Annotated in this window: 59 protein-coding genes (1 of these 59 only partly in view); 33 read left to right on the forward strand and 26 right to left on the reverse strand. The window is 63.5% G+C overall.

What is annotated here, in order from left to right; all coding sequences use genetic code 11:
- Both MTX35_RS20685 and MTX35_RS20690 read right to left on the reverse strand, forming a co-directional pair.
- Window positions 1-368, reverse strand: the beginning of a protein-coding gene (locus tag MTX35_RS20685; protein WP_243596764.1) for a GAF domain-containing protein. 1342 nt of this gene lie to the left of the window's left edge; only the first 368 of its 1710 coding nucleotides appear in the window; the start codon lies at window positions 366-368; its stop codon lies beyond the left edge, outside the window.
- Window positions 361-1032: a response regulator transcription factor gene (locus tag MTX35_RS20690; protein WP_243596765.1), complete on the reverse strand. Its 672-nt coding sequence runs from the start codon at window positions 1030-1032 to the stop codon at window positions 361-363. Before MTX35_RS20690 ends, MTX35_RS20685 begins: the two co-directional genes overlap by 8 nt.
- Before the next feature lie 193 nt (window positions 1033-1225).
- Between MTX35_RS20690 and MTX35_RS20695 the strand changes: the two genes are divergently transcribed.
- From MTX35_RS20695 to MTX35_RS20715, 5 genes are all read left to right on the forward strand, one after another.
- A complete protein-coding gene (locus MTX35_RS20695; protein WP_243596766.1) occupies window positions 1226-2128 on the forward strand; it encodes a universal stress protein in 903 nt (300 codons plus the stop codon).
- Between the two features lie 82 nt (window positions 2129-2210).
- A complete protein-coding gene (locus MTX35_RS20700; protein WP_243596767.1) occupies window positions 2211-2504 on the forward strand; it encodes a DUF4342 domain-containing protein in 294 nt (97 codons plus the stop codon).
- Window positions 2505-2540: 36 nt separating this feature from the next.
- On the forward strand, window positions 2541-3488 hold the full coding sequence (locus MTX35_RS20705) for an ABC transporter ATP-binding protein (RefSeq protein WP_243596768.1): 948 nt from the start codon (window positions 2541-2543) through the stop codon (window positions 3486-3488).
- On the forward strand, window positions 3485-4324 hold the full coding sequence (locus tag MTX35_RS20710; RefSeq protein ID WP_243596769.1) for an ABC transporter permease subunit: 840 nt from the start codon (window positions 3485-3487) through the stop codon (window positions 4322-4324). Before MTX35_RS20705 ends, MTX35_RS20710 begins: the two co-directional genes overlap by 4 nt.
- 7 nt (window positions 4325-4331) lie before the next feature.
- Entirely contained in the window at window positions 4332-4811 is a 480-nt protein-coding gene (locus MTX35_RS20715; protein ID WP_243596770.1) for a hypothetical protein, read from the forward strand.
- Here the strand turns inward: MTX35_RS20715 and MTX35_RS20720 are convergent.
- Window positions 4808-5704, reverse strand: coding sequence for an alpha/beta fold hydrolase (locus MTX35_RS20720; RefSeq protein ID WP_243596771.1), 897 nt, complete (start codon window positions 5702-5704; stop codon window positions 4808-4810). The genes MTX35_RS20715 and MTX35_RS20720 overlap by 4 nt on opposite strands.
- Before the next feature lie 17 nt (window positions 5705-5721).
- Complete coding sequence (locus MTX35_RS20725) at window positions 5722-6660, reverse strand: carbamate kinase (protein WP_243596772.1); 939 nt, start codon at window positions 6658-6660, stop codon at window positions 5722-5724.
- Window positions 6661-6998: 338 nt separating this feature from the next.
- Here MTX35_RS20725 and MTX35_RS20730 point away from each other — a divergent pair, with 338 nt between their 5' ends.
- The 3 genes from MTX35_RS20730 to MTX35_RS20740 are packed head-to-tail and all read left to right on the forward strand — an operon-like array spanning window position 6999 to window position 8238.
- Window positions 6999-7178, forward strand: coding sequence for a hypothetical protein (locus MTX35_RS20730; RefSeq protein ID WP_243596773.1), 180 nt, complete (start codon window positions 6999-7001; stop codon window positions 7176-7178).
- Entirely contained in the window at window positions 7166-7723 is a 558-nt protein-coding gene (locus MTX35_RS20735; RefSeq protein ID WP_243596774.1) for a flavodoxin domain-containing protein, read from the forward strand. Before MTX35_RS20730 ends, MTX35_RS20735 begins: the two co-directional genes overlap by 13 nt.
- Entirely contained in the window at window positions 7720-8238 is a 519-nt protein-coding gene (locus tag MTX35_RS20740; protein WP_243596775.1) for a universal stress protein, read from the forward strand. The genes MTX35_RS20735 and MTX35_RS20740 overlap by 4 nt, the downstream gene beginning before the upstream one ends.
- Here MTX35_RS20740 and MTX35_RS20745 read toward each other — a convergent pair.
- From MTX35_RS20745 to adhP, 3 genes are all read right to left on the reverse strand, one after another.
- Window positions 8230-8829: a hypothetical protein gene (locus MTX35_RS20745; RefSeq protein WP_243596776.1), complete on the reverse strand. Its 600-nt coding sequence runs from the start codon at window positions 8827-8829 to the stop codon at window positions 8230-8232. The two genes, MTX35_RS20740 and MTX35_RS20745, sit on opposite strands and share 9 nt — an antisense overlap.
- A 137-nt stretch (window positions 8830-8966) precedes the next feature.
- A complete protein-coding gene (locus MTX35_RS20750) occupies window positions 8967-9698 on the reverse strand; it encodes a GAF and ANTAR domain-containing protein (RefSeq protein ID WP_243596820.1) in 732 nt (243 codons plus the stop codon).
- Between the two features lie 137 nt (window positions 9699-9835).
- A complete protein-coding gene (adhP, locus tag MTX35_RS20755) occupies window positions 9836-11062 on the reverse strand; it encodes an alcohol dehydrogenase AdhP (RefSeq protein WP_243596777.1) in 1227 nt (408 codons plus the stop codon).
- 36 nt (window positions 11063-11098) lie between these two features.
- Between adhP and MTX35_RS20760 the strand changes: the two genes are divergently transcribed.
- Complete coding sequence (locus tag MTX35_RS20760; RefSeq protein WP_243596778.1) at window positions 11099-11551, forward strand: DUF1003 domain-containing protein; 453 nt, start codon at window positions 11099-11101, stop codon at window positions 11549-11551.
- On the opposite strand, the gene MTX35_RS20765 is transcribed toward MTX35_RS20760, so the two are convergent.
- The 3 genes from MTX35_RS20765 to MTX35_RS20775 form a co-directional block, all read right to left on the reverse strand.
- A complete protein-coding gene (locus MTX35_RS20765) occupies window positions 11526-12026 on the reverse strand; it encodes a flavodoxin domain-containing protein (protein WP_243596779.1) in 501 nt (166 codons plus the stop codon). The two genes, MTX35_RS20760 and MTX35_RS20765, sit on opposite strands and share 26 nt — an antisense overlap.
- Window positions 12023-12463: a hypothetical protein gene (locus MTX35_RS20770; protein ID WP_243596780.1), complete on the reverse strand. Its 441-nt coding sequence runs from the start codon at window positions 12461-12463 to the stop codon at window positions 12023-12025. The genes MTX35_RS20765 and MTX35_RS20770 overlap by 4 nt, the downstream gene beginning before the upstream one ends.
- Before the next feature lie 281 nt (window positions 12464-12744).
- Window positions 12745-14124, reverse strand: a complete 1380-nt coding sequence (locus MTX35_RS20775; protein ID WP_243596781.1) for a rhodanese-like domain-containing protein — start codon at window positions 14122-14124, stop codon at window positions 12745-12747.
- Window positions 14125-14255: 131 nt separating this feature from the next.
- Between MTX35_RS20775 and MTX35_RS20780 the strand changes: the two genes are divergently transcribed.
- Window positions 14256-15029, forward strand: coding sequence for a sulfite exporter TauE/SafE family protein (locus MTX35_RS20780; RefSeq protein WP_243596782.1), 774 nt, complete (start codon window positions 14256-14258; stop codon window positions 15027-15029).
- On the opposite strand, the gene MTX35_RS20785 is transcribed toward MTX35_RS20780, so the two are convergent.
- Together MTX35_RS20785 and MTX35_RS20790 are read right to left on the reverse strand one after the other, a co-directional pair.
- Entirely contained in the window at window positions 14996-15622 is a 627-nt protein-coding gene (locus MTX35_RS20785; RefSeq protein WP_279393045.1) for a DUF4389 domain-containing protein, read from the reverse strand. The two genes, MTX35_RS20780 and MTX35_RS20785, sit on opposite strands and share 34 nt — an antisense overlap.
- Window positions 15623-15625: 3 nt before the next feature.
- Window positions 15626-16426 (reverse strand): hypothetical protein, encoded by an 801-nt coding sequence (locus tag MTX35_RS20790; protein ID WP_243596784.1) that lies wholly within the window; start codon window positions 16424-16426, stop codon window positions 15626-15628.
- Window positions 16427-16615: 189 nt separating this feature from the next.
- On the opposite strand from MTX35_RS20790, the gene MTX35_RS20795 reads away from it, so the two are divergent.
- The 10 genes from MTX35_RS20795 (at window position 16616) to MTX35_RS20840 (ending at window position 23995) form a co-directional block, all read left to right on the forward strand.
- Entirely contained in the window at window positions 16616-17254 is a 639-nt protein-coding gene (locus tag MTX35_RS20795) for a hypothetical protein (protein ID WP_243596785.1), read from the forward strand.
- Window positions 17251-17556, forward strand: a complete 306-nt coding sequence (locus MTX35_RS20800) for a three-helix bundle dimerization domain-containing protein (RefSeq protein WP_243596786.1) — start codon at window positions 17251-17253, stop codon at window positions 17554-17556. Before MTX35_RS20795 ends, MTX35_RS20800 begins: the two co-directional genes overlap by 4 nt.
- Before the next feature lie 5 nt (window positions 17557-17561).
- On the forward strand, window positions 17562-18452 hold the full coding sequence (locus MTX35_RS20805) for a universal stress protein (protein WP_243596787.1): 891 nt from the start codon (window positions 17562-17564) through the stop codon (window positions 18450-18452).
- A 191-nt stretch (window positions 18453-18643) separates the two neighbouring features.
- Complete coding sequence (locus tag MTX35_RS20810) at window positions 18644-19180, forward strand: hypothetical protein (RefSeq protein ID WP_243596788.1); 537 nt, start codon at window positions 18644-18646, stop codon at window positions 19178-19180.
- 75 nt (window positions 19181-19255) lie between these two features.
- Entirely contained in the window at window positions 19256-20719 is a 1464-nt protein-coding gene (locus MTX35_RS20815) for an AAA family ATPase (RefSeq protein WP_243596789.1), read from the forward strand.
- Window positions 20716-21741: a zinc-binding alcohol dehydrogenase family protein gene (locus tag MTX35_RS20820; protein WP_243596790.1), complete on the forward strand. Its 1026-nt coding sequence runs from the start codon at window positions 20716-20718 to the stop codon at window positions 21739-21741. The genes MTX35_RS20815 and MTX35_RS20820 overlap by 4 nt, the downstream gene beginning before the upstream one ends.
- 155 nt (window positions 21742-21896) lie before the next feature.
- Window positions 21897-22097, forward strand: a complete 201-nt coding sequence (locus tag MTX35_RS20825; RefSeq protein WP_243596791.1) for a hypothetical protein — start codon at window positions 21897-21899, stop codon at window positions 22095-22097.
- 15 nt (window positions 22098-22112) lie between these two features.
- Window positions 22113-23240 carry a cation:proton antiporter gene (locus MTX35_RS20830; RefSeq protein ID WP_243596792.1) on the forward strand — a complete coding sequence of 376 codons (1128 nt, stop codon included), beginning with the start codon at window positions 22113-22115 and terminating at the stop codon, window positions 23238-23240.
- 107 nt (window positions 23241-23347) lie between these two features.
- Window positions 23348-23656, forward strand: a complete 309-nt coding sequence (locus MTX35_RS20835) for a WhiB family transcriptional regulator (protein WP_243596793.1) — start codon at window positions 23348-23350, stop codon at window positions 23654-23656.
- Window positions 23657-23776: 120 nt separating this feature from the next.
- Complete coding sequence (locus MTX35_RS20840; protein ID WP_243596794.1) at window positions 23777-23995, forward strand: ANTAR domain-containing protein; 219 nt, start codon at window positions 23777-23779, stop codon at window positions 23993-23995.
- A gap of 144 nt (window positions 23996-24139) precedes the next feature.
- Here the strand turns inward: MTX35_RS20840 and MTX35_RS20845 are convergent, their stop codons facing one another.
- Window positions 24140-25354, reverse strand: a complete 1215-nt coding sequence (locus tag MTX35_RS20845; protein ID WP_243609015.1) for an EAL domain-containing protein — start codon at window positions 25352-25354, stop codon at window positions 24140-24142.
- A 443-nt stretch (window positions 25355-25797) separates the two neighbouring features.
- Between MTX35_RS20845 and praA the strand changes: the two genes are divergently transcribed.
- Together praA and MTX35_RS20855 are read left to right on the forward strand one after the other, a co-directional pair.
- Window positions 25798-26307 (forward strand): alkane oxidation protein activator PraA, encoded by a 510-nt coding sequence (praA, locus tag MTX35_RS20850; RefSeq protein ID WP_243596796.1) that lies wholly within the window; start codon window positions 25798-25800, stop codon window positions 26305-26307.
- 52 nt (window positions 26308-26359) lie between these two features.
- Window positions 26360-27076, forward strand: coding sequence for a hypothetical protein (locus MTX35_RS20855; protein ID WP_243596797.1), 717 nt, complete (start codon window positions 26360-26362; stop codon window positions 27074-27076).
- 67 nt (window positions 27077-27143) lie between these two features.
- On the opposite strand, the gene MTX35_RS26095 is transcribed toward MTX35_RS20855, so the two are convergent.
- The 4 genes from MTX35_RS26095 to MTX35_RS20870 form a co-directional block, all read right to left on the reverse strand.
- Window positions 27144-28244 carry a GGDEF domain-containing protein gene (locus MTX35_RS26095; RefSeq protein WP_243596798.1) on the reverse strand — a complete coding sequence of 367 codons (1101 nt, stop codon included), beginning with the start codon at window positions 28242-28244 and terminating at the stop codon, window positions 27144-27146.
- Between the two features lie 91 nt (window positions 28245-28335).
- Window positions 28336-28554, reverse strand: coding sequence for a hypothetical protein (locus tag MTX35_RS20865; protein WP_037194183.1), 219 nt, complete (start codon window positions 28552-28554; stop codon window positions 28336-28338).
- Window positions 28555-28940: 386 nt separating this feature from the next.
- On the reverse strand, window positions 28941-29165 hold the full coding sequence (locus tag MTX35_RS26100; protein WP_308198153.1) for a DUF559 domain-containing protein: 225 nt from the start codon (window positions 29163-29165) through the stop codon (window positions 28941-28943).
- Window positions 29162-29803 (reverse strand): type IV toxin-antitoxin system AbiEi family antitoxin domain-containing protein, encoded by a 642-nt coding sequence (locus MTX35_RS20870; RefSeq protein ID WP_308198154.1) that lies wholly within the window; start codon window positions 29801-29803, stop codon window positions 29162-29164. The genes MTX35_RS26100 and MTX35_RS20870 overlap by 4 nt, the downstream gene beginning before the upstream one ends.
- Before the next feature lie 566 nt (window positions 29804-30369).
- On the opposite strand from MTX35_RS20870, the gene MTX35_RS20875 reads away from it, so the two are divergent.
- The 5 genes from MTX35_RS20875 to MTX35_RS20895 are packed head-to-tail and all read left to right on the forward strand — an operon-like array spanning window position 30370 to window position 33763.
- On the forward strand, window positions 30370-31593 hold the full coding sequence (locus MTX35_RS20875; RefSeq protein ID WP_243596799.1) for an alkane 1-monooxygenase: 1224 nt from the start codon (window positions 30370-30372) through the stop codon (window positions 31591-31593).
- Window positions 31593-31757, forward strand: a complete 165-nt coding sequence (locus MTX35_RS20880; protein ID WP_243596800.1) for a rubredoxin — start codon at window positions 31593-31595, stop codon at window positions 31755-31757. Before MTX35_RS20875 ends, MTX35_RS20880 begins: the two co-directional genes overlap by 1 nt.
- Window positions 31754-31927: a rubredoxin gene (locus tag MTX35_RS20885; protein WP_027495558.1), complete on the forward strand. Its 174-nt coding sequence runs from the start codon at window positions 31754-31756 to the stop codon at window positions 31925-31927. The genes MTX35_RS20880 and MTX35_RS20885 overlap by 4 nt, the downstream gene beginning before the upstream one ends.
- Window positions 31924-33132, forward strand: a complete 1209-nt coding sequence (locus tag MTX35_RS20890) for an FAD-dependent oxidoreductase (protein WP_243596801.1) — start codon at window positions 31924-31926, stop codon at window positions 33130-33132. The genes MTX35_RS20885 and MTX35_RS20890 overlap by 4 nt, the downstream gene beginning before the upstream one ends.
- Before the next feature lie 10 nt (window positions 33133-33142).
- A complete protein-coding gene (locus MTX35_RS20895; RefSeq protein ID WP_243596802.1) occupies window positions 33143-33763 on the forward strand; it encodes a TetR/AcrR family transcriptional regulator in 621 nt (206 codons plus the stop codon).
- A gap of 211 nt (window positions 33764-33974) precedes the next feature.
- On the opposite strand, the gene MTX35_RS20900 is transcribed toward MTX35_RS20895, so the two are convergent.
- A complete protein-coding gene (locus tag MTX35_RS20900; protein WP_243596803.1) occupies window positions 33975-34442 on the reverse strand; it encodes an SRPBCC family protein in 468 nt (155 codons plus the stop codon).
- Between the two features lie 99 nt (window positions 34443-34541).
- Between MTX35_RS20900 and MTX35_RS20905 the strand changes: the two genes are divergently transcribed.
- Window positions 34542-35150: a ClpP family protease gene (locus MTX35_RS20905; protein WP_243596804.1), complete on the forward strand. Its 609-nt coding sequence runs from the start codon at window positions 34542-34544 to the stop codon at window positions 35148-35150.
- Window positions 35147-35773 carry a ClpP family protease gene (locus MTX35_RS20910; RefSeq protein ID WP_243596805.1) on the forward strand — a complete coding sequence of 209 codons (627 nt, stop codon included), beginning with the start codon at window positions 35147-35149 and terminating at the stop codon, window positions 35771-35773. The genes MTX35_RS20905 and MTX35_RS20910 overlap by 4 nt, the downstream gene beginning before the upstream one ends.
- On the opposite strand, the gene MTX35_RS20915 is transcribed toward MTX35_RS20910, so the two are convergent.
- From MTX35_RS20915 to MTX35_RS20930, 4 genes are all read right to left on the reverse strand, one after another.
- Window positions 35731-36033, reverse strand: a complete 303-nt coding sequence (locus MTX35_RS20915) for a helix-turn-helix transcriptional regulator (RefSeq protein WP_308198155.1) — start codon at window positions 36031-36033, stop codon at window positions 35731-35733. The two genes, MTX35_RS20910 and MTX35_RS20915, sit on opposite strands and share 43 nt — an antisense overlap.
- A 45-nt stretch (window positions 36034-36078) precedes the next feature.
- On the reverse strand, window positions 36079-36438 hold the full coding sequence (locus tag MTX35_RS20920; RefSeq protein WP_243596822.1) for a protein-tyrosine phosphatase family protein: 360 nt from the start codon (window positions 36436-36438) through the stop codon (window positions 36079-36081).
- Between the two features lie 584 nt (window positions 36439-37022).
- Entirely contained in the window at window positions 37023-37697 is a 675-nt protein-coding gene (locus tag MTX35_RS20925) for a class I SAM-dependent methyltransferase (RefSeq protein WP_308198156.1), read from the reverse strand.
- A 28-nt stretch (window positions 37698-37725) separates the two neighbouring features.
- On the reverse strand, window positions 37726-38136 hold the full coding sequence (locus MTX35_RS20930; RefSeq protein WP_243596806.1) for an SRPBCC family protein: 411 nt from the start codon (window positions 38134-38136) through the stop codon (window positions 37726-37728).
- A gap of 131 nt (window positions 38137-38267) precedes the next feature.
- Between MTX35_RS20930 and MTX35_RS20935 the strand changes: the two genes are divergently transcribed.
- Both MTX35_RS20935 and MTX35_RS20940 read left to right on the forward strand, forming a co-directional pair.
- On the forward strand, window positions 38268-38939 hold the full coding sequence (locus tag MTX35_RS20935; RefSeq protein WP_243596807.1) for a TetR/AcrR family transcriptional regulator: 672 nt from the start codon (window positions 38268-38270) through the stop codon (window positions 38937-38939).
- The gene (locus tag MTX35_RS20940) at window positions 38936-39868 is read left to right on the forward strand and encodes a TIGR01777 family oxidoreductase (protein ID WP_243596808.1); all 933 of its coding nucleotides are present in this window, start codon (window positions 38936-38938) and stop codon (window positions 39866-39868) included. Before MTX35_RS20935 ends, MTX35_RS20940 begins: the two co-directional genes overlap by 4 nt.
- 18 nt (window positions 39869-39886) lie before the next feature.
- Here the strand turns inward: MTX35_RS20940 and MTX35_RS20945 are convergent, their stop codons facing one another.
- Genes MTX35_RS20945 through MTX35_RS20955 form a run of 3 tightly spaced genes read right to left on the reverse strand, consistent with a single transcriptional unit; the run spans window position 39887 to window position 43331 of the window.
- Window positions 39887-40642 (reverse strand): SDR family NAD(P)-dependent oxidoreductase, encoded by a 756-nt coding sequence (locus MTX35_RS20945; RefSeq protein WP_243596809.1) that lies wholly within the window; start codon window positions 40640-40642, stop codon window positions 39887-39889.
- Window positions 40639-42195, reverse strand: coding sequence for an AMP-binding protein (locus MTX35_RS20950; protein WP_243596810.1), 1557 nt, complete (start codon window positions 42193-42195; stop codon window positions 40639-40641). The genes MTX35_RS20945 and MTX35_RS20950 overlap by 4 nt, the downstream gene beginning before the upstream one ends.
- 11 nt (window positions 42196-42206) lie before the next feature.
- Entirely contained in the window at window positions 42207-43331 is a 1125-nt protein-coding gene (locus MTX35_RS20955; protein ID WP_243596811.1) for a DUF5938 domain-containing protein, read from the reverse strand.
- Between the two features lie 244 nt (window positions 43332-43575).
- On the opposite strand from MTX35_RS20955, the gene MTX35_RS20960 reads away from it, so the two are divergent.
- Complete coding sequence (locus MTX35_RS20960) at window positions 43576-44214, forward strand: TetR/AcrR family transcriptional regulator (RefSeq protein WP_243596812.1); 639 nt, start codon at window positions 43576-43578, stop codon at window positions 44212-44214.
- Here the strand turns inward: MTX35_RS20960 and MTX35_RS20965 are convergent.
- On the reverse strand, window positions 44208-45416 hold the full coding sequence (locus MTX35_RS20965) for a citrate/2-methylcitrate synthase (protein ID WP_243596813.1): 1209 nt from the start codon (window positions 45414-45416) through the stop codon (window positions 44208-44210). The two genes, MTX35_RS20960 and MTX35_RS20965, sit on opposite strands and share 7 nt — an antisense overlap.
- Before the next feature lie 89 nt (window positions 45417-45505).
- Here MTX35_RS20965 and MTX35_RS20970 point away from each other — a divergent pair, with 89 nt between their 5' ends.
- On the forward strand, window positions 45506-46750 hold the full coding sequence (locus MTX35_RS20970) for a citrate/2-methylcitrate synthase (protein ID WP_243596814.1): 1245 nt from the start codon (window positions 45506-45508) through the stop codon (window positions 46748-46750).
- Window positions 46751-46768: the final 18 nt, after the last annotated feature.

Consider the following 46768-nt stretch of genomic DNA (forward strand, 5'->3'; position numbering starts at 1 on the left):
AGTCGCAGTACGTGCGGTTGGTCGATCAGCAGACCCAGAACACCTCGGCCGGTGGGGAGGTGGCCGATGGCATCGCGCACGTCGTCGTCCATCCCGTGATGGATGAACGCCTTCAGATCGTGTCCGTCGCCGCGAACACCGAGCGCCCCGTATCGAGCGCCGACGAGGTTGACCGCCGACTCGACGATCGACCGCAACGTCACTTCCAGGTCGAGGCCGGAGGTGATGACGAACATCGCGTCGAGCAGGCCGTCCGCCTGCACGCGTGCATCCGCGATGCGCCCGATGCGGTCCTGCACCTCTGCCAGTAGTTCTCCGAGTCGGAGTTGCGGTAGCCCGGACGCGTTGTCTCCGTGCCGATCATCCATCCGACAGTCCCGGTTGCGTGTCCGTTCTGGGGTGCGTATCGGCCAATCTCGACGCGTACACCGCGGCCTGGGTGCGACGTTCCATCCCGAGCTTGGCGAGCAACCTCGACACGTAGTTCTTCACGGTCTTCTCTGCCAAGAACATTCGCGACGCGATCTGTCGGTTCGTCAGTCCCTCCCCCAGGAGATCGAGCAAGGTGCGTTCCTGCCCGGTGAGGTGGTCGATCGGCCCGGGAGCGGCCGTGCCCGCCCGCAGCTTGTCCATCAGGGCTGCTGCTGCGCGATTGTCCAACAGCGACCTCCCCGAACCGACATCCTTGATCGCACGGGTCAACTCCATACCGGTGATGTCCTTGACGACGTACCCGCTCGCACCGGCGAGGATCGCGTCGAGCATGGCTTGGTCCTCGGTGAACGAGGTCAGCATCATGCATTTGAGATCGGGAAGTCGGTCGAGCAGTTCGCGGCAGAGTTCGATGCCGTTGCCGTCCGGCAGTCGCACATCGAGAACCGCGACGTCCGGCCTCAGGGCGGGGATCCGTGCCAGTGCCTGTGCGCAACTTCCGGCTTCACCGATGACGGACAGCTCGGCATCGGAATCGACGAGATCGATCAGACCTCGACGCACGATCTCGTGATCGTCGACCAAAAATACTGTGACCACGTCCAGCCCCTCACCCGCGTCCTCGGTGGGCGCTTCTCCCCCAACACTACGGACCGGCAGGCGCGGGAGCTTCACCTTTGGTCATCGAAAGTGGAGACGAAAGTCCCTGACGTCGGTGTAGTTGTCCTGGCGCGGGCATGCCGGGCCCGAGCGTCTGATGGAGGCCTGACACCACCACGAAGGGAACCATCGGATGGGCATATTCCACACCGTCGTCGGAGTCGACGGCTCCGCAGCGTCGATGGACGCCGTCCGGTGGGCCGTGCTCGATGCCGAACTGCACGGCTCCGATCTGACGATCGTCTCTGCCGTCCCCACGGTTCTCACCGGCCTCGATGCTCTACCGGAACAGACTTCCGCGCATCTGAGGTTCGAGACGAATCGCATTCTGGACGAGGCGATGTCGATAGCCCGGCCCACAGGGTCGGCGGTGTCCGCCATCGCCGTCGATGCAGTGCTGTCGGACCGGCCCGCCGCTGCCATCCTGCTCGAGATGTCCGAGACGGCTCGGATGGTCGTCATCGGGACGCGCGGACTCGGTGCCGCACAGCGCACCTCGTTGGGTTCGGTCAGCGTGGCATTGAGTACGCACTCGCACTGCCCGGTCACGGTCGTACATGCGTGGCCGACGGGTGGCTACACGCAGTCCGAAGCGGTTGTGGTCGGCGTCGACGGGACCTCGGCCGCGACGGCTGCGGTGGAGCTGGCGTTCGAAGAGGCCGACGTGCGGGGCGCACCGCTCACGGCTGTGCACGCATGGGCTGATTCCGATCTGTCCATAGGGATGTCGGTTCCCGGTCTCGAGTGGGCGGTCCATCGGCCCGAAGCCGATGACGTATTGGCCAGTGCCCTGGACGATTGCGCACAGCGGCACCCGACAGTGCCACTACGACACGTCACTGTCAGAGACCGTCCGGCTCACGCGCTGCTCGACCACGCGCAGGGTGCTCAACTGCTGGTACTCGGCAGTCACGGTCGCGGCGGATTCGCCGGAATGATGCTCGGTTCGACCAGCCGATCGGTGGTGGCACGCGCATCGTGTCCGGTCACCGTCGTGCCCAGTGCAGCACGGATCGGAACGACCGCACGCTCGTGAAGGAGTGCGTATTACCCCTTTGCCGCCGAGTGTGGGTCCAAAGGCTCTACGCGGGCGGAGGCGCACGCAGCACGCTGTGTTCATGAACGATTCGAGCAACACCGGCTTCACCCCATCTGCCCCCACGATCGACACACTCCAGGTCAGCGGCACGAAGTTGACCGAATCGGTCAAGAAGTTGCTGCACGACGGCAACATTCGGCGAATCGTGGTCAAGAACGACCAGGGTCACACGATCGTCGAGATACCGGTGACTGCGGGGGTTGCCGTCGCGATCGTCGCACCCGTTCTGGTCGCCGTGGCCGCGATCGCTGCAGTGGTCGACGACTGCACCATCGAGGTCCACCGCATCGACGAGCGCGTGCCCACGGCCTGATTCCGCGCGAACCACGTGACACCCGAGGACATGAACATGCCTTATCCGATCGAAGTACGCGGACTGAGCAAGAGCTACGGCGACAAACTAGTCATCGACGATCTGACGTTCGTCGTCGAACCCGGCACCGTCACCGGCTTTCTCGGACCGAACGGATCGGGTAAGTCCACCACGATGAGGTTGATCGTCGGTCTGGACCGCCCCAGCGGCGGCACCGCGCTGATCGGGGGCGTCGAGTATGCCCAGTTGAGCAAACCTCTGCTCACCGTGGGAACTCTCCTGGACTCCGAGGCCGTCCACCCGGGGAGATCGGCATACAACCATCTTCTGTATCTGGCTCGGACGCAGCGCATTCCAGTGTCTCGCATCACCGAAGTCCTGGAACTTGTCGGGCTGCTCGACGTCAGCGGCGAACGTACCGGATCTTTCTCGCTCGGCATGAGGAAGCGACTCGGGATTGCCGCAGCACTGCTCGGCGACCCGGCGGTGCTGATCTTGGACGAGCCGATCAACGGGTTGGATCCGGACGGCATCTACTGGATGCGCAACCTCATGAAGAACCTGGCGAGCGAGGGGCGAACGGTCTTCGTCTCCAGCCACCTGATGGGTGAGATGGCTCAGACTGCAGACCATCTCATCGTCATCGATCACGGCCGACTGATCGCAGAATGCACTCCCGCTGAGCTGATTGCCCGCAGCAGTCGAGCGACCGTGCTGGTGTCGTCATCCGATGCGACGAGTCTCGCCGCTCTGATCGCTGCGGCCGGGGGTTCCAGCGATGCCCTCGGTCATGACGAACTCACCGTCCATGATCTGTCTGCGCACCAGGTCGGGGAGCTCGCCCACCAGCAGCACATCGCGATCTATCAGCTGACCCCGCAAGAGGCATCGCTGGAAGAAGCGTTCATGACCCTCACCCACCTCGACGACGTCGAACACGACCGTCCCCTCGTCACCCACTCTCTCGGACAGGCGACGACATGAGCATCACCGCACAGCCCATCGCATCGGCACCTCGCGAGCGCGAACACCACCGCACCGACGTTGTCGGACTGGTGACATCGGAGTGGACGAAGCTGATCTCGCTGCGTTCGACGATCTGGTCGCTGACCGCGTTGGTGATCGTCACGGTGGGCTTCACCGGATTCTTCACCTGGTTCACGGTCGCCTACTGGGACAACGTGGATCCGGCGTCACAGCTCCAGATCGTCACCGACCCCGCGCGGCAGATCCTCGGTGCAGGGTTCCAGCTCGGCCAGCTGGCGGTGTGTGTCCTCGGAGTCCTGCTGGTCACGAGCGAATACGCGAGCGGCACGATCAGGGCCAGCCTGCTGGCGGTCCCCTCACGAATACCGATGTTGGCCGCCAAGACCGGCGTGTTCATGGCCGTCGTGTTCGTCATCGGTGAGATCACGGCATTTCCCACGTTCTTCCTCGGGTCGGCCATCATGGATTCACGTGCCTCGGTGACGCTGAGTGATCCCGGCGTGCTGCGAGCGGTGATCGGTGCCGGTCTTTACCTTGCTCTGCTCGGTGCCATGGCAGTCGCCGTCGGTGCCATCGTCCGGCACACGGCAGGAGCCATCACGGGCGTGATCGGGTTCGTCCTGGTGCTCGCTCCGCTGACCCAGCTCATCCCGGGCACCGTCGGCCGACACATCGCGGCGTACCTGCCCTCGCAGGCCGGCAGCCTCATCGCCTCACCCCGACAGGCTCCCAGTGGCTTGCTCACTCCCTGGCAGGGTTTCGGGGTTGCAGCACTGTGGACGGTGCTGCTGCTCGCACTCGCCGCGTGGCTCCTTCGCCGACGCGATGCGTGACGCCGGAATGAACGAGCTCGCTGAGTCTGCCGGTGGTGCAGGACTCATCGCATTCCATGTCCTCGCTTCGATACCCCTACGCCGGTGGCGCACTACGTGGGGCGCGACGCCAGCCGAGGTCGAAGAAACACTGCCCGGTGACGAGAACGTGCCGCACCCTGCGTGGGCATACACCCACGCGATCGATGTCGATGCGACGCCGGATCGGGTGTGGCCATGGTTGATTCAGATCGGACAACAGCGTGCAGGCTTCTACAGCTACCGCGGACTGGAGAACATGGTCGGATGCAACATCACCTCGGCGACGGGACTCGACCCTCGGTTCCAGACCCTCGCGGTCGGCGACTCCGTGCTCCTGCATCCGCAGTCACCACCGCTGACGGTGACCATGGTCGACGATGGGAGGGCCTTCGTGTTGCTGGGCGCAGACCCCGACTCGGCCGACCGAGCACTGTGGTCGTTTCACTTGCGCGCCCTGCATATCTAGCCCCGAGGCAACACCGCACCCAGACTCCGTAGGTCGTCCAGGATGGCGGAAACCCGACTCATCAGGGAAATGTGTCCCTCGCCGTCGATCAGGTGCGCCTGCGCTCCTGCGACGTTGGCCGCAAGCCACCTCGCGTGCGCGAACGGCACCATCGTGTCCAGGCTCCCCTGCCAGATCGACACCGGCGTAGTGATGGCACGCAAGTCGAAACCCCATGGGCGCGTGTGAGTCAGGTCGTCGTCACGCCAGCCTACGATGCCTTGACGGCCGGCCGCGTTGACCGATGCAGCGAGGTAGTCTGTGAGCTCCTCCGTCAGCGCGGCGCGGTCGACAGGCGGAGCCAATGCTCCCAATCCTGCCGCCACTTGATCCGGGGTGACACCGAAGAAGCCCTTTCTGACGTCGAGGAACGACTCCAATGCCTCGACCCCGGCGAAGACCGCCGTGTATTCGTCGATGTTCTCCTCGGCCATTCCGTCGCGAATGTCACCGTCGTACTCGGCGGCGGGAGCGATCCCGACGCAGCATGCAGCAGCCAGGCATCGCCCGGGCAGCAGTGCCGCACAGGCCAATGCGCGCGGTCCGCCACCCGACCAGCCGATTGTGAGAAATTCTCCGATACCCAAGTGGTCCAACACTGTTGCGGTATCGGCGGCGTCGTCGGCAACCTGAGCCGTGGTGGCACCGTCCTGGCGCGGCGTCGACGCTCCGTACCCCGGCCGTGAATAGGAGACGACCCTCAATCCCTGTGCCGCCGCGGCACGTTCGAGAGTCGGGAAGGCCACCGCACCTTGTGGCGTGCCGTGGTGGTAAACCAGGGGAAATGCGTCCGCAGGGCCGGTATCGAGCACTTCGAGAGTGCGGCGATCTGCCGTCTGGACGAGGACGGCCATCTGTGTTCCCTTGTGGCTCATATGGCCCGCCGCCCAGCTGCGATATCGTCGGCTCGACGGTCGATAATCCTTGTGCCCGAAATCCCGTCGAGCACGTTCTGCGCATCGTCGAGCGCACCGACGGATGCCGAATGCCCACTCGCCCAGGCGAAGGTACTGCAGGCCTGCACTTTCGGGCTCATCGACCCGGCCGCGAACGCGGCGGGATCGAGTTCGTCGACATAGACGGTGCCCAACGGCTCCGCCTGCGCGGTGCCGAAGTGGTCGACGACAGCGGGCACATCGGTGAGGATCAGCAGCCGATCGGCGGCGCAATCGAGGGCGATCAGCGTTGCAGTCAGGTCCTTGTCGATGACCGCGTCGACCCCGTCGAGTTGACCACTCGCTGCCTCGACGACAGGGGCACCGCCTCCGCAGATCACGATAGAGCCGGCGTGGACCAAACGCGTGATCGAGTCCTGCTCGATCACGCGAATCGGGCTGGGCGACGGTACTGTTCGACGCCACCCGGTGCCGTCGGGAGCGATGGACCAACCGTACTCGTCCACTGCGGAGCGGGCGTCGGACTCCGGGTAGACGGCTCCGACGAACGTGGTCGGATCGGAGAACGCAACATCGTCCGGATCCACGAGTACCTGCGTGGTCAGGTTGACGATCGGTTTCACGATGCCCGCATTGCGCAATGCCTGCGACAGCCAGTAACCGATCATGCCCTGACTCTGAGCTCCGACTGCATCCAGCGGGTAAGGGCGCACCAGTGCCGCGTGCGAGCTGCTCTCCCGCTCGAGGGGCCCCACCTGAGGTCCGTTACCGAAGCAGATGACGACCTCGTGTTCGCGAACGATAGGTGCGAGAGCAATTGCCGCCGAACGAACATGCGCGAGTAGTCCGGCGGTGTCGGAGCGCTCGTCGCAACCGAGCAACGCATTTCCGCCGACGGCAATGACGATGCGCATGTCAGCTACCCACTGCCGCGACGAGATCTATGCGAGTGATGTGAATCAGGTCCATGGTCAACAGGTCTCCTCGTAGCCGGGTGCGGCAGACTGTCGAATCTGCGCACCTCACCAGCGTGCGTGTTGCGACTGACCCCGAGACACGGTCGGATGCCCCCGCACCACTGCCGAAGGTCCTTTTCTACGAATTCGAGTGGAGGGCGTTCGGAGTCGATGCCGTCGACCCGACATGTCGATCACCTTCGGCCGTTCCTGTGGGTCGTAAGTCCCTACTCGGCGGCGGTCCCGCAGCGCAGAGTGATCATCGAGCAGTCTCCCTCCACGACAAGGACCCCGGCATGATTCTCGTTCCTTCGCTCGGCAGTGCCGGACCCAACACGTTGGAAGAGCTGTTCGCCGCGCGATATGCGCGCGGCGACATGGATCGAGTGCAGTACCTGACCCGGATGGACGGTCTTGCAACGCGATTCAACCGAACCCGAACCAACACTGACAGGACGTCGACATGCGAATCCTGATCGCAACAGCAAGCCGCCACGGTGCCACCCGAGAGATCGGACAGTGGCTGGGCGCATCGATTCTGCGCGAAATGTCCACCGACGACAGCACGACGACAGTGGACGTGCGTGATGCCCGCGACGTGGACAGCATCGCCGAGTACGACGCCGCGATCATCGGCAGCGGCGTCTACATGGGCCGATGGCTTCGAGACGCACGTTCGCTGATTGCCAGGGAACAGGCCGAACTGGAGAGCATGCCGGTGTGGCTGTTCTCGAGCGGTCCGGTGGACGGCAGTACCCCGGCCAAAACTCAACCGAAGGAGACGAAGGCCGACTGGGCAATCGAGCATCGCGTGTTCGGAGGCAAACTGGACCGCGCCGGGTTGTCACGCTTCGAGCGTGCGGTCGTTCGGCTGATCAATGTCTCCGATGGTGACAGCAGGTCACGAGCAGAGGTTTTGGCATGGGCGGTAGTCATTTCCTCTCGGCTCACACTTTCGGCCCCCAATGCACCCGAGGCATCTCGACCGGATTCGACACCGAGGACAAGTGAGCGTTCATGATGGACACGAACTCGACCGGCCGCCCCATCGTGGTGGGAGTCGACGGATCGCCCTCGTCGATCCTCGCCCTGCAACGTGCGCAGCAATTGGCCACTGCATTGTCGACCACGGTGGATGCAATCCATGTCTGGCAGTACCAGCCGTACATGGACACCGGTTATGTCGTCGAGGTCGAGCCTGCGAAAAACGCAGGGAAGGTACTCGCCGAGGCTACGGCTGCTGCATTCGGAACCGACCTCCCGGCAGGTCTGAAACAGGTTGCGAGACAGGGTTCGGCGGCGAAGGTCCTGCGCGACGCCAGCCAGAACGCCGAGATTCTCGTCGTCGGAAGTCGCGGTCACGGCGGCTTCGTCGGACTGCTCCTCGGTTCTGTCAGCTCGCAATGCGCCGAACATGCCCACTGCCCGGTGCTCGTGGTTCATTCGAGGGATCATCTCCAGCCCGGGCACCACCGGGGCGATTCCATCGCATCGAGTCTCTCGACGACATGGGCGGGCCCGAAAAACTCACGGTAGCCGAGGCGGGAACCAACCGCGGGCGTCCCGCAGGGTGCGTCCGGCCTCGTCGACGGTCGACCGGTTCGAGTGCTCGGCGAGTCTGCCCAATTCGGAACGCGCTTCGGTAACCGTGCGGCCACTCGCGACGAGAACTCCGATTGCTTGATTCACCTCGCTGATATCGGCGAGAGTAGGCGGGTCGGCCGGCTGGAGGGCCGTTCCACCGCCGCGGACCAGATGTCGATCCAATACAGCCGCGCCCTCGGCCAGCCCCAATGCGGAGCCGACGTCGGCTGCGAAGTCGACGAGCGCACCGGAGGTACCGGACAGAATGAGCAGCTGCTTGGCTGTGCGGGAATCAGCAAGGCCGGCGAGGGTGACTTCGAGCGAGGAGGCAACGGCTCCCTGGTGTGGAGAGCTCGTCGATGCCGAGACTTCGAAGCGTTCACCGTCGACGGTCACTGTCAGGCTGATCGAAACCACTGACGGGACAGCCACATCGATGTCGGCCGCCAAGTGCCCGGCCATACGCGCGAGATCGACGGTCGAGCAATCCAGTGATTCGGTCAGCGTCGCGAGATCTTCGATCAATCGAGGCTGAAGTTTCATCGATAATCCAGGTGCGGCCCGACCGCCGATTCGATTCTTCCGGTACACCCGCAGCGTAGCGCTGGGGTCGAAGTGCAGGCGCGAGGAAAAGTCGGACTCGATGCCTCTGACGCACCCGCATGCTCAACGCTACGCCTCTACGTACGCCGGCGGGTTCGCGCGGTCTTCATCGCTTCTCCCACCATGGCCTCCGCGACCACGGCGACCTTCCTGTGCTCGCTCTGGCTCAGCGATCGGAGCTTGTCGTATCCCTCGGCGCCGGTGCACCCGGTTCGACTGATCAGCACCCCGATGGCCTGGTCGATCACCGCGCGACTGTTCAGCGCCTTCTCCAGTTGCTCGGTGAGCCGGGCAGCACCGGCCAACGCGCGCGCGTTCTGTACCGAGATAGCAGCCGGTACCGAGAAGAGTTCGCCCAACTCCGCAGCGCGAGCATCGAACGCATCAGGCCTGTGCGCGTAGACATTCATCGCACCGAGCACGTCGCCTGCGGTGACGAGCGGTAGGGACAACACGCTGTGCACGCCCAACCGGCCGACCTTCGGACCGAATTCCGGCCATCGCGGGTCGGTTTCGAGCGAACCGGATAGAACGGTGATGCCCTGTGCCGCCGCGGTGATGCAGGGGCCCTCGCCCAGCGTGTATTGGATGTCGTCGACGACACGAACGAAATCTGCACTCGCGACAATCGTGTCGGGCCGCCCCGGATGCAGCAGCGTCAAGCCGGCACCATCCGCGCCGGGAATCGCCCTGACCGCAAATTCCGCCACGTGCGAGAGAGTGTCGGACAGCGACAGATCGGTCATCGCCAATGTGCCGAGATCGGCGAGGCTCGACCTGAGGTCGTCTTCGTGCTCCTCGGAGTCCATCACTGCTCACTTCGTTGCGGGCACGCATACCTTTCGGGTACGCGCCTGCCCACCACGAACCCTACGGCCTCACCACAGGCACATGGTTCGATCGAGGGAACATAGACGTCAGCGCACAGGTGCCGAGAATGTCCACCTCAGAACTCGAAGACCTGGCGAGCGGTGACGCGGCCACCCATGAGGTCGTCGAAGCACTCGTTCACCTCGTCCAACTTGCGCGACACGGCAGATACCGTGGTTCGCCCGGCCTCGTGCAGCGCGAACACCTCACGCAGATCCTTTCGGGTACCGACGATCGACCCGAGTACCGAGATTCCGCCGACGACCGTCTCGAAGATCGGGACCGGGAACACACCATGCGCGGGCATCGAGACGCACACCAGTCGACCGCCGCGGCGAAGCGAACGGAAGGCCTGATCGAACACGCTCGGGATGACGGCCAACACGATGGCCACATCGGCTCCGCCGAGCGCCTTGATCTCCTCGACGGGATCGACTTTCGACGAGTTGACGGTGTGATCGGCACCGAGTTCACGAGCTAGTTCGAGCTTCTCGTCCTCGATGTCGACCGCAGTGACGAATCCGCCCGCGATCTTGGCGTACTGCACGGCCAAGTGCCCCAGTCCGCCCACGCCGAAGATGGCCACGCGTTGCGCCGGGGTGACGCCGCCGACCTTGACGGCCTTATAGGTGGTCACGCCGGCACAGGTCAGTGGGGCAGCGTCGAACGAGGAGATTCCTTCCGGAACACGGACGACATACTTCGCATGTGCCACAGCGTATTCGGCGTAGGCACCGTCGATCGAATAGCCGCTGTTCTGTTGCGTCTCGCACAGCGTCTCCCAACCCGAGACACAGTGATCGCATTCCCCGCACGCCGAACCGAGCCACGCGATGGCAACGCGTTCGCCGATACGACTCGCATCGACCTGCGATCCCACTGCCTCGATCACGCCGATGCCCTCGTGCCCCGGAACGAACGGAAGCGTTGGCTTCGCAGGCCAATCACCCTGCGCTGCATGGATATCGGTGTGGCACACCCCGCATGTCTCCATCTTCACGAGCACCTGCTCGGGTGCGGGTGTCGGGATCGGGATGTCCTTGACGACCAGGGGCCCGCCGAACTCGGTGACGACTGCAGCTTTCATCGTGGATTTCCTCCAACTATCGAAACCAATGCCGTTCTCGACCATCGAGCAATGCACACTGTCGATGGTCGGCGCTGCGGTGTTCGGCATGTAGGGCCGGAAGTCACCGCCACACGAGGACACATCCCGGGCTGTCGGCTCGCGGGCCAAGGGCCCACCCATCGTGGTCTTTCGTCCCTGGCGCGGGCCGATCCTGCGGAACACACTGATGCTCATGACCGCTGCACATCTCGAACCGAATACCTGCGGCCCATGAGTCTGTGGCGCAAGCACCCGGGCGTCCGTACCGGCGACGCACTGACCACCGGTGAACGAGCGGCGGACTACGTCAGAAACGGGATGGGCTCGTGGCCGTTCGTGTTCCTGTTTCTGGGCACCATGGCGCTGTGGGCCGCCTACAACCAGAGCGACGGATTCGACCCGTACCCGTTCATCCTGCTCAACCTGTTCCTGTCCATGATCGCCGGACTCCAAGGAGCAATTCTGCTGATCTCGGCGAAACGCGCGGACTCGGTGAGCAGTGAGGTTGCCGTACACACACTTTCGAACACCGCACTACTCCAAGACATGATCGAGGCCAACACCGTGTTGACGGAATCCGTGGCGCAGCTCGCGGCAGAAATCCACGAACACGTCTGCCCCTCCGCTCAGCGTCTCGGTGCACGCACGTCCCAGAAGATCACGAGCCCGGTGTCCCAGCCGTGAGACAGGCAAGGATCTCTCGGGCCCAGTTGCACACGAGTACCCAATCGCGGAAGTCTCCTGCGACTGCGCCGGAGTTTTCGAAGATCTGACGTTCCCCCGCAGAAAGTCGTTCGGGATCCAGCTTTCCTGGAAACGTTCGGTGTGCAGTCGCATGCAAAACCGATGCTGCATGTGCCGCGTCGGAGGTGACGTTGACCGGCCGGTCGCTCGAGTGCAGCGGACCACAGGAGAACAGCCACACAGGTGGATGTTCGGACCTCGATACCCTGTCGACCAGTGCCTTCGCGGCCGGAACCCAGCGATCGGAGTAGACAGCGCTCCCGATGACCAGAGCGTCGTAGTCGTCGACGCAAGCGACGGATGCCGGCGCACGGAGGTCGACATCGCCGCCGCTGTGCTCGAAGACTCGAGCCAATTCCCGACCCAGCGAGTCCGTCGCTCCGTGGCGGCCGGCGGTGGAGACGAGTATTTTCATGTCTCCTCCGACATGAGGTACGCGGACTTGCCCGCAGCCACCGTCATCCGCCATCCGCGGACCGCAATGACGAATCCCAGTACCCCGAACGAGCCCTGCAGCCAACTCGTCTCACCGGTCACCGCCGGCTGCACGACGATCCACGCAACCAGGAGCACACCGGCGATGTGAGCCATCGGACCGGACCTTCCGCCGCCGGCGAAAGCAGACACCGCAGCAAGCCCCATCGGAATCCCGACGACCAACACCAGCACGACTGCAGCGAGCGCGGTGCTGGACATGGGCAGACTGGCCTGTACATCGGGGCTCAGATCGATTGCACCCGATGCCAATCCGATCGCTCCGCCGAAGGCGTTGATCGAAACACCTCCGCAGACTGCGCCGAGCCACGGCCATCGTCGAGTGCGTTCGGTGGCCACCCGCGTTGTCGATATCATCGTTCCAGTGTGGCCGGCAGGTGATCAATTGGACTAGAGCACAAAGTACTTGACGCTCGACCAGCTGAAGCTGGTTTCAGCGACCGAACAACGACCGCATGCTCCGACGCTCCTTCGTGGGTGGCGTCGAATTCTCACTGCAGGTGCAACGATCGGATGCGGCAACCGTCCGCATGACGGAGTCGACATGTTTGCCGCAACCGCCCCAGCCGGTCTTGTCGCATTTCTTGCAGGTGACGGGGTAACACATGAGAATCCTCCTGGTAGAAGTCGGTCGAAAGTCAGGCCGGAACGTGAGCGTCGGCCCACGCGTTGTAGCCGCCCAGCAGGTCCGAGACGTCGTCGAATCCCTCGGCGCGCAGCAGCGACGCAGCCACGCTCGAGCGCCATCCTCCGGCGCAGTGCATCACGATCGGTTTGCCGGTCGGCACCTGATCGAGGCGAGTTCGCAACTGGGCCAGCGGGATCGGGATAGCTCCCGGTATCGTGCCGAACTCGCGCTCACCCGGGTTGCGAATGTCGATGAGTGTCACCTCGTCCGCGGCGAGCATCACGTCGAGTTGCTCGACCGTGGTGCGCGGCGCCGTCTCGACCAAGGTCGCCAGCTCGGCTGGAAACACGCCGTCACGGCCGATTCCGAGGTACCCGGTCACGTTGTCGGATCCGATTCGGGCCAAGCGCAGTGCCGCCTCCTGCTCTTCGCCTGGATACGCGATGAGCACGATGCGACCGCCGACCTCCGCGACCATGCCGCCGGTCTCGGCGAAGCGACCGTCGAACCCCACGTTGACCGATCCGCGTAGATGACCGGCCGCGAAATCGTCCACGCTTCTCGCGTCGAGCACCCTTGTGCCGGCGGCGAGTTCGGCCGTCACCGCTCCGGGTGTCAGCTCAGGAACTGTCCGGCCCTGCGGAAGGAGCGGGTGGATCCGCTTGTTCATGGCGGCATCGGCGGAGAAGTACGACGGCGCTGCCGGTTGGCCGTCGGTGACGAGTGCCACGAAGGCGTCCTCACTCATCGGTTGCACCGACGGGTTGCTCGCGCGCTGCTCACCGATGGTGGAGGTGAGCTCGGAGGACAGGTTTTTTCCACAGGACGAGCCGGCACCGTGAGCAGGCATGACGGTGACCTCGTCGGGCAGCGTCAGCAGCTTTTCGTGGATCGTCGAATACATTGCACGGGCGAGGTCGGTGGTGGACCCGTCCCCGAGATTGACCAGGTCAGGACGCCCGACATCCCCGATAAAGAGCGAATCACCGGTGAGGACCGCGGTGGGTGTGACACCGGGGCGCTCCCGTACGAGCACCGAGATCGACTCCCAGGTGTGGCCGGGCGTCGAGAGGATTTCGAGTTCGACGTCGCCGAGAGACAGCCGCTCCCCGTCGCGCAGTCGTCGGATCGGGTAGTCGGTCTCGGCGGCCTCGCCGAAGCCGATCCAGGCACCGGTCGCGTCGACCAGTTCGAGGTGACCCGAGACGAAGTCGGCATGGAAGTGAGTGTTGACTACCCCTTCGATAGCGAGTCCGTACTTCGCAGCGTCGTCGAGATACTCGGCGATGTCGCGACGCGGATCGACGACGATCGCGCGCCCCGTGCTCTGATCTCCGATCAGATACGAAGCGTGGGAGAGACATTCGAGGTAGTACTGCTCGAGGATCATGGGTTCCTCCGTCTGAGAAGTCTTCGGGCGAGCTTTGCGAGGTGGTAGACACAGTCTGCAATACCCCCTAGGGTATGTCAAGTACCCCCTGGGGTATCTAATGAAGAACGGCCGATAGGGGTGGATCCACGATGACGTTGACACTGGCGCTGGGATTCGGTGCAGTGATCGGAATTCTGCTCGGACTTCTCGGTGGCGGCGGATCGATCCTGGCAGTTCCGGTGCTTGTGTTCGCGCTGGGAATGCCGCCCACAGAGGCGGTCGCCGTCTCGCTGATCGTCGTCGGCGCTGCCTCGGCCGTCGGGGCGCTACCGAAGCTGCGAGCGCGGAAGGTCGAATGGCGTCTGGCCGGCGTGTTCGCAGCGACCGGAATTCCCGCCACCTTCGCCGGAAGCGCCGTGGGTCGCCTGCTTCCGGACACTGCGCTACTGATCGGATTCGCAGCGGTGATGGTGGCTGCGGGCGCACGCATGCTCGCCGAACGGAGCGACACCGGAACAGCTTGTAGGACATCGGGATCGGGGATCAACTGGAGACGATGCGCACCGCGATCCATCCCGGCAGGGCTGGCCGTGGGCTTCGTGACCGGACTGTTCGGCGTGGGAGGAGGCTTCCTCATCATTCCGGTTCTGGTGCTGATGCTGGGTATCGAGATGTCGGTCGCGGTCGGCACCTCGCTGGTCATCATCGTCGCCAACTCCGCCGCAGGCCTCTTCTCGCATCTGAGCGGAACGAGCATCGACTGGGCCGTCACCGCCGCATTCGCGGGCACGGCGATCGCCGGTTCGCTACTGGCCGGACACTTCGGCACCCGCATCGATACCGCCCGTCTACAGCGACTCTTCGCCTACCTGGTCTTCGTGGTCGCCGGCTACGTCGTGTTCGACGTACTGGTCCTCCGTTGAACGGAATCCTCATCCGGGCCGAGGTCGAGCCGGAACGGTGGGTACTCGTCGGTCATCAGTGCCGCGTACGCCGCGACACGAAACACCCAGCGATTGATGCCGATCACCAGGTCGAACAGGCCTCTCGGATAGCGACCGGTGAACAGCAGCGATACTGCGGCGATCAGGACCAACACACCGAGGACCGAGCCGAACAGATACGGCTGGCCCGTGGGCCCGGCGTCCCCGCTTCCGGCCAACCGGAAGCCGGCATACCAACCGCCGGCCAGCAGGGAAAGCACCAGGTAATGCGGTATCGCCAGCAGCCACCACTTGATCAATACCTTGCCGCGCGAAAGCTTTTCGGGGTACTCCACCGTCAGGTCGGCGGGGTAGTTCGCGTGGTGCAGGGTGAACGGTGGGTATCGATCGGTCCCCAGCGCCGAGTACGAATAGAACTGCACACGCCACATCCATCGGAGAACCCCGACGTTGAAGTGGAACAGCCCGCGCGGATACCGTCCGGTGAACAGGATCGCCACCCCGGCAACGAACGTCGTGACGACAAACCCTGCCGCGAGGAACACCAGGACGACGTAATGCGGAACGGCCAGAAGCTATTTGACGATCCACAATCCACGGGACAGTGACTCGGGACGTTCACCGGTCAGCGTGACCGGAGATCGAGACCGTTCGATGCTGCCGGACACCGGGATGGGTTCGGCGAGTGGTTCCGAGACGTGGTCGGAGTCGGATCTCCTCCCGAGCCCGGAAGCGCCGAACACGATGGACACAACACCGAACACCAGAAGGATTGCCGAGCCCGCGAGAACGAATGCAGCCACCGGTCCGAGCGACTGCACCCGAACACCTGCGCTCAGGTCCACGTCGATGCCCGCGCTACCGTCGGCGTTCATGACGACCAAGGTCCACGAGCCGCCCTGCGGCTTCCACTGCAGTTCTGTTGTCCCCGTTGCACTTGCACGGGTCGACCACCACCGCTGATCCAGCGGCGAAGCCGCGGTGTCGCTTCCGGCGACGTTGTCGTATCCAGCCCGAAAGGGAGAGAACTCGACATCGGTCACCACGGTGTGCGCCACACCGCTCAGGTAGTCGCGGACATCGGCAGTGGGCGCGATCCCGATCAGCACCTCACGCGCGGGATCGGACGAAGTGACTCGGACCGAGACCGTAACCCTGTCCGACACCTGTGGGTCGATCGAATCGACAAGGGAGACATCCTCGGACACAAGCGCGCTCGAGGCCGTCGTCAACGGTGCAGTCGGCAAGCTGATTCGCCCATCGTCGTCCTGCGCGAGGTAACCGACGAACAGCAGTAGTCCTACACCGAGCATCGCGAAGGACACGAATGCCGCCACGCATCCGACGACGAGCGCGAGAATTCTGTTGATTCCCATCACAAATCCTTCTGTCCATACAGCTCGTACCGCCTTGGGCATCGGGCAGTCCGGACGACGCTACGAGGCCGGCAATGACGACAGAGGGGCCTTCGGTAACCGGCCTGCCGACGAAAGGCCCTACATGACGTGAGACGCGTCGGCCACTCTCGAGGGAGAGCTCTTCCTGCCAACGATCGTGAGGTCACAGTGCACACACCATCGACTGCAGCGAATCACCCGAGCGGCACGATCGGCCTCGACCTGTACTGGCTACCTCTCGGAGCAGGCGGACGGTCGGTGCGATGGAACGGCCGGATCCTCGAAGGTGCCAGTGCGTTGATCGACCACCGCACCGCCCACGACCTGTATCACTCTGCGCTCGTGATTCATCTACCGCCGAACCGGTACGTGGTCGAGATGACTCCGGTCTGGAACGAACCCGCGGTCGATCGCGGAGTCGTCGTCGAAGGACCGGTCGGGATGCGGTTCGCCCAGCGATACGGAATCGGTCGCTACGAGGTGCACTGCTGGAAGAACGGCACCATCGCCGACATCGGTGAGGCGGTGGAGAGCCCACGCCGCCTTGCGGCCGATGCATCATCGTGCCGACGCGCCATCGCCGCGGCCGAGTCGGTGCCCGGATTGATCTGGGGCCGTGACGAGCGCCGGACAGGCGAGAGGTGGAACTCCAACTCCGTTGTGGCGTGGGTCCTGATGCGCAGTGGAGTCGACGCCTCCTCGATCCACCCACCGGTGAACGGTGCCGCCCCGGGCTGGAATGCCGGAGTGGTTGCCGGAGCTTTCGACGCCCTCGACTGCAAGACGACCGTTCGGAGACATTCATGACCCTGATCGATTCGGCACCATCGACGTTGCCGTTGACCGGTGAATTGGCATCGATTGCCGCGATGCTCGCCGAGAGGTACCCGCATCTGACTCGCGCGCGCATCGACGATGCGGTCCTTGCCACGTACGAGAGATTGAACTCGACGGCACGCCTTCGTGGTCACCTGTTTCCCCTGACCGCCAATCGAGCTCGGGTGCTCCTCGAACAACTCGACGCCGAGCGTGCGATCGACGACGATCTCGCTGACGTCTCGGTCGACATCTGTCACGCCCTGGCACCGATGGTCGATCGATCATGGTGAGCACGGTGCCGCAGAACGATCCGGCGAGCTCCGCTCCTGGGTTCTGGGCGAAACCTGAGTGGGGTGACATCGTCGTCGCACTCGACGGAACGCAGGAATCGCGCGGCGCACTGATCTGGGCGGCGGGCCTGGCATCGATCACGGGATCGCGAATTCGCCTTGTGCACGCGCTGATCTCGCGGCACTCACCGGCGTTGGGTAACCAGGACTCCACACGATCGAGGGTGCAAGTACAGGGTCGCCGGCTCCTCCGATCGGCTCGCAGTGAGCTCTTCGGCATCGACCCCGGTATCGTCGTCGATTCGATTCTGACGGACGACCCGATCGCCTCAGCGCTCGGCGCACTGTCGCACACTGCAGATCTGGTCGTCATCGGCGGTCGTGCGTCAGGTCCGATCAGAGAAATAGTGTTCGGCCGCAACGCGACTCGGATCGTGACGGCATCGACGTGCCCGGTTCTGGTGTGGCGCGCCCAGCCCCGAGACGCCGCGCCGAACTCACCGGTCGTCGTCGGAGTGGATCGATCCGAATCCTGTACTCGTGCGATCGACGCAGCCTTCTGGTACGCGGACGCACTCGATGTCCCGCTCACTGCTCTGCACGTCCGCTCTCCCCACGAACGTCCTGCTCCGGAAGAGTCTGCACCGGAACAGATGCGAACCCTGCACTGGCTGGGCGGACGTGTCGCAGCTGCCGCGTCCGCGCATCCAGCCGTCGTCGTCCACCTACACGTACTCGAGGCCTCGGCCGAGCACGAGCTTCGACTCGCATCGGCCTCCGCACACCTTCTCGTGGTCGGCAGCCGCGGGCACGGACCATGGGCCGCTCCGATTCTCGGCTCGATCGGACGATCACTGGTGCATGCCTCGGGCGGTCCGATCCTCGTGATGCGTTGAGTCTTCGATCGATCGAATTCACGGTCCACCGCCCTCGGTGTATCGGGACCTTGTGCCCTTACCCACCAGTGCACAGCGTCGGAAACTCGTAAGCGACGCCGAACACACGGCGGTGAGGGGTAGGTGACGGCATGCTCGCAGAACTCGCGCACCGGTGGTGGCACCGAAGTCCTTGGTCTTCCAATCCGCTGATGCGACTGCCCGACAGGATCGAACGAACGGCCCTTGTCGTCGGTGTCACTGTCCTTCTGTTACTGATACCCATCGCCGCGACGATCGGCTCGGTGACCTACAGCGACCTGTCGTCGCGGTCGCAACAGCAACGGGCAGAATACGTTCGGGTCGACGCCCGAGTGATCGACACCGTGCAGTCCGCGCCCACCGGCAGCGACCGCACCACGCTTACCACCGGCATCGCAACGGTGCAGTGGAGTGCTTCGGACGGGTCCGTTCGCTCGGCATCGACCGAGGTTTCCTCGGACGTGCAGATCGGTGAGACCACTCCGATCTGGTGCGACGCGAACGGAACCCTCGTGCACGCGCCCCTCAGTGCGGTCGGTGCCGTCATCAACGGTGCGTCCACGGCCATGTTCGTGTGGGTTCTCGGCGCGGTCTTCGTCGGATTCTCGATCTATCTCACCACCGTCGCCGGTGACCGAAGCCGCATGCGGCACTGGGACACTGATTGGGAAGACTTTCTGCAGGCGCGAAACCACCCGTCGCGGTAGTGCCGTGGAGCATCCACCTCGACGACAAGACCCGACCTCGTGCTCGCTCTCTCATCACCATTCGAAGGATGCACCATGCCTGGAGTCGTCGATTGCGATCCGTCCGCCGACAGTGCCGCAATGGTCCACGAAACCCACAGTGCCTACGTTTTCTTGTTCGGCGACTTCGCCTACAAGATGAAGAAACCGATCCGAACGGATTTTCTCGACTTTCGGACCGTCGACTTGCGACGGACAGCGTGCGACCGCGAGTTCTCGTTGAATTCGCGATTCGCACCCGATGTTTACCTGGGCATTGCCGAGCTCACCGACCCGGAAGGCGGTCCAGCCGAACCAGTGCTGAAAATGCGTCGTCTTCCCGACTCCACTCGACTGTCCGCTCGTGCCGCGGCCGGCGACGATGTCGGCAATACGGTCGATCTGGTCGCGCGGGCGATCGGGATTGCCCACAAGAACAGCCCTCGAACCGATCGCATCGACGGCGAGGGACGACAATGCGCTGTGGAAGAGCGGTGGCGCAACAACATCGACGAATTGCGTGATCTGGCGGTCGGCGTGTTCGACCCGGCGCTCGTCGAGCGACTGGACACTCTGTCGTCACGTTACGTCAGTGGGCGTGCTGCTCTGTTCGATCAGCGAATTTCGCAAGGTCACATAGTCGACGGGCACGGCGACCTTCTCTCGGACGACATCTTCTGTCTGCCCGACGGCCCCCGAATACTCGACTGCCTCGACTTCGACGACCGACTTCGCTTTCTCGACGGGATCGACGACGTCGCCTGCTTGGCAATGGATCTCGAGTTTCAGGGTCGCCCCGACGCGGCGCGACGATTCGTGGCGTCGTACCTCGAAGCGACCGAAGACAATCCCCCTTGCTCTCTGATCGATCACTACATTGCCTACCGCGCAACCGTTCGCGCGAAGGTCGCCTGCCTTCGCTTTCATCAGGGTCATCCGTCCTCGCAAATCGACGCGCTCGCCCACATGCATCTCGCGCTGGACCATCTGGCGTCCTCGGCGGTCACCGTCACGTTGGTGGGAGGCCTACCCGGTACCGGCAAGAGCACGATGGCGGCAGCGCTGGCAGAACGTACCGGAGCGGTGGTGTTGTCGAGCGATGTGGTGCGCAAGGAGAGCGCTGGTTTCGACCCGCAGTCTCCGCATCCGTCACCTGTCGGATGCGGGCTCTACACCGCCGAGAAGACAGCAGGCGCCTACGCCGAATTGATGCACCGCGCACGCGAGCAGGTCACGACGGGCCGTTCGGTCATCATCGATGCATCATGGAACGACGAGCACACCCGCGAGCAGGCGCGGAGGCTCGCCGCCGACACCCACAGCGACCTCGTAGAGCTCGAATGCCGAGCGCCGAGATGCACCGCGCTCGAACGTATCGCGACCCGTCCGCGGGGCGCATCGGACGCGTCAACGTCGGTGTACGACGCCATGGCCCGTTCCCGCTGCCCCTGGCCGAGTGCAACCGTGATCGACACTGCCGGAACTCCTGCCCGATCACTCGCCACTGCGCGCACTCGATGACACATCTCGACGGCGAATTCGGAAAAGTCTGGCGCACAACGGTCCCCGGGTCGGTGGACAACAGTCCGCTGCAGCTCGTCGAAGAAGGCCGCCCGATCCCTGGACCGGGAGAATTGTTGATCTCGGTGCAGGCCTGCGGGGTGTGCCGGACCGATCTGCACGTCGTCGAGGGTGATCTTCCGGTGCACGTACCTCACGTCGTCCCCGGGCACGAGATCGTGGGGGTCGTGTCTGCAGTCGGGGTGGATACCCCCACCTCGTTCCAGGTCGGCGACCGAGTGGGAATTCCCTGGCTTCGACACACCTGTGGGATCTGCTCGTTCTGCACCGCAGGCAAGGAAAACTTGTGTGCCGAATCCCGTTATACCGGTTGGGATCACGACGGAGGGTTCGCAGAGTGGGCGGTTGTTCCGGCCGACTATGCTCTCGCGTTGCCGGACGGATACCGCACGGCCGAACTCGCGCCCCTGTTGTGCGCAGGAATCATCGGCTACCGAGCACTGATGCTCGCCGAGCTCCCCGTGCACGGCGTACTCGGGCTCTACGGGTTCGGTGGCAGCGCGCATATCGTCGCGCAGCTCGCTCGCTCGGCCGGTGCCACGGTGCACGTGATGACCAGGGATCCTGTTGCTCGCGAGTTCGCACTGTCCCTCGGTCTCGATTCCGCGCAGGACACTTTCGCCGCGCCTCCGCACCAGCTGGATGCAGCCATCGTGTTCGCTCCGATCGGCGAGATCGTGCCCGTCGCGCTCGAGGCAATCGTCCCCGGCGGAACCGTCGTTCTGGCCGGTATATATATGACCGACGTCCCTGCCCTGAACTACCAGCGACACCTGTTCCACGAAAAGCGTTTGCGCAGTGTCGAAGCGAACACCAGAGAGAATGCGCGGGCATTCCTCGAGATCTGCGGTCGAACCCACCTGACGGTGCAGACCACGGAGTACTCGTTCGCCCACGTGCCGGATGCCCTGCGAGATCTGCGGCACGGCCGGTTCGCGGGTGCCGCGGTCATCGTGATGTGAAATCGGGCGACGCGGCGGACACCGCGAGAAGGGCCGAGTGTCCTCGAAAGGAGGGCACTAGGACCGATGGCACAGCCCGCTGGTCGTCGTACGCTCAGGACTGTCGTCCTGGCAGTCGTCGACACGAAGGTAGCCCCGTTCGAGGAGACGATGACATGAGCGATCTCGACACCGAATTCCGCTCCGCCGGCATCGACTACGAGCTCGCGCTCATGCGCAGCCCACTTGCTGCGCAACTGCATGTGGTTCATTGTCGAATCCAGGCGATGATGACCGAACAGGGGGCGCTGCACCCTCGCGATCTCGTTGCGTCGGCACTGCCGTCGAGTCGGCGACCGACGCTGAACTCTGCCTGACGTCGGCGGGGTCGTATGACCTTCGAGACGCTCGCCCTGTGTGCCGCGGTGGGTTTGTTCGGCCCACTTCTGGTACTTCCACACAGTCTTCGGATACCCGTCGTCATCGGAGAACTGGTGGCTGGAATTGTCATCGGCCACACGGGCTTCGGCGTTCTCGATCCGAGTGAGCAGACACTGAGCTTTCTCGCCCAGGTAGGGTTTGCCCTTGTCATGTTCGTGGCCGGCAGTCAAGTACCGATTCGCGACCCGCGCCTGCGTATCGGCCTCGGTGTCGGTGCTGCGCGGGCAGTGGCCGTCGGGCTGCTGGCAACTGCGCTCGGGTGGGCCGTTTCCGCCGCGTTCGATTCGCCACACCTCGGTCTGTACGCGGTGTTGATGGCGTCGTCCTCTGCCGCTGTCATCATGCCGATCGTCGAGTCCACCGCGATGACCGCACCGGGCTTGATGGCCCTCCTGCCTCAGATCGCGCTCGCCGATGCGGTCTGTATCGTCGCGCTACCCCTCGTGATAGATCCAGAGCGGGCCGGTCCAGCCGCACTCGGATCTGCGACTGTTCTGATCGCAGCCGCGGTGATCTTCGTCGTCCTGCGACACTTCGACATCTCGGGACTGCGCCGTCGCGTGCATCATGTGTCTGCCCAGCGCAAACTCGCGCTCGAACTGCGACTGAACCTGGTTCTACTGTTCGGACTCGCTGCCTTGGCCGTCCACACCCACGCATCGGTGATGTTGGCCGGTTTCGGCTTCGGCCTGGCGATTGCCGCCATCGGAGAACCGCGACGCCTGGCAAAGCAACTGTTCGCCATCACCGAAGGATTTCTGGGACCGCTGTATTTCGTCTGGCTCGGTGCATCCCTCGATCTGCGTGCCCTCGGCAGCCACCCGAACATGATCGTGTTGGGCCTCGCGTTGGGATTCGGAGCGATTGCAGTGCACGGCACCATGCGTGTGACAGGACAGCCCGCTGGACTCGGGATACTCGCAGCAGCCCAGCTCGGAGTTCCAGTCTCGGCGGTGACACTCGGCGCGCAGAGTGGCGTCCTGGCTCCCGGAGAGGGGCCTGCCATCGTGCTCGGCGCACTGATGACTATCGCTGCGGCGGCCGCAGCGTCGCGGGTCGGTAGTCGTCGCCCTTCCTGACCCCGGCGGGCCCGGGGGCGCTGCAAGGCTTTTGGGTGTTTCGAGTTCAGCGAGACGGGGAACAGAGGTCGTGGAACGATCGGCACGACGCGAAACGGATCACGACGATGACGGATGACCAGGTCTGGCGCCTCAAGGGTGCGTGCATCGACGATATGGATGCCTACGACTCGCAGCAACTCCCCCGCCACGGACGTAAGCGCGCAGAAAAAGCATGGCGCCTGTGCGCCGATTGCCCGGTGTTGCGTGACTGCGCCGAACAGACGGCTCGTGATATCGAGTCGGGTCGCATTCCGGTGGGAGTGGTTGTCGCCGGTGCCGCATACCACGACAATGCGAGCAACGGCCGTCGCACGGACGCGTACCGAACACTCGAATTTCTCATCGGGCGCCCGCTGTCCAACCCTGCCGCCTGATCACGGCCCGGTAACGGACCGCTACTGATCAAGTAACGTCGACAACTCTGTTCGACGCGTTTTCGGCGCGTCTTTCGGTGTCCGACCTGCGGCATTCCGGCCCGGGTGACAATTGAGCGCATGAACGCAGGTCGGGCTCTTCGCGTCGACTGGCCCTGTGATGTGCAGAAGGTTCTGGACGACCGAGCACCCATCGAGCAGGCCAAAGGGATCTTGATGTCCGTGCACCGCATCGGCCCACAGGCCGCATTCGACATGCTTGTCGAGCAATCGCAAAAGACCAACCGCAAGCTTCGCGAGGTGGCGCTCGACCACGTCAGGCAGGCATCAGCGGGGTAGCAAAAGAAGTTCGGCCTCGCACGCTGTTTTTTCAACGTGCGAAGCCTGGGCGATGGGGTAGTCCGGACTCCACGATCACTTGAGTGCCGTATGCCCTGACGCGGCCACCCGAAACATAGCCGGTCGACAGCTCCGTGCGAGAGCTCAGAAGCGCGCCAGAATAGCTCGGGCACAACGCACTACGGTCGAGCGATCGTACGACATCACGTAGTCGAACTCCCGGTCGGCGTCGACCTCGCCGCGGTGCAGATCGATCGCGGCGAGCACTCCACAGAAGTGCGGGCCGAGGACCACCACGTTCCACTCCTCGACCAGTGGATCCACCGGATCGAGAGGCGCATGCATGATGCCACCCTCTTGCACGTAGCCCATGCCGACGCCGTAGACGCCGGCATACGAGATCTGCTCGGCCATCGACACCCAGCGCCCGCGGGTGGTCGGGGTGAAGTGCTCGGCTCGCTGAAAAGTACCGAGTACCAACGTTTCCGGCCCTGCGGCTGCGGCCTGCATCTCGAGCGATGTGCTCATCGCCACCAGTAGACGCTTGGTGCTGCGGGTCGCAGTCTTGCCTGCGGAGGCAATGCCGTACGGCGACTCGGCGGCGATGGCAGGGGTGCTCCAGGTCGGGAACGGAGGCATCACCTCGGCCGCATCGGCAGGCAGTTCCTCCGTCGTTGCCGCGGCCGGATACAGCTCGCCCACCCCGTAGGTCGCTCCGAGTCCGAGTGCGCGGCTGCGATGCAGGGCAGTGTCGACCCCGCTCGCCACCACTACGGCACCGGTTCGTTCGACCTGAGCCGAGACGGCATGAGCAGTGCGTGCAGTTGCGAGATCAGGGCGGCGGGAGACCATGGATCCGGCGAGGATGATCACGTCCGGTTCGATGAGAGGGAGAAGAGTCATCGACTGTGGCCGACGACCGACGTCGTCGACGGCCACCACCTTGCCGTCGCGTCGAGCCTTGTCGATGGCAGCGAGTGTGCGGGCCGGGCTGTCGACGAGTGCGGCTTCGGTGACGACCACGATGTCGCGTCGCAGCTGCTCTTCGGTGGCCGGATCCAGAGCAGCGAGCGAGTCGACGTCCATGGAGACGAGCATCGGCAGTCGTACCGACTGATTGATTCGAGCCACTCCCCAGGCGAGGGCGTCGAGCTCACGCTTGGCATCCATGGCCCTGGCTGCGCGCTTGAGGGCGTCGGCCGAAGCCAGAGGACCGTTCTCGGGGCCGCGCAATTGAACCTCGATTGCTGCGAGCGCGCCGTTGTCCAGCCGACAGACCGGGGCGAAATACGGCTGCACCGTCAACTCTCCCGTGTCCGTGTCGACTGCAGATCCTGCTTCGGCCAGCGCGAACGTCACACCACAGTTTGACACGAAAAAACCACCCCCGTCACGTGGGGGCGTCTCCGTTTTCAAACCTGTCGGGCGCACTTTCTTTCGCTCGGACAATCTTCGGCGTCGGAAGTGTCATCGACACAGCCACAACCATCTCGTTTCGGTAACTTTGTATAACGCAACGGTAACGGCAGAAGCATCCGGGCCGCCGTGAATCCAGAAGCTCACCTTCGTGCCGGAATCGGGGTGAAAGCCGATGTTGCACTGCACTTTCGAGGCATGCGCCGGATTCCGTTACCACTGCATACAACAAACATACCGACCGGATTGTGACTTCTCACAGAGTTGCAGCAAAGCATTTTCGATGGGTGTTTGTCCCCCTAACGTCCCTCCCGTTTGCCGGAACACCGGCACCACCGGGCCCCGGCAGGGGGTCCGGAGCCGTTCTGGACTTGGAGGATCGATCGATGACGCTCAACCCGCCGACCCGCTCTCGTACACTCGCAGCCGCCGTTTCCGCTCTTGCCATCGCCGGAGCAACAGTCGGTGCCGCCAGCGCCGGTGCCGCTACCATCTCCCCCGCCGGTACCGACTTCACAGCGCCCGGAACCATCGTCGTGAGCACGCCGGCCTCGTTCGGAGTTCCCGTCAGTTGCTCCATCGAACTCATCGGCTCCACCAGTGCCGACGGCTCCTCGGCATCGATCACCGACGCCCAGATCAGCGGTTCCAATCGTCTGTGCAACCTGCCGCAGTTGAAGAACCTGCCCTGGACCCTCACCCCCACCAGCGCGACCACCGGCGAAGTGTCCAACGTCGGCTTCTCGCTGGTCGGCTACAACTGCGGCCCGGCCACCCTCGCGGGTTCGTTCGACAACATGACCAACACCCTCACCTCGACCAACCAGCCCATGTCCGGTAACTGCACGGTCAACAGCCTGTCGGTCCAGCCCGACCCCGCCTTCACCCTGTCCTGATTCCTCCCGTCCCACCTCGTTCCACACCTCCCATTCTCTAGAAGGAGAACGCGTGAAGATCCGCAACAAGACCGTCGTCACGATGACGGCACTGGCATCGAGCATCGCTCTCGGCACGCTCGTCGCCGCCCCGGCCAATGCTGCCGACACCCTTCCCATCACGTTCCAGGCAGACACGACGACGATCATCGCCAAGACCGGTCAGCCGGTGGTGTTCCCGACCACGGACTTGGTGACCGATGTCGACCTGGTCGGTGGAACGGTGACCGGTTCGCTCGCCCTCCCGCAGGCGTCGGCCGATCTGAAGCTCGGACCCGCAACGCTGGCCAACTTCACCATCTCGATCATCGACGCGACCCCGGTCTCCGGCACCCTCGTCCAGGGTGGACCCGCCGAGGCACCCACGTTGGATCTCGACGTCGAGCAAAGCTTCAAGATTCGAATCGACTCGGTGAAGCCCCTCGGTATCGACACCGGATCCGCAGGATCGGCCTCGGCCGATCTGATCCCCGCGGGTGCCGATTGCGTCACCGCCGAAACCACCGCCAACCTCACCGGTTCGCTGGATGCGATCGACCTGATCCAGAACAACCAGACCGACTCACATGTCACGGGCACCTACACGATTCCGCAGTTCGAGGACTGTGGCGCGTTCACCTCGGTGCTCAACGCGATCATCGCCGGCCCGGGGAACACCCTCGACGTGCACCTGACCAACCCGGTCTTCGACGTCGGCACCCGGTCCGCGATTGCGGCAGAGGTGGCATAAGCAGTCTGCACTTCGATCGGCGGCGTCGACCGGTTCCATCGCGGAACACGGTCGACGCCGTCGTTCGTCACCGTTCGTCGGCGGGGCTGGTCGGCACCGGATCCGAACACTGCGCGACGCGATCTCCGCCCAACCTCTTGGCCCGGTACATCGCCTTGTCCGCCCGGCCGAGCAGTTCGTCGATGCCGGCCTCGACGCCCCTGGCTTCGACAACCGCATGGGCGACGCCTATCGACGCTGTCAATGGGGACCGATCGGTCGCGTCGCACAAGCGGATTCGCAGTTGCTCGGATCGTTCGATCACCGAGTCGAGGCCACCGAGGCAGACGACTGCGAATTCCTCGCCGCCGAGCCGAACCGTGACAGCCGGTGCCGGGAAGACGTCGAGAATGCGGCTCGCAGTCAGTCGGATGGCCGTGTCTCCGTGCTCGTGACCGAACCGATCGTTGACGGCTTTGAAGTTGTCGATGTCGATCACCACCGCGGTCACCACCGCATCCGTCCCGGGTCGACGGTCGAGGTTGCCGATCGCCGCGTCGAATCCCCGTCGATTCTGCATTCCGGTGAGCGGGTCGTAGAACGCGCCGGTGGCATCGCGGCGCAACAGCATCAGGAAGGAGTGGCAGATCAGCGGCGCCGAGAACATCACCAGGATCAGCATCACGAGATAGAGAGTGGTCCGTAGACGCTGTGCGGGGTCGTCGACCATGGCCGATGCGTAGAGAACCGCAACGGTGACGAAAGCGAACAGGTACGCGGTGAACACCTTGGGGCCGTGAAATCCCACGACGTAGCTGCCCATCACCGTGAAAAGCGCCACCATCGGCAGCATCTCGGACGGCTCGTCGACGGTGAGAAGCACTGCGGCGAGGACGATATCGGCGTACAGCACGAATGCGATCGACATTCGCCAGCTCGGCCAGCCGCCGATCAACCAGGCGACCCCCAGCGGAAGAATCGTGACGATGGTCGACCACAGCGCCCATTGCCCCGGGCCGCTGTCTCCGAGGCCCGGGATCGCCAGGGCGATCACAGCAGCAGCCGCGTAGACGAAGCAGAGGATCCCGATGAGGATCCTGGTGACGTGCAGTGCTTGCTGGGACCGTGCATACGCAACGTTCCACCCGTAGTCGACCGGGAGCGACCACCATTGGCGAAGACTGTTCACAGGTCTCGAGCAGCTTTCCTAGTGTCACGACGTGGATGGACAAGTCAACCACAGACGAAACCACCTGGTCCGCAAAGTGGGAAACTCGCGACTATCCCCGCATGCCGTCGGCCAACTCGAACACTCGGCCCGCGTAGGTCACCATGAACGCATCGAGTGCTTGCTGTGACAGTTCGGGGCACCCCGCTCTCCGAAAGAAGTGCTCCAGGTCCACCAGTCGATCCCCCAGTCCGACGCGTTGTCGATCGAGGGCCTCGAGCTCGACGACCAACGCCTTCAGTTCCTCGACCTTGCGCAGCACGTCGTCCACCGGATCACCGTCCACTTCACTGGGCCCACCACCGTCTATCGATTCGGCGGCGGAGCCGGGCTTCCCTTCCCAACCCCGCCGAACTCGACTCTACGCCTTATCGAACACTTGTGCGAATATTGATCTGGTTTGTACCATTCATCTTGTGCACGATCTGAGGAAGTGACCTACAGTCTGTGACATGCTCCAGAAAAGGGGTTCGAACGGGGTACGCCCGCCGGGTTCGACCGATCCAATTCAGTTGGCGCTCTTAGCAATCCTCACGATTGCTGTGATCGCTCTCGTTGTTGTCGCCGTACAGCAGGGCCGCCTCTGACCGCGCACCTCAACGTTCACCATCGACCCCGATCGGCGACATTCCGCGTTCGTCACACGGTTCCGAACGCTCAGGTCCGGGGTAGCGACCGGCCGACTGCATCGATCGAACGTCGACGACGCCTGACCACCTCGATGATCTCGTCCACCACGCGCCGCGTATCGCCCATTGCCTGGACGGCCGAATAGCGCAGCACCAACCATCCCTCCAGAACCGTCTTGTTCTGCCGTCGACGATCGTTGTCGAAAGCCTGGCCCGAGATGCGGAACTCCCGGCCGTCGATTTCTACGATCACCCGCGCCCGGAAGTCCACGAAATCGCCGAAGTAGGGCCCACCTGTGCGTTGATCTCCATGAAGAAATGTCGAGCGGACATCGCCCGCGCCACGACACGCTCCGCTTCCGATCGTGCCCCGAGGCAGCACAGACGTAATTGTCTCCGTACGGCTTTCATGCCGTTCATGCCGCGAGATGATTCGCAGACCGTAGCGATTCGACGCCGAAGGGCCGGCCGCGCAATGGCCGTATCGAAGAATCGCTCCAACTCCTCACCCGTCAGAGTCGCCGCGACGTCCACGAACACCTGAGCCAACGTCACCACTGGAAGCCCTCGGTGCCGGTCCGATTCGGGGAGGCGTCGGCGATGAATCTTCACCCAGTCCGGTGCCTGATGCCGTGTCGACGGCGGCACCGTTGCCGTGACGTGCAGTGGCTCCTCCTCCACCAACCCCCACACCCACGCCGCGATCAGATGGCTGAGGACGGCGTCGGGCTTCCACAGAGTCACCGAAGTGCACAGGTCCAGATAGTCGGGCTTTCCTGTCGCATAGATCCCGGGCAGCACTCGAATCAACTGACCGGACGCAGTTCTACGTGTGATGGTGCTGCGACTCGTCCCCCGAGCCATCAGGTCGACCGCGGTGTGTACCCCCATGCGAATACCGTGAACGATCCACGGTGCTTGCGCCAGTGGCGCTTTCGAAACCTGTGGATGGATCCGAGTTATCCACAGACTGCCGCACCTCAACGTTCACTATCGACCCCGATCGGCGACATTCCGCGTACGGTGCACGGTTCTGAACGCTCACGTTCGCGCTTCCGACACGACGCTCGGGCAGGTTGCGCCGGTGTTGCACCGGCGCAACCGTTCGACCTCAGGATCCGAGGAGTGCACTCACTGCAGTGCTGCCGCTCTCGGCGCTTCCGCTGCCGATGAGGCCGAGGATGACATCGATGATGATCTTGGCGATGAATGCGTCCATAACTACTCCTGTTGTGTAGTACCCCCGACGGGATACAGACGGACCTACGAGCGCCGTGGCCGCATGTGACCGGCCACAACGGATCGGAAGGTAGCAGCTGAATCTGTCCGAAGGGTGACGCTGTGGGCGCAACCACAGTTCACACCACAGTTTTACACATCTGCAAATTTGTCCAACAACATGACAAATTCGGTGTATTGTCCATTCCACAGTGATCGGCCTTACACGAGGAGTGACGATGACCGCATCGAATGTCGACGATCAGGCGCAGGCGCCGGTCGCCGAATGGCACGACCGCAAGCGATACCTCTGGTTGATGGGCTTGATCCCACCCACGGCGGTGTTCATGGCCACCGGACTGGTGTGGGCTTTCAACCAGCTCGGCTGGAATGCGGTGTCACCGGTCTGGTGGTGGATCGGTGCCCTGCTCGTCTACGGATTGCTCCCGATCCTCGACCGGTTCTTCGGTCCCGACGGCGACAACCCTCCCGACGAGGCGATGAAGGCACTCGAGGAAGACAAGTACTACCGCTACTGCACCTACGCCTACATTCCGTTCCAGCTCGCCAGCCTGGTGTTCGCCTGCTACCTGTGGTCGGCCGACAACCTGTCGTGGCTCGGGATCGACGGTGGACTGGGGCTGATCTCCAAGATCGGACTGGCCATCAGCATCGGCGTGATGGGTGGCGTCGGCATCAACACCGCACACGAACTCGGCCACAAGAAGGACAGCCTGGAACGCTGGTTGTCGAAAATCACTCTGGCACAGACGTTCTACGGCCACTTCTACATCGAGCACAATCGCGGACACCATGTCCGCGTCGCCACCCCCGAGGATCCGGCGAGCTCGAAGTACGGCGAGAGCTTCTGGGCCTTCCTCCCCCGCAGCGTCTGGGGCAGCCTGAAGTCGTCGTGGGAGCTCGAGAAGACCCGCATGGAGCGATTGGGCAAGAGCACGTGGAGCATTCAGAACGACGTGCTGAACGCGTGGCTGATGTCCGTCGTTCTCTACGCGGTGCTTGTCGCGGTGTTCGGTCCGATCATTCTGCCGTTCCTAGTGATTCAGGCAATCTACGGCTTCTCGCTGCTCGAGACGGTCAACTACCTCGAGCACTACGGCCTGCAGCGCCAGAAGAAGGAGAACGGCCGCTACGAGCGCTGCACCCCCGAGCACAGCTGGAACTCCGATCACATCGTGACCAATATCTTCTTGTATCACCTTCAGCGACACAGTGATCACCATGCCAACCCCACCCGTCGCTACCAGACCCTGCGCAGCATGGACGGGGCGCCGAATCTACCGAGCGGATACGCGAGCATGATCTCGTTGGCGTACTTCCCACCGGTGTGGCGCAAAGTGATGGACCACCGGGTTCTCGACCACTACGACGGTGACATCACGAAGGTCAACATTCAGCCGTCCAAGCGGGAGAAGATCCTCGCCCAGCACGGAGCCAAGTGATGGCTGCCTACGAGTGCCCGGTGTGCGAGTTCGTCTACGACGAGACCAACGGCGCTCCGCGCGAGGGCTTTCCGGCCGGAACGGCATGGTCCGAGGTACCCGAGGACTGGCCGTGCCCCGACTGCGGTGTCCGCGAGAAAATCGACTTCAGGAGTAAGGCATGAAGCTCTACCGCTGCGTACAGTGTGGATTCGAGTACGACGAGGAACTCGGCTGGCCCGAGGACGGCATCGAGCCCGGCACCCGCTGGGACGACATTCCCGACGACTGGTCGTGCCCCGACTGCGGCGCAGCCAAGGCCGATTTCGAGATGGTCGAGGTCGAGCGCGGGTGAGCACGTCCACGCCGCGCTCGATCGCAATCATCGGATCGGGTGCGACCGGGTACACCGCAGCCAAAGTGCTACGCGCAGAGGGGTTCACCGGCTCCATCACGATGGTCGGGAGTGAACAGGCCGCGCCGTACCGTCGGCCGACGGTATCCAAGGAGTTGCTGACGGGAACCAAGTCGATCGACCAAGTTCAGTTGGGCAACCCGATCGACGGCGTCGACGTGCGCTCGGGCGTCACGGCAGTCGGCGTCACCGATTCGGCTGTGCTGCTCGACGACGGCGACGCGGTTCCGTACGACGCGCTGCTCCTGGCAACCGGTTCTCGGGCACGGCAACTCGATCTTCCGGGCCACGTGTTCACGCTCCGCGGTGTGGCCGATGTCGAGCCCTTGCACGCCGACATTCTGCGCACCGGATCACTGCTGGTGATCGGCGGCGGACTGATCGGGTGCGAGGCGGCGGCGGCAGCCCGATCGCTCGGAGCCGAGGTGACGGTGCTCGAGGCAGCGTCCGCTCCGCTGAACCGGATCGCACCGACTGCAGTGTCGCAGATATATCGAGACTTACACGCAGACAACGGTATTGATCTGCACACCGATGTCGCCGTGACCAGTCTGGAGACACTGTCCGACGGCACCCTTCGTGCGACCGCGCAGGACGGACGCAGTTGGTCGGCGGGCACCGTACTGGTTTCCGTGGGGTCGGTACCGAACGTCGAACTCGGCGTGGACATGGGGCTCGAGGTCGGCTCCGGAATTCTGGTCGACGCAGAAATGCGCACGTCCACACCGAACGTCTACGCGGCGGGCGACGTGGCAGAGGTACCCAACCGAATCCTCGGCGGCACGTATCGCAGCGAGCATTGGAACGGTGCGGTGGATCAGGCCACCCGGGCTGCCCGCTCGATGCTGGGGGTCCCGCCCGGTGATCTCGATGTCCCGTGGGGCTGGTCCACTCAGCACGGCGTCAACCTGCAGTTCGCAGGGTGGACCGGCCCCGACGACGAGTACGTGGTCGTTCGTGGCTCCATCGAGGATCGACAATTCACCGCATGCGCGCTGCGTGACGGCCGGCTCGTCGGGGCCATCGGGGTGGGTTACCCCAAGGACATCCGGCAGATCAGATCGCTCATCGCGAGTGGAGACCGCGTCGATCGGAGTCTCCTCGGAGAAGATTGGCTGGATCAGCCGCATGCGGTCGTTCGATAGAGTCGTGTTCATGCCCGCAGCCGAACAGACGTCGACCCCCGGTCGATACCGTGAAGCAGCGTCGACTCTTGCGCGCGATACCGCGCTCGATGCGCTGCGCGAGTTGTTGCACCAACGCAACTGGCGCAACGTGACGATGAGTCACATCGCCAAGGCTGCGGGTCTGAGCAGGCAGAGCCTGTACAACGAGTTCGGTTCGCGGCGCGGCGTCGCACAGGGCTACGCCATCAGATTGACGGACGCGTTCGTCGCGATGTGCGAAACAGCGCTGTACCAACACGAGAACGACGCGTCGGCCGCTCTGCGACAGGGTTTCTCGTCGTTCTTCCAGCTGAGCGCGCTCGATCCCCTCGTGCGATCACTGCACGGCGGCGACGCACCGGAGGATCTTCTGCGCCTGATCACCACCGACAGCGAGGTGCTCATCGACCGCGCGGGCGAGCGGCTGTCCAGGACATTCCAACGCGGGTGGGTGGGCGCAACCCCACGCCAGGCCGACGTGGTCAGCAAGGCCATCGTTCGATTGGCCTTGAGCTACATCCCCGAGCCGCCCGACGACATCGACGCGGCAGCCGATGATCTGGCGCTGCTGCTCACGCCGTTCATCGATTCCATCACCGCTGACAGCTGACCTCGGCACCCGTCGTTCGCCCTCGCCTCCCGTCCCCACTGACCTCGCGCACCCACTGACCTCGCGCACCCGCTGACCTCCCGCACCCACTGACCTCCCGCACCCACTGACCTCGCAAACGCGCGCGCGTTTGCCAAACGCGAGCGGATTCGCCCACGATTCTGCTCGCGTCTGACGAATGCGCGCGCGTTTGCGATCCCTTGCTTCAAGGTCAGCCCTCGGACTCCACGATTCGTTTGATTGCCGCCAGGGTCCGCGGGATGCCGTCGAGTGCGGCCTGGCTACGAGTCGCGATTTCCTGCTGCGCGTCGTCGCCGAACTTGCGGTGGAAGTGAGCGATGCCGTCGGGTAGGAAGTTCCAGTTCTCGGTCAGACGTGTGCCACCGTCCACCGACTCGAGGGTGTAGCCCCAACGAACGAAGTTATCGCCCACCACCCAGGCGAATTCGCGACCGGGCTCGGCTGCTGCCACTGTGGAGACCGTTTCCCACGTGCGCCCCGGCACCACGTTGCGGCCGGTGAACGTCGATCCCACGCCGCCGCCATCGGGTTCGTTCCACCAGCACTCCTGGCAGATCGGGCTCCATTCGCCTGTTCTGGTGATGTCGGAGACAACGGCATACACGTCGTCGGCAGACGCAGCGACGACGACGGATTCGGAGAACTCGAGTGCAGTCATCTCACCATTGTCCCTCTGCACCCAACGAAGCTGTGAGCAGACTCGCTGCCCACAGCAGAACGATTGGCGTGCAACAGGATTGGCACTCACACTCGAACCATGAGCGAATCACCCCGAATGTTTCCGCCCGAACTCCGCAACCAACTCCTACGGCACCGAGTTCTGGTGCTCGACGGCGCACTCGACGACGACAACGGCACCGTCCTCACCACTCACCTGCTGACATTGGCGGCAGAGAATTCCTCCGCCGACATCGCCCTGTGGATCCACTCCCCGGGCGGATCGGTACCCGCCATGCTCGCCATCCGCGATGTGATGAAACTCGTCCCCTGCGACGTCTCGACGCTGGCACTCGGATTGGCCTGCAGCGCTGGTCAATTCCTACTGTCGTCCGGCACGCGCGGAAAGCGCTACGCGCTGCCGCATTCACGGATCCTGATGCACCAGGGCTCGGCCGGAATCGGTGGATCGGCTGTCGAAGTAGAGGTGCAGGCCAACGATCTGCGGCACACCCGAGATACGGTGCTCGGTCTCATCGCCGACGACACAGGACAGACGCGGGAGCAGATCTTCGACGACTCCCTGCACGATCGCTGGTTCACCGCGCAGGCCGCCCGCGACTACGGGTTCGTCGACGCCATCGTCGATTCGTTCGATCAGGTCATGCCCGCGAGACGGGTGTCGTTCGGAATGGAGTTGGCACGATGAGCACGTACACGATCCCCAATGTCATCACCCGAGATTCGCGCGGCGAACGCGTCGTCGACGTCTATTCGCACCTGCTCAGTGAGCGCATCGTCTACCTCGGGACCGGGATAGACGCCGGTGTGGCGAATGCAATGATCGCGCAGTTGCTGCACCTCGAGGCCGACTCCCCCGACCAGGAGATTTCGATGTACATCAACTGCGAGGGCGGAGACACGGCCGCCATGCTGGCCGTGTACGACACCATGCAGTTCATCGGATCACCCGTCGCCACAACATGTGTGGGCCAAGCCGTTGCAGCGGGTGCGGTACTGCTCGCGGCGGGTGCACCGGGGCGACGCTCGGCACTGACCCACAGCAGGGTGGTGTTGCATCAGCCTGCGGCGCAGGGACGCGGGACCATCCCCGATCTGATTCTGGCTGCCGATGAGGTCGTGCGAGTCCGGGCCGAGATGGAAGCGATTCTCGCGAAGCACACAGGACGCGACGCGGCGAGGCTTCGTCACGACACCGACCGGGACCTGGTGCTGACGGCCACCGCCGCCCGCGAGTACGGCGTCGTCGACCAGGTTCTCGAGGGGCGTCAGGCTGCCATCAACGTCGCATCGCCTCGCGACAGGTCGTGATGCGCCAGGCCTGAGATGTCCGCCATCGACGTGCCCAGCGCACCGACAACGGCCGCGAGGATTTCACTCGACGGATCCTTGCGGCCGCGTTCGAGCTCCGACAAGTACTGCGGCGCAATGCCTGCGCGGGCAGCGGTGTCGGCCAGAGTGTCACCGCGGGCGTGCCGGCGCTCGCGCAATCGTCGGCCGACTACCTCTCGCCACAGCGGTTCCACCGTGCGCGGCGTTCGACGCTCATCCATTCGTATGACCTCGCCCATGATCGGAGCCTAGGCCTCGATTTCGTGACGGGTCGGCGATTCTGCTCAGAGCAGAGAACCTGGCCTGACGAACGTCTTCGCAAAGCGCTTCTGCCAGAGGGTCTCCATAGCCCGGTGTGAGTAGTTGCGCCGAACGTAGTCGACGGCGGCACTGCCGGGCATACCGTCGAGCGCCACGAGACACGCCAGCGCTGTGCCAGTACGTCCCACACCGCCGGTACACGCGATCTCGACCCGCTCGGTTGCGCAGCGACGCAGTGCTTCTCGTAGTACGGTCCCGAGTTTTTCCGTGTCGGACGGGAGCCAGAAGTCGGGCCATCGAACCCATCGGCTGTCCCAGTCGAAGTCGCCGGGATCCTTGCCCTGCAGGTAGACCCCGAAGTTTGGTAGTGGGCCGTCCGGCATCGAATCGCACAAGGCGCGGCCCCGAACTACGCTGCCCGACGGCAACCGCAGCACGCCCGGGTTGTGTTGATCCCACACAAGGCTCCTCCTTCCCCTGCGTCGACTTCTGGAAGTGTCGATGCTGCGGTATCGTTCGCTTCACCAACCCGAAGCACGCACCGGCCCGCCTCCGATATGGCGTACATGATGACAATTCTGCACGAGAGGGCAATGCCCCCGTTCGTCCGATGAACCCCCACAGGCCGCGCAAGGCGCGGACCGATGGTTGGGCACTCCACTATCTAGCGCAGTGGCGGCGGCGAGTCGAGTATCTCGAAGATCGCGTCAACCGAAAACACAGAGCGGTGTTCGAGAATCGGGTGCCGATCTTGGCCGGGTTCACGGGATGTCCCGCATGCGACGGCCACTTCTCCGGCGACGGACCGCGCGATGCATTGGAACGACTCATGCGCCGCGATGGGCGTCGTGCCCACCGATTACGCGTCGCAGTCGCTCGATTGGATCAGCGGTATCGCGACGTGACAGTCGAGATCGATCGGTCCAGGTCGATGCCGTGGTGGGAGCACCGAGCACCGTGGGTGTGACTACCGCGGCGGCTTCGTCCATTCGATGGTGTGTCGAAACCCTATGCGGTGTCGCATCTTCGCGCCCGGTAGCCGCTTTTCGACGATGTCTCGAATTTCGTCGAAGCTCAGCACCGGATCCTCGACCGGGAACGGTGTCGATGCTGTCGCTGGGCTCGGCCACGGGCGGTGAATGAATCCGATCAATGGGTTGGTGACGATGGAGACCGAATCCCACAGCAGATCTCGTACGCTTCGGGGTGGCGCAAGCCCGACGATGAGCGCACGCCCGCCCGGCGCAAGAATTCGTTCGACATGGCGCACGGCATCGTCGACATCGAGGTGATGCAGGACGGCGACCATCGTCACCAGATCGATCGAATCGTCTGGCCAGGAGTCGAGTTGGCGATCGGTGATGGACACGTTGCCCACAGCGGCAGAAGTCGCCTGTGCGATTCGACGCATCTCCGAATCGGAGTCTGCCCCAGCTACCTGATCGAAATGAGGAGCCAACGCACGCACCAAACCGCCTCGGCCACAACCCATATCGACCGCACGTCTGTGCCGGTCCGGCAGATTCGCCAGGATCCAACTGTGAAAGTAGTCGTTGTGACTCCACGGGTGTCGCTCGTTCAGCTCCCGAAGCCACTGGGCCCCTCTGCCTCCGATGAGGGACATCCCCATTCGTCTCAGCATCACGGGCCCCAGTATCCACTCGGCGTGGTCACTGAGCTTCCAACAACTCTTTGAGTCTTCTCAGATCTTCGGCGACCATGTCGAGATCGCGCTCGAATTCGTCGTCGCTCAGTTCGATCTGACGGACCGTGAACAGAATCTCCGCGCCATTCGGATGACTCAGCACCCGTACGGGATTGTTCACTACGGTCCCTGACGGCAACGTGACGTCATGATCGAGGACGCCGAGGTCGTTGTGAGGCACGAAACGGACTGTCACCTGCCCCATCGGCGATTCAGCAAGAAGTCGATCTCCATCGACGGTCACTGCGCTGTTGGCCAATCCTGCTGCCCACCTGGGTAAGTTCGCGGGATCCGCCGCAAACTCGTACACCTCGTCGGGTGTGCACCCGATTACTTGGCTCACATGCCGACTTGCCACCACGAGTTCTCGATTCATAGCCACGACCCTACGTAGGACTGGCCACGGCGTCTCAGATCTCCCAACGCACAGGTATCGAACACCACTTGAACATGTTCAACAGAGGGTCTACCGTCAATTTTGAACACGTTCAGAAACGAGGCGGATCGATGGCACGCAAGTCCGACACGCGAGGCAAGGTGGTCGAGGTAGCCCTACGTCTCTTTCGCGACGAAGGGTTTCAAGCGACCACCATGCGTCGTATTGCCGACGAAGCAGGCGTCTCACTCGGGAATGCGTACTATTACTTCGCCGGCAAGGACGAACTGGTCAGCGAGTTGTACACGGTGATCCAGCGAGACCATCGCGAGCGCGCCCTCGACGTTCTCGTCGACGGCGCGTCGCTCTCCGACAACCTCGCTGCCGTCCTGCATTCCGGTCTGGACGTGATGGAGCCGTATCACGCCTTCGGCGGCTCCTTCTTGCACTTGGCACTGCCGACGAGCACGAGCTCCAGCCCGTTCTCGGAGGAGTCCTCCGACGCCAGGTCCATGGCCATCGACCTCATGCGAACCACCTTGGAGGCGTCGAAACAGAAGGTCCCGGCACCACTGAAAGACGCTCTTCCCCAACTACTCTGGATGCTCTACATGGGAGTCACCCTTCATTGGGTCACCGATTCCTCGGACAACCAGAGAAGAACACGCACCTTGGTCGACGGGCTCGTACCCGTCGCAGCCAAAGCAGTGCGCCTCGCCCGCCTCCCGGTGGCACGGGGCTTGGTCACCGACGTGGCCGGCCTGCTGAAACGAGTGACATCCCCAGAAGGGCTCGAACAATGAGTGATTCACCCTCGACCGTCGTCCTGTGCGGTGCCTCCGGCTACATCGGCGGGTACCTGCGTCGCTCCTACGAAGATCGCGGCATTCGCGTCAGGACCATCGGCCGCGGAACATCCAGCGACGCAACGTGGTCCGACCACCGCAGTGTCGTCGAGGTTCTCGACGGTTCCGATGTCGTCGTCAACCTGGCCGGCCGCTCGGTGAGCTGTCGCTACAACAAGAAGAACGCCGACGAGATCATGTCGTCGCGAATTCAGACGACGGCCCAACTCGGCCGCGCCATTGCCGACGTAGAGAACACACCTCGATTGTGGGTCAACGCCAGCACCGGCACCATCTATCGCGACTCGCGCGACAGGCCGATGGACGAACGATCCGGCGACATGGGATCGGGATTCTCGGTCGAGGTGGCTCGCGCCTGGGAGCGTGAGCTCTTCGACGCCGATGTAGCCATCCGCAAGGTGGCGCTTCGCATGTCGATCGTGTTGGGGGCAGGCGGCGGGGCCATCAACCCGATCATCGATCTGGCCAGAGTGGGGCTCGGCGGCACGATGGGCGACGGCGGCCAGATCTTCAGTTGGGTGCACGTCGCCGATGTCGCACGCGTCCTCGATCACCTCTACGACAACACCGATCTCTCCGGCCCGGTCAACGTTGCTACTCCGTTCCCCGTCACCAACGAGGAGATGATGCAGCAGGTCAGAAGTACCCTGGGCCGCAATCACGGTTTACCGACACCTGCGTGGCTACTCCTGTTCGGTGCACGGATGATCCGGACGGAGGCCGAACTGGTTCTGAAGAGTCGCTGGGTTGACCCGAAAGTGCTGATAGACAGCGGTTTCGAGTTCCACTATCCGAAGCTGAGCAGTGCACTGGCAAACATCGCATCCGAGACACCACGAGGGTTACTCCCCGTCGCCCTGGGATGACGACGGGGAATCTCGAATCTAGACGAGCGACGCCGACAATCCTCCGTCCAGGATGTAGTGGCTTCCGGTGATCCACGACGCCCGGTCCGACGCGAGGAACAATGTCACTTCCGCGATGTCCTCCGGCGTTCCCAGCCGTCCCTGCTTGGCAGCCACGAGATCGCCGAACGGGATCTGGGTCGCCGCCTCGAAGTCCGGGACGAGTCGATCGACCATCGCGGTATCTGCGAATCCGGGGCAGACGGCGTTCACTCGCACTCCCGATGCGCGCATCTCGATGGCAGCGACGCGAGTGAGCTGGATGACGGCAGCCTTTGTGGCACAGTAGGACCCGAGTAGTGCGGTGCCGCCCACCCCGGCGAGCGATGCGATGTTGACGATGTTCCCCTTGGACTCGACCAGTGCACCGATCGCGGCCTTCATCACCAGGAAAGTGCCCTTGACGTTGACGGAGTAGATCTTGTCGAAACTCTCCGTCGACTGCTGGAGCAATGGCGAGGACACTTCGATTCCCGCGTTGTTGACGACGATGTCGAGGCCACCCAGGATGTCGACGGCCTGTGCCACCGCACTCTGCACCTGGCTCTCGTCGGACACATCGCAGTTCGCGATACCGGCGGCACCGATCTCCTCGGCCGTCTTGGCGGCTGCGTCTTCATCGATGTCACTGACAACGACACGCGCGCCGCGCTCGATGAACATCCGGGAGATGGCCTTTCCGATGCCGGCTCCCGAACCGGTGACGAATACTCGCTTGCCCTCGAACTCGGTCATGGTGTGCTTCCCTTCGATGATGAGTGAGACATGGCGCTGCGTACTTCGGTCTTGAGAATCTTTCCCACTTTCGAGCGGGGAAGGTCGGTCCAGATCTGAATCTGTTTGGGTGCCTTGACGCTTCCGATTCGCGCTTTCACGTGGGAGATGAGATCCGCATCGGAAGCATCGCGGCCTGGTCGTAGGAGGACCGCGGCGGTGACGCGTTCGCCCCATTTGTTGTCGGGTAGCCCGACAACGGCGCATTCCTTCACCGCGGGATGCGACAGCAGCGCCTGTTCGACTTCCGCCGAGTAGACGTTGAATCCGCCCGTGATGATCATGTCCTTGGCACGGTCGACGACGTACAGGTAACCGTCGTCGTCGAGGTACCCGATGTCACCGGTGTGATGCCAGCCGTATGCACCGACTTCAGCTGTGGCGTCCAGATTCTCGTGATATCCCTGCATCACGAGGGGGCCACGAACGACGATCTCACCGCGTTCGCCGCGCTTCAGCAGTCCACCGTCGTCGTCCATGATCGCCACCGTTGTCAGGGGAGTCGGCTTGCCCGCCGAACTCAACCGCTCGGTGGCGATCGATCCGTCGCTGTGGAAGTGATCGGCCGGAGCGAGCGTGGCGATCATGTTCGGTGCCTCGGTTTGTCCGAACAGCTGTCCGAGTACCGGCCCGATACGGTTCAGCGCCTCTTCCAGTCGTGTCGGCGACATCGGTGCGGCTCCGTACCAAAGGCACCGCAACGACGACAGATCCGTGATGTCGAGATCGGGATGATCGAGCACACCGTAGATCACCGTGGGTGGGAGGAACGTGTGGGTGATTCCATGCTGCTCGATGAGGGACAGGAACTTTCCGATGTCGGGCGCACCCATCACAACCACGTGGCCGCCGACACTGAGGATGGGGAACGTCAGCACGCCCGCAGAGTGGGTCAGTGGAGCGAGCGCCAGGTACCGAGGCCGATCCCCGAACGGGTAACTCATCAATGCCGTTGCGGTGGAGGTCATCATGTTCGCCTCGGTCAACCTCACCCCCTTGGGTTTTCCGGTCGTACCGCCCGTGCCTGCGATCATGCACAGGCCGTCCGCCGGCCGTCTGTCGGCAACCGATTCGGAGCTGTGTTCGACGAGCCATTGCTCGTAGGACACTGCCCCTGGCACGTCGCCGTCCAGACAGACGAGCCAGTCCAGCCGCGGAAGCTGATCGCGAATACGACCGACAAGATCCGCAAAAGCTTTTTGAAAGAACAAGAATCGGCACCCGAACAGGTCGAACAGTTGCCGGTTCTCATCTGCTTCGTTGCGTGGATTGATCGGGCACCACACCGCCCCCGCTCGCGAGATCGCGAACACGCAGGTCAGCGCGAGCGGATCGTTGGCAGAGAGCACCGCAACTCGATCGCCGGCCTCGATTCCGTTGTGCTGCAGAGCACCTGCGATCGCAACGGTATCGTCGTACACCTGGCCGTAGCTTCGCGTGGTGTCACCGATGGTGAGACAGGGTGCGTCTCGGCCCAGTGACACCCCCTTGTCGAGGTAGTCGGACAGCCGCATCGGCCCTGACCTCAGCTGTGCGTGGTGACGATGGGTTCGAGCACCAGCCCGAATGCGCGGAGCACGCCGAGCAGTTCACGATGTCCGAATGCCTGACAGCTAGAGGCAAATCCCACCTTCTTCGGCGGACCTTGCAGTAATTGGGCTGCTGCATAGGCGTTGAGCAACGCGGTCTGCTTGTAGTTGCAGTTGCCGTGGATCACTGTGTGCACGCGGCCGAGCGGTCCCGACGCATAGACCGAGTCGAGTGAGGTGTTGATGCGCGGGTTCTCCCGTGGAGGTGTTTCGCTGCGCACCGAGGACGACACCGTGTCGATGATCTGGTACTTCTCGGCGTCGGACTTCCCCTCCATCTGAGCCAGTGCGGACGAGATGATTTGAGGTACCGCGAGCATCAGCGGCTTGTTGATCACGCCGCCGAGGGCGCGAGCATTCGCCACGCGAGGATCGTTCTTGAACCACACCGGATGGGATGTCCCACCCCAGGGCAGGGCCAGGCCCAGGTCGTGCTGTCCGGGCACCACAACCTGCATGACTCCGTCGTCCGGCCATTCGACGTACTGGTTCTGTTCGAGGTAGTAGGCCTTGGAAAACGCGGCGTTGGTCAGGATCGTGTTCGTCGACGCGACCGTCGGATGCCCCTTCCAGAAGACCTCGATGTCCAGTGTGTCCAGCCCCGGCGTCTCCAGGCAGATGTTGGCCGCGATCTCCCCGATGCTGTACATCTGGGCCAAACCGGGTGTGAGAACCAGGTTTCGGGATGCGAACTCGGATCCGTACTTCGCCTCGGCGTCGATCATCCAGTCCTGCTCGCCGGTGGTGTCGGTGTAGTGCGCACCGATCTCGATGCACGCCTGCGCAACCTCGTGTCCGAATCGCGAGAACGGTCCCACTGTGTTGAGAACGATCTCGGCACCCCGAAACGCCTCGGCCAGGGCCTGCGCGGTGTGTTCGACCTCGACGACGTCGTACTCGACGGTCTCGACACCCGGAACCGCGTCGACGATGCCCTTGACTCGGGCTTCGTCGCGACCGGCGGCCAAGAACGGAATGTTGTACTCGCGCAGGTACTCACAGATCAATCGGCCGGTGTAACCCGACGCTCCGTAGACGACGACGCGCTTGTCGGTTGGCATGAGATGTCCTCTCGTGATCGGTCCGCCCGCACAGCGGACCTAGATTGGTCGAGACTTCGAGCACCGGAGGGGACGTGCGAACATCCGGCCTTCTGACGTGTGCTGCGGATCACACTAGGATAGAATTTGTACACCCGTCAAGCCTTTTCTTGACGACTGCCCAGATTTTGAGTGGCCGAAGTTCGCCACACGACCGCCGGGCATACACTGACGTGACGATCTACGCGCGGAAAGGACACGGACCATGCCCCAGACAGCTGATCCGCGCGCACGTATCGAAGAGCGCGCACGCAACAAGTTCGAGGCCAAGCGGACCGAACTGGCTCAGGCGACACTGCACACGCTGGCCGAATTGGGCTATGCGCGCACATCACTGCGAGAGATCGCGCAGAATTCCGAATACTCGCACGGCGTGCTCCACTATTACTTCACCGACAAACTCGACCTCATCACGCACGCGGTTCGTCAGTACGAGGCCATCTGCGTCACTCGTTACGACGAGGTGGTGGCCAACGCAGTCGACGCCACCGGCCTGTACGCGGACTTCGAGGCGAAGTACTTCGCCACTCTGGCGGCGGACGCCGGCATCCATCGGCTGTGGTACGACCTGCGGAATCAGGCACTGTTCGACGGTTCGTTCCGCGACGACGTTCTCGAGATCGAGGAACGTCGCGAATACATGATTTGGCGTGTGGTCGCTCGGTACTGCGAACTTCGCGGCACCACTTCTTCACTCGACAAGCCCTCCGCCTACATCCTTCTCGATGGCATCTTTCAGCGCGCCCTCCTACATCACCTGGCCGGCAACACAACCGAGGTCGACGCCGCGCATCGGCAGCTACATGCTGCGTTCGCTCTGCTCGATTGCCCGACGCCTCAGTAGGTTTCCGGCCGAGTCCCCGTGTAGATGCCCGGCACGCGAAAGCGCAGGGGCGCTTCGTCGTATTCCTCGAGGGCGTGTGCCGCCCATCCCACGATCCGGGCCAGTGCGAACAGCATCTCCGGCGTGTCTGCCCTGAGTCCGTAGGCGAGGGTGAACGAGGCGAGAGCGAAGTCCGAGTTGGGGAAGGTATCGAATCTGCTGCTCACCTCCTCGATTATCGTGTCCGCAGCAGCGACCACTGCAGGGTCCGCACCGTGAGCGGGGTCCCGAAGCAATCGCAGTATTTCCTCGGCGCGAGGGTCTCGGTCGGTGTAGATGACGTGCCCGAAGCCGGGCACCCGCTCCCCCGACCTCAATTGTGTTGCGAGAGCATCTACCGGATCGTCGATCGCTGTGGACAGGAACCGGTACACCGGATCGGCGGCGGAGCCGTGCAGGGGGCCGTCGATGCACCCCAGTCCCGCGGCAACAACCGAATACAGATTTGCCCGGGTGCTCGCCGCCACCCGGACTCCGAGGGTCGAGGCGGCCAGGCCGTGATCGGCCATCAGCACCAACGCAGCCTGTAGCGGCACCAACCCGCGCGGATCGGATGCACCGGTCTTCAGAGAGTCCCAGATCGATTCTGCCACCGACAGTTCCAACGATGCGTCACCGAGTGCCGCCGCCACCGTGGCCAACAGATGGCCTGCCTCCTGCACCACCGAGGTGGATCCGATGTCGAATCGCAACGGGCGGTAGGTGGACGCCACGTCGACAACAATGCGTATCCGGTCGATCGAGCGGCAGTCCGGTGCGATCGACCCCAAGGCTGCTCGACATCGTTGCACTACAGTCGAATCGGCACTGAATCGCACATCGTCCAGCAGCTCACCCGTCCAGACGAAATGTGCAACCGACTCGAACGGGAGAGAGCTCAGCTCAACCGCATCACGACCTCGGTAGTACAGATGCCCGTTCTCGATCAGCGTGGTCTGTGTCCGAATTCGTTCCACCGCACCGATATCGGTTCGGCGGGCCGAATCACGGCCCGCAAGCGATTCCACCTCGTCGACGTCGAACACGCTCCCCCGCACACCGGGTAATCGCGTACTGGTCAACAGCCCGCGGCTGACGTAGGCGTACACCGTTTCCGGCTTGACGCCCAGCCGTGATGCCGCTTGGGCTGTGGTGAGGAGATTTCGGCCGTCCGCGTGGTTCATGGGCGTCTTTCATATTGATGCAATCAACATTGACAAGAATCAACGTTAGCGCGGATCGTGGTGCTTGACCAGCGCGAAGGAGTGCAACCATGACCGTGATCGAGGCCCCGAGGGGGCTCCACAATGTCGTCGTCACCACCACGTCGATCGGGGACGTGCGAGGCGACGAAGGTTTCTACCATTACCGCCAGTACTCGGCCATCGACCTGGCTCTGACAGGCACGTTCGAGGACGCCTGGTTCTTGATGGTCGAGGGCCGGTTGCCGGACGGCACCGAGCGCGCGGAATTCCTGCGCACGGTGGCACCCTTGCGAATACTGCCCGACGACGTCGCCGCAGCCGTGCGGACGGTCGCGCGATCAGGTCCCGAACAGCCTCTCCTCGCGTTGCGGACGGTGTTGTCGGGTTTGGCCGGCGCGGTACCGCTGTACGAGTCGGCGGAGTCGGACAAGCGGACGACGGCCCTGCGGCTGTGCGCGATGACACCCACCATTCTGGCTGCGGTGCACAGGATTCGGTCCGGCAAGGAACCCGTCGAACCGCGGCAGGATCTGACGACGGCTCAGAACTGGTTGTACATGATCACCGGAGATGCGCCCGACGCGGTCGGCGCCCGAGCCGTCGACCGCTACCTCACCGCCACGATCGATCACGGGTTCAACGCGTCGACTTTCACTGCGCGAGTCGTGGCGTCGACGGGGTCGGACATCGCATCCGCAGTGTGCGCCGCGATCGGTGCCTTCGCGGGCCCGTTGCACGGAGGTGCCCCGGATCGCGCTCTCGACGGGTTGGACGAGATTGCCGACGTCGACTCCGCCGATGCGTGGGCGCGTTCCAAAATCACTGCAGGCGAGCGCATCATGGGATTCGGTCACCCGGTGTATCGCACCGACGATCCCCGATCGGTGATGCTGCGCGAGACGGCGCAGGAGATGGGCGGGGAGCTCATCGACAAGGCCGTGCAGGTCGAGAAGATCATCGCTGCTGCGCTCGAAGATCTCAAGCCCGACCGCAAGTTGTACGCCAATGTGGAGTACTACGCCGGCGTCGTGATGGAACTGTGCGGAATTCCGCGATCCATGTTCACTCCGACCTTCGCGTGCAGCCGGATGGTGGGGTGGTGCGCCAACATCGTCGAGCAGTCTCACGACAGCAAGATCATCCGGCCGATCGCCCGCTACGACGGCCCGGTGCCTTCGGCAGTGGCGCGGTTAAGTGCCGCCCAGGGGCTGTCGCATTTTGATGGTGGGGCGTCTCGAGTGTCGAGGCGCCCCATTGTCGGTGGTGCGGGACAATGTGTTGGTGGCGAAGGGCTATCGACCGGTCGATCGTGATCAACAGTTTCTGATTCC

Source organism: Rhodococcus sp. ARC_M12, from assembly GCF_022810385.1.
GTDB lineage: Bacteria > Actinomycetota > Actinomycetes > Mycobacteriales > Mycobacteriaceae > Rhodococcoides > Rhodococcoides navarretei.

Bases quoted from the DNA above. Each gene is read 5' to 3' on its own strand.
- MTX35_RS20965 (WP_243596813.1), bottom strand. From the start codon at position 45,416: ATGAACCACGCGGACGGCCGAAATCTCCTCACCACAGCCCAAGCGGCA.
- MTX35_RS20695 (WP_243596766.1), top strand. From the start codon at position 1,226: ATGGGCATATTCCACACCGTCGTCGGAGTCGACGGCTCCGCAGCGTCG.
- MTX35_RS20840 (WP_243596794.1), top strand. From the start codon at position 23,777: ATGAACGCAGGTCGGGCTCTTCGCGTCGACTGGCCCTGTGATGTGCAG.
- MTX35_RS20725 (WP_243596772.1), bottom strand. From the start codon at position 6,660: ATGCGCATCGTCATTGCCGTCGGCGGAAATGCGTTGCTCGGTTGCGAC.
- MTX35_RS20820 (WP_243596790.1), top strand. From the start codon at position 20,716: ATGACACATCTCGACGGCGAATTCGGAAAAGTCTGGCGCACAACGGTC.
- MTX35_RS20720 (WP_243596771.1), bottom strand. From the start codon at position 5,704: ATGGCCGTCCTCGTCCAGACGGCAGATCGCCGCACTCTCGAAGTGCTC.
- MTX35_RS20740 (WP_243596775.1), top strand. From the start codon at position 7,720: ATGATGGACACGAACTCGACCGGCCGCCCCATCGTGGTGGGAGTCGAC.
- MTX35_RS20885 (WP_027495558.1), top strand. From the start codon at position 31,754: ATGAAGCTCTACCGCTGCGTACAGTGTGGATTCGAGTACGACGAGGAA.
- MTX35_RS20800 (WP_243596786.1), top strand. From the start codon at position 17,251: ATGACCCTGATCGATTCGGCACCATCGACGTTGCCGTTGACCGGTGAA.
- MTX35_RS20765 (WP_243596779.1), bottom strand. From the start codon at position 12,026: ATGAAAATACTCGTCTCCACCGCCGGCCGCCACGGAGCGACGGACTCG.
- MTX35_RS20775 (WP_243596781.1), bottom strand. From the start codon at position 14,124: ATGATCCTCGAGCAGTACTACCTCGAATGTCTCTCCCACGCTTCGTAT.
- MTX35_RS20880 (WP_243596800.1), top strand. From the start codon at position 31,593: ATGGCTGCCTACGAGTGCCCGGTGTGCGAGTTCGTCTACGACGAGACC.
- MTX35_RS20930 (WP_243596806.1), bottom strand. From the start codon at position 38,136: ATGAATCGAGAACTCGTGGTGGCAAGTCGGCATGTGAGCCAAGTAATC.
- MTX35_RS20970 (WP_243596814.1), top strand. From the start codon at position 45,506: ATGACCGTGATCGAGGCCCCGAGGGGGCTCCACAATGTCGTCGTCACC.
- MTX35_RS20910 (WP_243596805.1), top strand. From the start codon at position 35,147: ATGAGCACGTACACGATCCCCAATGTCATCACCCGAGATTCGCGCGGC.
- MTX35_RS20950 (WP_243596810.1), bottom strand. From the start codon at position 42,195: ATGCGGCTGTCCGACTACCTCGACAAGGGGGTGTCACTGGGCCGAGAC.
- MTX35_RS20945 (WP_243596809.1), bottom strand. From the start codon at position 40,642: ATGACCGAGTTCGAGGGCAAGCGAGTATTCGTCACCGGTTCGGGAGCC.
- MTX35_RS20770 (WP_243596780.1), bottom strand. From the start codon at position 12,463: ATGATATCGACAACGCGGGTGGCCACCGAACGCACTCGACGATGGCCG.
- MTX35_RS20810 (WP_243596788.1), top strand. From the start codon at position 18,644: ATGCGACTGCCCGACAGGATCGAACGAACGGCCCTTGTCGTCGGTGTC.
- MTX35_RS20790 (WP_243596784.1), bottom strand. From the start codon at position 16,426: ATGGGAATCAACAGAATTCTCGCGCTCGTCGTCGGATGCGTGGCGGCA.
- MTX35_RS20935 (WP_243596807.1), top strand. From the start codon at position 38,268: ATGGCACGCAAGTCCGACACGCGAGGCAAGGTGGTCGAGGTAGCCCTA.
- MTX35_RS20780 (WP_243596782.1), top strand. From the start codon at position 14,256: ATGACGTTGACACTGGCGCTGGGATTCGGTGCAGTGATCGGAATTCTG.
- MTX35_RS20705 (WP_243596768.1), top strand. From the start codon at position 2,541: ATGCCTTATCCGATCGAAGTACGCGGACTGAGCAAGAGCTACGGCGAC.
- MTX35_RS20830 (WP_243596792.1), top strand. From the start codon at position 22,113: ATGACCTTCGAGACGCTCGCCCTGTGTGCCGCGGTGGGTTTGTTCGGC.
- MTX35_RS20895 (WP_243596802.1), top strand. From the start codon at position 33,143: ATGCCCGCAGCCGAACAGACGTCGACCCCCGGTCGATACCGTGAAGCA.
- MTX35_RS20915 (WP_308198155.1), bottom strand. From the start codon at position 36,033: ATGGGCGAGGTCATACGAATGGATGAGCGTCGAACGCCGCGCACGGTG.
- MTX35_RS20925 (WP_308198156.1), bottom strand. From the start codon at position 37,697: ATGCTGAGACGAATGGGGATGTCCCTCATCGGAGGCAGAGGGGCCCAG.
- MTX35_RS20715 (WP_243596770.1), top strand. From the start codon at position 4,332: ATGAACGAGCTCGCTGAGTCTGCCGGTGGTGCAGGACTCATCGCATTC.
- MTX35_RS20745 (WP_243596776.1), bottom strand. From the start codon at position 8,829: ATGAAACTTCAGCCTCGATTGATCGAAGATCTCGCGACGCTGACCGAA.
- MTX35_RS20835 (WP_243596793.1), top strand. From the start codon at position 23,348: ATGACGGATGACCAGGTCTGGCGCCTCAAGGGTGCGTGCATCGACGAT.
- MTX35_RS20875 (WP_243596799.1), top strand. From the start codon at position 30,370: ATGACCGCATCGAATGTCGACGATCAGGCGCAGGCGCCGGTCGCCGAA.
- MTX35_RS20905 (WP_243596804.1), top strand. From the start codon at position 34,542: ATGAGCGAATCACCCCGAATGTTTCCGCCCGAACTCCGCAACCAACTC.
- MTX35_RS20735 (WP_243596774.1), top strand. From the start codon at position 7,166: ATGCGAATCCTGATCGCAACAGCAAGCCGCCACGGTGCCACCCGAGAG.
- adhP (WP_243596777.1), bottom strand. From the start codon at position 11,062: ATGAGCATCAGTGTGTTCCGCAGGATCGGCCCGCGCCAGGGACGAAAG.
- praA (WP_243596796.1), top strand. From the start codon at position 25,798: ATGACGCTCAACCCGCCGACCCGCTCTCGTACACTCGCAGCCGCCGTT.
- MTX35_RS20920 (WP_243596822.1), bottom strand. From the start codon at position 36,438: ATGCCGGACGGCCCACTACCAAACTTCGGGGTCTACCTGCAGGGCAAG.
- MTX35_RS20760 (WP_243596778.1), top strand. From the start codon at position 11,099: ATGAGTCTGTGGCGCAAGCACCCGGGCGTCCGTACCGGCGACGCACTG.
- MTX35_RS20825 (WP_243596791.1), top strand. From the start codon at position 21,897: ATGAGCGATCTCGACACCGAATTCCGCTCCGCCGGCATCGACTACGAG.
- MTX35_RS20730 (WP_243596773.1), top strand. From the start codon at position 6,999: ATGATTCTCGTTCCTTCGCTCGGCAGTGCCGGACCCAACACGTTGGAA.
- MTX35_RS20700 (WP_243596767.1), top strand. From the start codon at position 2,211: ATGAACGATTCGAGCAACACCGGCTTCACCCCATCTGCCCCCACGATC.
- MTX35_RS20815 (WP_243596789.1), top strand. From the start codon at position 19,256: ATGCCTGGAGTCGTCGATTGCGATCCGTCCGCCGACAGTGCCGCAATG.
- MTX35_RS20710 (WP_243596769.1), top strand. From the start codon at position 3,485: ATGAGCATCACCGCACAGCCCATCGCATCGGCACCTCGCGAGCGCGAA.
- MTX35_RS20940 (WP_243596808.1), top strand. From the start codon at position 38,936: ATGAGTGATTCACCCTCGACCGTCGTCCTGTGCGGTGCCTCCGGCTAC.
- MTX35_RS20955 (WP_243596811.1), bottom strand. From the start codon at position 43,331: ATGCCAACCGACAAGCGCGTCGTCGTCTACGGAGCGTCGGGTTACACC.
- MTX35_RS20960 (WP_243596812.1), top strand. From the start codon at position 43,576: ATGCCCCAGACAGCTGATCCGCGCGCACGTATCGAAGAGCGCGCACGC.
- MTX35_RS20750 (WP_243596820.1), bottom strand. From the start codon at position 9,698: ATGGACTCCGAGGAGCACGAAGACGACCTCAGGTCGAGCCTCGCCGAT.
- MTX35_RS20900 (WP_243596803.1), bottom strand. From the start codon at position 34,442: ATGACTGCACTCGAGTTCTCCGAATCCGTCGTCGTCGCTGCGTCTGCC.
- MTX35_RS20870 (WP_308198154.1), bottom strand. From the start codon at position 29,803: ATGGGGGTACACACCGCGGTCGACCTGATGGCTCGGGGGACGAGTCGC.